The 42,772-nt window shown below is 40.0% G+C and carries 42 protein-coding genes; 30 read left to right on the top strand and 12 right to left on the bottom strand.

The genetic code is table 11. From position 1 onward, the window contains the following. Positions 1 to 267: 267 nt before the first annotated feature. The 7 genes from KMHG_RS14550 to dnaA form a co-directional block, all read right to left on the bottom strand. The gene (locus tag KMHG_RS14550; RefSeq protein ID WP_010290597.1) at positions 268 to 1,368 is read right to left on the bottom strand and encodes an HD-GYP domain-containing protein; all 1,101 of its coding nucleotides are present in this window, start codon (positions 1,366 to 1,368) and stop codon (positions 268 to 270) included. 242 nt (positions 1,369 to 1,610) lie between these two features. Beyond that, a complete protein-coding gene (gene gyrA / locus KMHG_RS14545; protein ID WP_010290596.1) occupies positions 1,611 to 4,079 on the bottom strand; it encodes a DNA gyrase subunit A in 2,469 nt (822 codons plus the stop codon). A gap of 24 nt (positions 4,080 to 4,103) precedes the next feature. Then, a complete protein-coding gene (gene gyrB, locus KMHG_RS14540) occupies positions 4,104 to 6,023 on the bottom strand; it encodes a DNA topoisomerase (ATP-hydrolyzing) subunit B (protein ID WP_010290595.1) in 1,920 nt (639 codons plus the stop codon). Positions 6,024 to 6,096: 73 nt separating this feature from the next. Further along, positions 6,097 to 7,209 (bottom strand): DNA replication/repair protein RecF, encoded by a 1,113-nt coding sequence (gene recF, locus KMHG_RS14535; RefSeq protein ID WP_010290593.1) that lies wholly within the window; start codon positions 7,207 to 7,209, stop codon positions 6,097 to 6,099. A 3-nt stretch (positions 7,210 to 7,212) separates the two neighbouring features. Beyond that, positions 7,213 to 7,428 carry a S4 domain-containing protein YaaA gene (gene yaaA, locus KMHG_RS14530; RefSeq protein WP_010290591.1) on the bottom strand — a complete coding sequence of 72 codons (216 nt, stop codon included), beginning with the start codon at positions 7,426 to 7,428 and terminating at the stop codon, positions 7,213 to 7,215. 135 nt (positions 7,429 to 7,563) lie between these two features. Next, positions 7,564 to 8,700 (bottom strand): DNA polymerase III subunit beta, encoded by a 1,137-nt coding sequence (gene dnaN / locus KMHG_RS14525; RefSeq protein WP_010290590.1) that lies wholly within the window; start codon positions 8,698 to 8,700, stop codon positions 7,564 to 7,566. Between the two features lie 180 nt (positions 8,701 to 8,880). Beyond that, positions 8,881 to 10,236: a chromosomal replication initiator protein DnaA gene (gene dnaA / locus KMHG_RS14520; RefSeq protein WP_010290588.1), complete on the bottom strand. Its 1,356-nt coding sequence runs from the start codon at positions 10,234 to 10,236 to the stop codon at positions 8,881 to 8,883. Positions 10,237 to 10,791: 555 nt separating this feature from the next. Here dnaA and rpmH point away from each other — a divergent pair. The 11 genes from rpmH to ychF all read left to right on the top strand — a co-directional run bounded on the left by rpmH (position 10,792) and on the right by ychF (position 20,892). Beyond that, entirely contained in the window at positions 10,792 to 10,926 is a 135-nt protein-coding gene (rpmH, locus tag KMHG_RS14515) for a 50S ribosomal protein L34 (RefSeq protein WP_010290586.1), read from the top strand. Between the two features lie 167 nt (positions 10,927 to 11,093). Then, positions 11,094 to 11,474: a ribonuclease P protein component gene (gene rnpA, locus KMHG_RS14510; RefSeq protein WP_010290584.1), complete on the top strand. Its 381-nt coding sequence runs from the start codon at positions 11,094 to 11,096 to the stop codon at positions 11,472 to 11,474. A 67-nt stretch (positions 11,475 to 11,541) separates the two neighbouring features. Continuing rightward, positions 11,542 to 12,378 (top strand): RNA-binding cell elongation regulator Jag/EloR, encoded by an 837-nt coding sequence (jag, locus tag KMHG_RS14505; RefSeq protein WP_010290583.1) that lies wholly within the window; start codon positions 11,542 to 11,544, stop codon positions 12,376 to 12,378. A 181-nt stretch (positions 12,379 to 12,559) separates the two neighbouring features. Next, positions 12,560 to 13,945, top strand: coding sequence for a tRNA uridine-5-carboxymethylaminomethyl(34) synthesis GTPase MnmE (mnmE, locus tag KMHG_RS14500; protein ID WP_010290581.1), 1,386 nt, complete (start codon positions 12,560 to 12,562; stop codon positions 13,943 to 13,945). A 30-nt stretch (positions 13,946 to 13,975) separates the two neighbouring features. Continuing rightward, positions 13,976 to 15,853 carry a tRNA uridine-5-carboxymethylaminomethyl(34) synthesis enzyme MnmG gene (gene mnmG / locus KMHG_RS14495; protein WP_010290580.1) on the top strand — a complete coding sequence of 626 codons (1,878 nt, stop codon included), beginning with the start codon at positions 13,976 to 13,978 and terminating at the stop codon, positions 15,851 to 15,853. A gap of 57 nt (positions 15,854 to 15,910) precedes the next feature. Then, positions 15,911 to 16,627 carry a 16S rRNA (guanine(527)-N(7))-methyltransferase RsmG gene (gene rsmG, locus KMHG_RS14490; RefSeq protein ID WP_010290579.1) on the top strand — a complete coding sequence of 239 codons (717 nt, stop codon included), beginning with the start codon at positions 15,911 to 15,913 and terminating at the stop codon, positions 16,625 to 16,627. A 122-nt stretch (positions 16,628 to 16,749) separates the two neighbouring features. After that, positions 16,750 to 17,604, top strand: coding sequence for a nucleoid occlusion protein (gene noc, locus KMHG_RS14485; protein ID WP_010290578.1), 855 nt, complete (start codon positions 16,750 to 16,752; stop codon positions 17,602 to 17,604). A 60-nt stretch (positions 17,605 to 17,664) separates the two neighbouring features. Beyond that, positions 17,665 to 18,477 carry a ParB/RepB/Spo0J family partition protein gene (locus KMHG_RS14480; RefSeq protein ID WP_010290577.1) on the top strand — a complete coding sequence of 271 codons (813 nt, stop codon included), beginning with the start codon at positions 17,665 to 17,667 and terminating at the stop codon, positions 18,475 to 18,477. A 137-nt stretch (positions 18,478 to 18,614) separates the two neighbouring features. Further along, positions 18,615 to 19,517: a mechanosensitive ion channel family protein gene (locus KMHG_RS14475; protein WP_026022129.1), complete on the top strand. Its 903-nt coding sequence runs from the start codon at positions 18,615 to 18,617 to the stop codon at positions 19,515 to 19,517. Beyond that, positions 19,517 to 19,714: a DUF951 domain-containing protein gene (locus KMHG_RS14470; RefSeq protein WP_010290575.1), complete on the top strand. Its 198-nt coding sequence runs from the start codon at positions 19,517 to 19,519 to the stop codon at positions 19,712 to 19,714. Before KMHG_RS14475 ends, KMHG_RS14470 begins: the two co-directional genes overlap by 1 nt. Before the next feature lie 77 nt (positions 19,715 to 19,791). After that, positions 19,792 to 20,892 (top strand): redox-regulated ATPase YchF, encoded by a 1,101-nt coding sequence (gene ychF / locus KMHG_RS14465; protein WP_010290564.1) that lies wholly within the window; start codon positions 19,792 to 19,794, stop codon positions 20,890 to 20,892. Positions 20,893 to 20,997: 105 nt separating this feature from the next. Here the strand turns inward: ychF and KMHG_RS14460 are convergent, their stop codons facing one another. Next, the gene (locus KMHG_RS14460) at positions 20,998 to 21,570 is read right to left on the bottom strand and encodes a DUF3267 domain-containing protein (protein ID WP_010290563.1); all 573 of its coding nucleotides are present in this window, start codon (positions 21,568 to 21,570) and stop codon (positions 20,998 to 21,000) included. Positions 21,571 to 21,745: 175 nt separating this feature from the next. On the opposite strand from KMHG_RS14460, the gene rpsF reads away from it, so the two are divergent. From rpsF to rlmH, 16 genes are all read left to right on the top strand, one after another. Then, positions 21,746 to 22,033, top strand: coding sequence for a 30S ribosomal protein S6 (rpsF, locus tag KMHG_RS14455; protein ID WP_010290562.1), 288 nt, complete (start codon positions 21,746 to 21,748; stop codon positions 22,031 to 22,033). 41 nt (positions 22,034 to 22,074) lie between these two features. Beyond that, positions 22,075 to 22,650 carry a single-stranded DNA-binding protein gene (locus KMHG_RS14450; RefSeq protein ID WP_010290560.1) on the top strand — a complete coding sequence of 192 codons (576 nt, stop codon included), beginning with the start codon at positions 22,075 to 22,077 and terminating at the stop codon, positions 22,648 to 22,650. Positions 22,651 to 22,671: 21 nt separating this feature from the next. Continuing rightward, on the top strand, positions 22,672 to 22,911 hold the full coding sequence (rpsR, locus tag KMHG_RS14445; RefSeq protein WP_187116288.1) for a 30S ribosomal protein S18: 240 nt from the start codon (positions 22,672 to 22,674) through the stop codon (positions 22,909 to 22,911). A 191-nt stretch (positions 22,912 to 23,102) separates the two neighbouring features. Next, positions 23,103 to 24,056 carry a YybS family protein gene (locus KMHG_RS14440; RefSeq protein WP_010290554.1) on the top strand — a complete coding sequence of 318 codons (954 nt, stop codon included), beginning with the start codon at positions 23,103 to 23,105 and terminating at the stop codon, positions 24,054 to 24,056. A gap of 11 nt (positions 24,057 to 24,067) precedes the next feature. Next, positions 24,068 to 26,041: a DHH family phosphoesterase gene (locus KMHG_RS14435; RefSeq protein ID WP_010290552.1), complete on the top strand. Its 1,974-nt coding sequence runs from the start codon at positions 24,068 to 24,070 to the stop codon at positions 26,039 to 26,041. Beyond that, positions 26,041 to 26,490 carry a 50S ribosomal protein L9 gene (gene rplI, locus KMHG_RS14430; RefSeq protein ID WP_010290550.1) on the top strand — a complete coding sequence of 150 codons (450 nt, stop codon included), beginning with the start codon at positions 26,041 to 26,043 and terminating at the stop codon, positions 26,488 to 26,490. The genes KMHG_RS14435 and rplI overlap by 1 nt, the downstream gene beginning before the upstream one ends. Before the next feature lie 15 nt (positions 26,491 to 26,505). Continuing rightward, on the top strand, positions 26,506 to 27,855 hold the full coding sequence (gene dnaB, locus KMHG_RS14425; RefSeq protein ID WP_010290549.1) for a replicative DNA helicase: 1,350 nt from the start codon (positions 26,506 to 26,508) through the stop codon (positions 27,853 to 27,855). A gap of 155 nt (positions 27,856 to 28,010) precedes the next feature. Beyond that, positions 28,011 to 29,300 (top strand): adenylosuccinate synthase, encoded by a 1,290-nt coding sequence (locus tag KMHG_RS14420; protein ID WP_010290546.1) that lies wholly within the window; start codon positions 28,011 to 28,013, stop codon positions 29,298 to 29,300. A 349-nt stretch (positions 29,301 to 29,649) separates the two neighbouring features. Continuing rightward, positions 29,650 to 30,360 (top strand): response regulator YycF, encoded by a 711-nt coding sequence (yycF, locus tag KMHG_RS14415; protein ID WP_010290545.1) that lies wholly within the window; start codon positions 29,650 to 29,652, stop codon positions 30,358 to 30,360. Between the two features lie 6 nt (positions 30,361 to 30,366). Beyond that, entirely contained in the window at positions 30,367 to 32,193 is a 1,827-nt protein-coding gene (gene walK / locus KMHG_RS14410) for a cell wall metabolism sensor histidine kinase WalK (protein WP_010290544.1), read from the top strand. Next, on the top strand, positions 32,193 to 33,557 hold the full coding sequence (locus KMHG_RS14405; protein ID WP_147608247.1) for a YycH family regulatory protein: 1,365 nt from the start codon (positions 32,193 to 32,195) through the stop codon (positions 33,555 to 33,557). The genes walK and KMHG_RS14405 overlap by 1 nt, the downstream gene beginning before the upstream one ends. Further along, entirely contained in the window at positions 33,557 to 34,393 is an 837-nt protein-coding gene (locus KMHG_RS14400) for a two-component system regulatory protein YycI (RefSeq protein WP_010290540.1), read from the top strand. The genes KMHG_RS14405 and KMHG_RS14400 overlap by 1 nt, the downstream gene beginning before the upstream one ends. 12 nt (positions 34,394 to 34,405) lie before the next feature. Next, complete coding sequence (locus KMHG_RS14395) at positions 34,406 to 35,194, top strand: MBL fold metallo-hydrolase (RefSeq protein ID WP_010290539.1); 789 nt, start codon at positions 34,406 to 34,408, stop codon at positions 35,192 to 35,194. 159 nt (positions 35,195 to 35,353) lie between these two features. Continuing rightward, positions 35,354 to 36,607, top strand: a complete 1,254-nt coding sequence (locus tag KMHG_RS14390) for a S1C family serine protease (protein WP_010290538.1) — start codon at positions 35,354 to 35,356, stop codon at positions 36,605 to 36,607. Positions 36,608 to 36,723: 116 nt separating this feature from the next. Further along, positions 36,724 to 36,888, top strand: coding sequence for a CxxH/CxxC protein (locus KMHG_RS18880; RefSeq protein WP_010290536.1), 165 nt, complete (start codon positions 36,724 to 36,726; stop codon positions 36,886 to 36,888). 93 nt (positions 36,889 to 36,981) lie between these two features. Then, entirely contained in the window at positions 36,982 to 37,461 is a 480-nt protein-coding gene (gene rlmH / locus KMHG_RS14380) for a 23S rRNA (pseudouridine(1915)-N(3))-methyltransferase RlmH (protein ID WP_010290535.1), read from the top strand. A gap of 46 nt (positions 37,462 to 37,507) precedes the next feature. Here the strand turns inward: rlmH and KMHG_RS14375 are convergent, their stop codons facing one another. The 3 genes from KMHG_RS14375 to KMHG_RS14365 form a co-directional block, all read right to left on the bottom strand. Further along, positions 37,508 to 37,909: a hypothetical protein gene (locus tag KMHG_RS14375; RefSeq protein WP_010290533.1), complete on the bottom strand. Its 402-nt coding sequence runs from the start codon at positions 37,907 to 37,909 to the stop codon at positions 37,508 to 37,510. 123 nt (positions 37,910 to 38,032) lie between these two features. After that, the gene (locus KMHG_RS14370) at positions 38,033 to 38,578 is read right to left on the bottom strand and encodes a hypothetical protein (protein ID WP_010290532.1); all 546 of its coding nucleotides are present in this window, start codon (positions 38,576 to 38,578) and stop codon (positions 38,033 to 38,035) included. 160 nt (positions 38,579 to 38,738) lie between these two features. Further along, positions 38,739 to 39,044 (bottom strand): MCP four helix bundle domain-containing protein, encoded by a 306-nt coding sequence (locus tag KMHG_RS14365; RefSeq protein WP_010290530.1) that lies wholly within the window; start codon positions 39,042 to 39,044, stop codon positions 38,739 to 38,741. Between the two features lie 94 nt (positions 39,045 to 39,138). Between KMHG_RS14365 and KMHG_RS14360 the strand changes: the two genes are divergently transcribed. After that, complete coding sequence (locus KMHG_RS14360) at positions 39,139 to 39,843, top strand: N-acetylmuramoyl-L-alanine amidase (RefSeq protein ID WP_010290529.1); 705 nt, start codon at positions 39,139 to 39,141, stop codon at positions 39,841 to 39,843. A gap of 190 nt (positions 39,844 to 40,033) precedes the next feature. After that, positions 40,034 to 40,855, top strand: a complete 822-nt coding sequence (locus KMHG_RS19710) for a methyl-accepting chemotaxis protein (RefSeq protein WP_010290527.1) — start codon at positions 40,034 to 40,036, stop codon at positions 40,853 to 40,855. A gap of 294 nt (positions 40,856 to 41,149) precedes the next feature. On the opposite strand, the gene KMHG_RS14350 is transcribed toward KMHG_RS19710, so the two are convergent. Then, a complete protein-coding gene (locus tag KMHG_RS14350) occupies positions 41,150 to 41,806 on the bottom strand; it encodes a TVP38/TMEM64 family protein (protein WP_010290524.1) in 657 nt (218 codons plus the stop codon). A gap of 300 nt (positions 41,807 to 42,106) precedes the next feature. Here KMHG_RS14350 and KMHG_RS14345 point away from each other — a divergent pair. Beyond that, positions 42,107 to 42,772: cache domain-containing protein (locus KMHG_RS14345; RefSeq protein ID WP_010290523.1), on the top strand; the 666-nt coding region annotated here is incomplete at its 3' end.

The following is a 42,772-nucleotide window of genomic DNA, read 5'->3' as shown; positions in this document are numbered from 1 at the left end:
CTCGTCGCAGTTACCTCAGCGACTCATATATAATATCATATCTTGTTTTAAGTTGTCAACAACTTTTTTCAAGAAATTTTATTTTTGTTTTTTCAAGTTCGTGTGAACCGAATCAACATAACTTATTATATATACTCAAAACGCTTAAGTCAACAACTTTTGTGAAATAATTTTAAAGTAAAACATTTCAACAAAAAATCATACATAAACGCACATATCAAATACATAAGATTGATATTTACGCATGTATGATCTAAAAGAACGGTATTATTCTTTCATTAAAATTTTCTCTATATAAAGATCTTTTATTTTACTTAAGTCGATTGTTTCATCAAAGCCTGTAACTTTTACAACAGGACGTGTTGCATTTTTTTTATTCGTAAATACAATTTGGCCGATCGCATGATTTGATAATTGAACGCTCGTGCCTAATCCTAAATCTGCGACGCAATTCAATAGGCCCTGCACTGGTTCTACGTGGAACTTACCGAATGCTTCTTTCTGAATCATTTCAATCGCCTTAAATGGAGAGAAACCTTTCTTATAGACACGTTCACACGTCATCGCGTGGAAAACGTCCGCAATGGCTAAAATGTGCGCTTGTACTGTAATCGTATTCCCTTTTGAATTACAAGGATAGCCACTACCGTCCAAACGTTCGTGATGTTGGAAAATTGCAAGCTTCATTTCTGTCTTCACTAATGGTAGTTCTTTCACCATTAGTAAGCTATTGCGTGGATGCTCTTTAATTTGCGCAAACTCACTTGCCGTTAATGCGCCTGCTTTCTCACGAATACGTTTTGAAATTTTTGCCATGCCACAGTCAGAAATTAACGCTGCAATCGATAACTGAATAACTTCTCCTTTAAGATAGCCCATCTTTTGCGCGATGACCGCTGCAATTAAAGCCATTGAGATACCATGGTTATAAATATACTCTGTTGGGTTGCTATATTTATTTAACATGAAAATACGCGTACGTTGGCGCATGACATCATTAATAAGAGGTAACAGGATGTCTCGTAGCTTCGGTATATCGATTTTGGCTCCTGATTCCCAACTTAAAAATTCATTTTTAAATTGCGCAACAGCTTTCTGATAACAACGTTTAAAAGATACAGATGGTTCATTTGAAGCAATTGGTTGTACATTGTTTTCTTGCTGCTCAATCACATCTTCTACAGGCGTTGCTTCACCTGACCCAGTCACTTGAACGTTATTCACTTGAAATGCCATCAATACTTGCAATAACTCTCGTGTTACAGTCGTTCCTTTTTTTACAATCGGAAATTGCGTGTTTCCCATAATATCTTCACATACGATACTGCCTAATCGAATTTCTGGCACGCTCATTAATATACCTTCCATTATTAACACCATCCTTGCCCGCTTAAAAATAGCTATTTGTGACTTTTTATCCAATTATAACCCTTTTAATGTTTTAATTTAAAGCTTTTTATTTTTATGTTAGGTCTATAGTATCCCGTTATCATTTTGTTGTAAATGAAAACCATTGACGTTCATGAGTTAGAAATGATTTTTATATAATTACTGGAAAGAACATTAAAAAAGGATATGCGCATGATGCGCATATCCTTTCGTGTTTTATATTATTCTGTTACGTCTGTTTCTTCGTCGTCTTCTTCCGGCGCTTCTTTTTCAACTTTCGCTACCGTTGCAACGTGTTCGCCATCTGTTAAGCGGATTAAGCGCACACCTTGTGTACTACGACCGATAACAGAAATATCTCCGACGTCCATACGAATTAACATACCATTATCAGTAATTAACATAATGTCCTCTTCACCAGTAACTGTTTTCACTGCTGACATTGGACCGTTTTTATCAGTAATTTGAATCGTTTTAATACCGACACCACCACGTGTTTGTAGGCGGTATTCTTCTTCTGGTGTACGTTTACCGTAACCATTCGCTGTCACCACTAATACTTCTTGACCTGGCTCTAAAATTTCCATGCCGACTACGTAGTCATCATCTTTTAGGCGGATACCACGTACCCCACTTGCTGTACGACCCATCGGACGGATATCTTCTTCGTTAAAGCGGACGAGCATACCATTACGTGTACCGATGACAACTTCTTTTTTACCGTCTGTTAGGCGGACAGAAATTAATTCATCGTCTTCACGTAATGAAATCGCGATTAAACCATTCGTACGGATGTTTGCAAATTGTGCAAGTGACGTACGTTTTGTCACACCTGTACGTGTTGTGAAAATGAAGTAAGCTTCTTCATCATATGAAGGAACGCGAATCATCGCTGTTACTTTTTCATCTTTATCAACGTTTAATAAGTTTACGATTGGTAAACCTTTTGCTGTACGACCGTACTCAGGAATTTCATAGCCTTTTGCTTTGAACGTTTTCCCTTTAGATGTGAAGAATAAAATTGTATCGTGCGTAGATGTATATAGAAGATGTTCAACGAAATCATCTTCGTGCGTGTTCATACCTTGTACACCACGACCACCACGACGTTGGCTGCGATACGTGTTCGCAGGTAAACGTTTGATGTAACCGTTGTGCGTTAAAGTTAACACTGAGTTTTCGCGTGGAATTAAATCTTCATCCTCGATCATACCAGCGCCACCTGCTGTAATTTCTGTACGGCGGGCATCATTGAAGCGTTCGCGGATTTCGTTTAATTCTGTATGGATAATATCGATAATTTGCGCTTCGTCCCCTAAAATACCACGTAATTTTGCAATTAACGCTTGTAGTTCTTGGTACTCTGCTTCAATTTTATCGCGCTCTAAACCTGTTAAACGTTGCAGACGCATATCAAGGATTGCTTGTGCTTGACGTTCTGATAGCTTGAACTCTTCCATTAAGCCTTGTTTCGCAGCGTCAGAAGTTTGAGAACCACGAATTAACGCAATAATCGCATCAATGTGGTCTAAAGCGATACGTAAGCCTTCTAAAATGTGCGCACGCGCTTCAGCTTTTTTCAGTTCAAACTCTGTACGACGGCGAATCACTTCTTTTTGGTGCTCTAAGTAATGGTATAAACATTCTTTTAAGCTTAATGTTTTCGGTTGACCTTTTACAAGAGCAACTGTATTAATACCGAAGCTAGATTGCATCGCTGTTTGTTTATATAAGTTGTTTAACACAACATTTGCATTCGCATCTTTACGAACATCGATTGTAATACGCATACCGTTACGGTCAGATTCATCACGTAAGTTCGTAATACCTTCGATTTTTTTGTCACGAACAAGCTCAGCAATTTTTTCAATTAACTTCGCCTTGTTCACTTGGTAAGGAAGTTCGCTTACGACGATGACTTCACGACCTGTTGACGTTTGTTCGATTTCAACTTTCGCGCGGACAATAATTGAACCGCGACCTGTTTCGTATGCTTGGCGAATACCGCTACGGCCTAAAATAATACCGCCTGTTGGGAAGTCAGGGCCTGGAATGATTTCCATTAGCTCTTCCGTTGTAATCGCTGGATTTTCAGAAACCGCTAATACACCGTTAATGACTTCGCCTAATTGGTGAGGTGGAATATTTGTCGCCATACCTACCGCGATACCAGAAGCACCATTTACGAGTAAGTTTGGATAACGTGCAGGTAATACGACTGGCTCTTTTTCGTTACCGTCGTAGTTATCTTTATAATCGATTGTGTTTTTATTAATGTCACGTAGCATCTCCATTGAGATTTTTGACATACGTGATTCTGTATAACGCATTGCGGCAGCTCCGTCACCATCGACAGAACCGAAGTTACCGTGACCATCAACTAGCATATAGCGGTAGCTGAAGTCTTGTGCCATGCGGACCATTGCTTCGTAAATAGAAGAGTCACCATGTGGGTGATACTTACCCATTACGTCACCGACGATACGCGCAGACTTTTTATAAGGTTTATCAGATGCGCTACCTAATTCTTGCATGCCGTATAAAATACGACGTTGTACCGGTTTTAAACCATCACGTACGTCTGGAAGTGCACGTGATACGATTACACTCATCGCATAATCTAAAAATGCGGTTTTAATTGTTTTTGTAATATTTACTCCTCTAACACCGGAGTTCTTTGCTTCAGTCAACGTATGTGACCTCCCTTCGCTCACCTAAATATCTAAGTTTTCAACGTATACTGCGTTTTCATGAATGAATTGACGACGTGGTTCTACATCATCACCCATTAAATCTTCGAAAGCACGATCTGCTTCTAATGCATCATCAAGCTCTACTTGCAGTAACACACGGTGTTCAGGATCCATTGTTGTATCCCATAATTGGTCGGCGTTCATTTCACCAAGACCTTTGTAGCGTTGGACCATTGGTTTTGGTTGCTGTGGAAGGCGGCCAACAATCTCTTGTAGTTCCGCGTCTGAATAGCAATATTCTACGTGCTTACCTTGTTTCACTTGGTAAAGTGGTGGCTGTGCAACGTAAATGTAGCCTGCTTCAATTAATGGACGCATGAAGCGGAAGAAGAATGTTAATAGTAGCGTACGAATGTGCGCACCATCGACATCGGCATCGGTCATAATGACAACTTTATGGTAACGTGCTTTTTCTAAGTTGAAATCTTCACCGATACCTGTACCGATTGCTGTAATCATCGCGCGGATTTCTGCGTTTGATAAAATGCGGTCTAAACGTGCTTTTTCGACGTTTAAAATTTTACCGCGTAGTGGCAAGATTGCTTGGAAGTGACGGTCACGACCAGATTTTGCTGAACCACCCGCAGAGTCACCTTCTACGATGTACATTTCACATTCTTCAGGATGACGAGAAGAACAGTCTGCTAGTTTACCTGGCAAGCTAGATACTTCTAATGCTGATTTACGACGTGTCATTTCACGTGCTTTTTTCGCTGCAACACGTGCGCGAGAGGCGATTAAACCTTTATCTACGATCGTACGTGCAACGCTTGGGTTCTCAAGTAAGAAACGTTCGAAGTGCTCAGAGAATAATGAGTTCGTAATCGCACTTACTTCAGAGTTTCCTAATTTCGTTTTCGTTTGACCTTCGAACTGTGGATCTGGGTGTTTGATGGAAACGATGGCGATTAAGCCTTCACGTACGTCTTCACCTGAAAGATTTGCATCTGCTGCTTTTAATAAATTTGATTTACGTGCGTAGTCATTAATAACACGCGTTAACGCTGTTTTGAAACCTGATTCATGCGTACCACCTTCGTACGTATTGATGTTGTTGGCAAATGAGAAGATATTTGATGCGAAACCTGCGTTGTATTGCATTGCGATCTCGATTGAAATACCATCTTTTTCACCTTTTAAATCGATTGCTTCATGAATCGGTTCTTTTTTCTCGTTCATATGTTCAACGTATGATTTGATACCGCCTTCGTAGTGGTAATCGTTGCGACGTTCTTGACCTTCACGCTCATCAATAATTGAAATGCGGATGCCACGGTTTAAATACGCAAGTTCACGTACACGGTGCGCTAAAATATCAAATTCATACACAGTTGTTTCTTTGAAAATTTCTGGGTCTGCTTTAAAGCGTGTTGTCGTACCGTTGTGATCTGTGTCGCCAATCACTTTTAACGGTTGTACAGTTTTGCCACGTTCGAATTTAATTTCGTGAATATGACCATCGCGGTGTACTTGAACGATCGTTTCTGTAGATAAGGCATTTACAACAGATGCCCCTACACCATGTAGACCGCCTGATACTTTATATCCGCCACCGCCGAATTTACCGCCGGCGTGTAGCACAGTCATAATGACTTCAACTGCAGGTTTCCCTACTTTTTCTTGCGTATCTACTGGAATACCACGGCCGTTATCTTCAACGCGAATCCAGTTATCTTTTTCAATTGCTACAACGATATCTGTAGCATATCCAGCTAGTGCTTCATCGATACTGTTATCGACGATTTCCCATACTAAATGGTGAAGACCTTTAGAGCTTGTTGACCCGATATACATCCCGGGACGTTTACGAACAGCTTCTAAGCCTTCAAGTACTTGTATTTGATCGGCATCATATGCAACCGGCTTTGTTTCTTCTGCCATTATTACTCCACCTACTCTTTCATGGCGTTTCTTTTTTGTTTTCGAACCTGACAAGGCTCTGAAAACACAGCGTTTAATCTGTGCTTACAGAACCTTGTTTCACATGAAACATCTTTGCTTCACGTATCGTGTCGTGCTCAATTCCTTCGACGCTCGTTGTCGTCACGAATGTTTGCACTTTTCCTCGAATCGTATTCAATAAATGCGATTGGCGATAATCATCTAGCTCCGATAACACATCATCGAGTAGTAAAATTGGCGCCTCGCCTGTCTCTTGCTGAATTAACTCAATCTCAGCAAGTTTCAACGATAGAGCTGTCGTGCGTTGTTGTCCTTGTGAGCCATATGTTTGTACATCATAGCCATTTACAAAAAACGCTAAGTCATCACGGTGGGGACCAACTAACGTCACGCCGCGCTCTAGCTCTCGTTGTTTTTGTTCGTTTAACTTTTGCAATAAATGTTCGCACATTTGCTGTTCTGTGAAATCTCGCTCCAGTCCGCTTACAGGACGGTATTTAATTTCAAGCTTTTCAAGCTCGCGAGAAATACCGAAGTGAATCGGATCAGCCCATTGTTGCAAAAGCTCCATAAATTCAAATCGCTTTCGAATTACTTTGACAGCAGCTTGGACGTATTGCTCGGTGTAAATGTCAAAAAGCGTGTCATCGAGTTTCTTCCCACGGCTGTCTTTTAATAAATGATTGCGCTGTTTTAATATTTTTTGAAACGTTACAAGATCGTGTAAATAAACAGGCGAAATTTGACCAATCTCCATATCTAAAAAACGTCTTCTAACTTGTGGACTGCCTTTTACGACCGTTAAATCTTCAGGTGCAAACATGACAACATTCATCTGTCCGACGTAATCACTTAAGCGGCTTTGCTCTAAATGATTTACCTTCGCTTTTTTGCCTTTTTTCGAGATGATAAATTCTAGCGGCAGGCGACCATATTTCTTTTGAATGTCACCTTCTATTTTACCATAGTCTGCTTCCCATAGTATCAATTCTTTCTCGTTCGAGGCACGATGTGATTTCGCCATAGCAAGTACGTAAATGGCTTCCATGACGTTCGTTTTACCTTGTGCATTTTCACCAATAAATACGTTAATTTCTTTAGAGAATGTCAGTTCAGTCGTATCGTAATTACGATAATTCGTTAACTTCAGACGTTCAATATACATCCGTTATGCTCCAACGATCTCGAAGTCGCCTTCGCCAGGAATTGCTACTTCATCGCCTACATATAACTTACGGCCACGACGATCTTCTAATTCATCATTGACGTAAACTTCATACTCTTGTAAAAACCATTTTGCTTGGCCACCAGAACTAATAATGTCGGCTAATTTTAAAAATTGACCTAGTGTGACGAACTCATCTGTAATTTTAATTTGGTTCACTTTTTTCATCCTCTTCAATTTTGCTCAGTATTCTTTTATTGTACCGAAAATTCACATAGAAGTAAAAAAGAAGATAGGCATGTATGTTCGCCTATCTTCTAAAATTACTGTTTTATATTCGGAAGCGTTGCTAAATTAGTAAGTACGTACTGGTAAGATCAATTGCAGAATCGCATCGTCGTGTACAGAACGTAAAATGAATGGGCGCATTGCACCTGTAAATTGAATGACAACTTCTTGACCGTCAATTGCTTTTAACGCATCCATCATAAATTTAGAACTGAATGAAATGCGAAGATCGTCGCCGCTAAATGATGATACTGGAATTTGTTCTTCTACTTTACCGATTTCTGGAGAGTTAGAAGAAATTTCGATTGTTTCGTTGTTCACGATTGAAAGACGTACGACGTTGTTACGGTCGCTGCGCGCTAAAAGTGATGCACGATCAATTGCTTGCAATAGTTCTTTACCGTTTAGCGTAATATTCGTTTGATATTCTTCAGGAATTAAACGAGATGTGTCAGGGTAGTTTCCTTCTAATAAACGAGAGTAGAACACTAAGTCATTCGTTTTGAATACGACTTGTTGGTTGTTTAAGTACACATCAACGCCTGTTTGGTCATCCGGTAATACTTTGCTTAATTCATTTAAGCTTTTCCCTGGAATTGCAACGCTCGGTACATTTGTTGGTAAGCTGTCTAATGCGACACGACGACGTGCTAAGCGGTGACTATCTGTCGCAACACAAATTAAGCCTTCTTCTTTAATTTGCCAGTTAACCCCTGTTAATACTGGACGAGATTCACTTGCAGATACTGCAAATACTGTTTCACGAATAATTTGTTTTAACAGATCCGCTGCTAATGTGAATTGGTGATCGTTTGTTACATCAGGTGTCATTGGATATTCTGCTGCATCTTGACCGATTAAGTGGAAATCAGATTTACCAGAACGAATACGTGTTTGATATCCTTCTACTACTTCAATTTCAACATCTTTCGTTGGAAGTTTACGTACGATTTCGTTGAACATACGTGCTTGTAACACAATTGAACCTGCTTGTTGTACGTGAATTAGTTCTTCTCCATCTTTTTCAGTTGGAATGAATACTTGGATTGTAATATCCGCATCACTACCTGTTAATGTTAGTCCTTCTTTTGAAGCATCTAATTTAATACCTGTTAAAATCGGCATTGTTGTTTTAGAGCTAACTGCTTTTAAAACATCATTTACACCATTTAATAAATGGTCGCGTTGGATATCAAATTTCATAAAATATAACCTCTCTTAATTATATATATTATTTATTATTTTTTAGAAGTAATAGTAATAGGGCCTGTGGATACTGTGGATAAGTGCCTTGAAGTACTGGTATAAAGGCAAAGTACCTGTGTATAACCTGTGTATAACTCTGTGTATAACTCCGAAAGTTATCCACAACTTATCCACAGCCTAAGATTGCCCTAATGAGATTTTAATTTGCTTCACATCTTCTTGAAGCAGTACATCTTCTTTCAATAATGACCCAATTTTTTCATGGGCATGTAAAACGGTCGTATGATCTCGGCCACCAAACTCATCACCGATTTTTGGCAATGAATTGTCGGTAAGTTCGCGAGATAGATACATCGCAACTTGGCGCGGGAACGCGATCGTTTTCGTACGTTTCTTCGCTGCAAAGTCTTCAATTTCAATATGATAGTGCTCTGCAACGGCACGTTGAATATCGTGAATGTTTAATGAACGGGGTGCACCTTCTGGAATGATGCTTTTTAGCGCGCGCGCCGCCAAATCAGGCGTTACCGGCTCTCCTACAAGTGAAGAATACGCGACAACACGTGTTAAAGCGCCTTCTAATTCACGAATATTTGAGTCGATTTGATTGGCGATATAAAGCATCACTTCATTTGGCACTGTTAATTTATCAGCGATCGCTTTTTTACGTAAAATCGCGATACGCGTTTCTAAATCAGGTGGTGCAATGTCCGTAATGAGGCCCCATTCGAAGCGTGAACGCAGGCGATCCTCTAATGTAGGGATTTCTTTCGGTGGACGGTCACTTGAAATGACAATTTGTTTTGATTCTTCGTGCAATGTATTAAAAGTATGGAAAAATTCCTCTTGCGTAGACTCTTTACCCGCTAAGAACTGAATGTCATCAATTAATAACACGTCAACTTTACGATATTTGTTGCGGAAAGCCTCCGCTTTATTGTCACGAATTGAGTTAATGAACTCATTTGTAAATTTTTCTGAAGATAAATAAACGACCTTTGCATTTGGATTATGTTCGAGCACGTAATGCCCGATTGCATGCATTAAATGCGTCTTGCCAAGTCCAACGCCGCCGTAAATAAATAGAGGATTGTAAGCTTTTGCAGGGGCTTCCGCGACAGCAAGCGATGCTGCGTGTGCAAAACGGTTTCCTGAGCCGATAACGAACGTATCGAACGTGTTTTTCGTGTTCAACATCGTTGCTTGGTCGAAAATCGGCTCTTCTTCCTCTTTTTTAATTGGTTTTGGTTTAATTGGTTTTGATTCAAAATCTTCTAGGTCAGCATCTTGCTGTACGATAAAGCGAATTTGTAATGATTCACCCGTTAGTTCCTCTAAAATAGACGAAATAAGCGTTACGTAGTGGTTTTCAAGCCATTCACGTCCGAAAGAGTTCGGGGCTACAACCGTTACGGCATCGCCAGTGTATGCAAGGAGCTTCGTAGATTTTAGCCAAGTTTCAAAGCTTGGTTTTGAGATCTTTTCTTTCGCCTCAGATAAAACCTTTTCCCATAGTTCATCTAAATGGTCCAAGCTGGCTACTCCCTTTCTTCTTGTAAAAAATATCGTTCTAATCGAGAACAATACATATGTTATTTTAGCACTTATCCACAGTATCCACAGCCATAAAAAAACACTATCCACAACCTGTGGATAGAAGTTATCCACAACCTGTGGATAGTGTGGATAAGTTTTGTATAAAAAAAGTTATCAACATGTTTATGCACAGTTATCATACCAAGAAATGTTGATGAAATCAATAGTTCACGGCACTTATCCACAGAATGTATATTTATACACAACCTAGTTATCCACACCCTGTGAATTTGTGGATAAGCTGTTGATAAGTACTGTGTATAACTTTCGGACTGAAAAATATTATACACAGAGTTATCCAAAGGCCCTGTGGAAAAGTAAGGACACAATGTGCCTAACTTTATCACAGAAAAACAGTCATTGCACTACCCTATTTAAGAAAGATTTTTCCGAAAACAAACTTGACAATAGATGCTAGAAACCACTATAATAGCAAGGACTGTCTGTAATGAAATTTTTTAATAGACTTTCATGTAGTAGGAGGTGTATATAATGAAACGCACATACCAACCAAAAAAACGTAAACATAGCAAAGTTCACGGTTTCCGTGCTCGTATGGCAACTAAAAACGGTCGCCGCGTATTAGCAGCTCGCCGTCGTAAAGGCCGTAAAGTATTATCAGCATAAGTCCACTGACCAACTCAGTGGTCTTTTTTCTTTAAAGAGCTTGATCGAACAAGTGAAAAAGAGGAAGAAGATGAAAGACGTTCCCTATTGGTCTGCATGGGAACGTCTTTCCGTAGTATTAGGACATATTTTCTTCTATTACAATAGAGGAAGAAGCAGGTGCAAGGATGAAAAAACAACGCAGAGTGAAGAAAAACGTCGATTTCCAGAAAGCTTTCAAAAAAGGAAAGTCGTTCGCAAACCGTCAATTCGTCGTGTATTGTTTAACGAAAGAAGACCAACAGCAATTCCGCATCGGTCTGTCTGTTAGTAAAAAACTTGGCAATGCCGTCGTGCGCAACCAAATCAAACGCCATATCCGTCAAGCTTTCCATGAATTGGATCAAGAACTGGCGCAAAATATGGATTATGTTATTATCGCCAGAAAACCGGCGGCCACTATGGACTTTGCTCAAACGAAAAAAAGTCTAGAACACGTATTGCAAATTGCGAAAGTTTTACAACGATCTACTAGAGCAAAGCGTTCGAACCATGCTAAAATGAATTAAGTTTTTACACAAAGTATTAACTTTGTGTAAAAATGGATAATGACCTGGGATTTAGGGGGGCTTTACAATGAAACAAGCAACTCAAATCGGTAAAACTGTCGATGAAGCGATTGAAAAAGCGTTGCATGAACTGAATTTAAGTTATGCACAAGTGGATATCACGATTTTGCAGCAACCGAAAAAAGGTTTTTTAGGAATTGGCGCGAAAAAAGCGCAAGTACTCGTAACAGAGAAAAAGTTATCCCCTGCAAAAGCTGTGGAACAACCACAGCCTGTTGTGGAAAATGTGGATAAAACACCAAATCTATCCACAGATATTGTGGATAGCGTGGATAAGTCGGTGGATAATGTGGACAAACCTTTGGAAAAGTCTGAAAGTTTTCCACAACCAGTGGATAAGTCGGTGGATAACTCTACTGAACCTGTGCATAAGAAAAAACATGATAATTCGCAGGCGATTGCGCAAGCGAAACATTATTTACAGTCAATTGCACAGCAAATAGGGATTACCGATTTAGACATGGACGTGACGGAAAAGAAAGGGAAGCTCATTCAAATCAATTTAAAAAGTGAGAAAGCAGCTCTCTTAATTGGTAAGCGCGGACAAACACTGAATTCTTTGCAACAATTAACGCAATTAGTCATTTATAAACACACAAACCATTTTCTTATGGTAGAATTGGATGTGGAAAATTACCGCAAGCGTCGCGAAGAATCACTCGTTGAATTCGCAAACAATATGGCGGATAAAGCTGTACGTACGCGCAAGGCTGTCGTGTTAGAACCGATGCCTTCTGCCGAACGTAAAGTAATCCATCACACATTGTCAAAACGTCTTGATGTAGATACGTTTTCCGAAGGCGAAAATAGTCGCCGTCACTTAGTGATCGAACCAGTTTTATAACGTTAATATAAGGATTGTGAAAGAGTCCTTCTCAGATTTTTTGAGAAGGGCTTTTATTATTGTCTTAAGGAAAAATTTTCCTCAAAACAGCTCGCTATAATGCGCGCGCACAATATGTTAAAATCAACAGTTAGTAAATTATTTATTCACATGTGGATAACTTATGTAGGAGGTAGTCTTTATGGAGTTTGATACAATTGCAGCGATTTCAACCCCTATGGGTGAAGGCGCGATTGCTATCGTACGCTTAAGTGGTGATGAGGCAGTTGCGATTGCCGATAAAATTTTTCATTCCCCTAGCGGTAAAAAATTAGTCGACTGTACGTCGCACACGATTCATTATGGTCATTTAAAAGAAGTCGACACGGGAGAAGTTGTCGAAGAAGTGATGCTTTCTTTAATGCGCGGGCCGAAAACGTTCACGCGTGAAGATGTCGTCGAAATTAACTGTCACGGTGGTCTCGTTACCGTCAATCGCGTGCTTCAGTTAGTCCTTCGCAACGGCGCACGCCTTGCTGAACCAGGTGAATTTACGAAACGTGCTTTCTTAAATGGCCGTATCGACCTTTCTCAAGCGGAAGCTGTCATGGATTTAATCCGTGCGAAAACAGATCGTGCGATGAACGTTGCGCTCGGTCAAATGGACGGTAAATTATCACGTCTCATTAAGTCACTCCGCCAAAAGATTTTAGAAGTGTTGGCTCAAGTTGAAGTGAATATTGACTATCCAGAATACGACGACGTCGAAGAAGTGACAATCCCACTTATGTTAAACAACTGTGGTTGGGTTGAAAAAGAAATCGACCGTCTACTGAATACATCATCTCAAGGTAAAATTTTACGTGAAGGTTTATCAACCGTTATTTTAGGTCGTCCAAACGTCGGTAAATCATCACTTTTAAATAACTTAGTACAAGAAAATAAAGCGATCGTCACAGATATTGCTGGGACGACGCGTGATATTATTGAAGAATACGTCAACGTTCGCGGTGTACCATTGCGATTAGTTGATACAGCCGGTATTCGTGAAACGGAAGATATCGTTGAACGTATCGGTGTTGAACGTTCTCGTGAAGCACTTCGCGATGCCGATTTAACACTACTTTTAGTGAATTACAATGAAGCATTATCACCAGAAGATGAACGTTTATTTGAAACGGTGAAACATATGAACTACATCGTTGTCGTGAACAAAACCGATCTTGAACAACGTATTGATTTAGACCGCGTGCGCGAACTTGCGGCAGGTCATGAAGTCATTACGACGTCTATTTTACAAGATGAAGGCATCGAGCAATTAGAAGAAGCGATTGCGCGTATGTTCTTTAGCGGCGAAGTAGAAGCGGAAGATCCAACGTACGTATCAAACGCTCGTCACATCGCCCTTCTTCACCAAGCGAAAGACCGTATTCGCGATGCGATTAATGCGGCGGAAGCGGGCATTCCAGTCGATATGATCCAAATGGATTTAACGCACGCTTGGGAGATACTCGGTGAAATTATCGGTGAAACGGTTCAAGACGAACTGATCAATCAGCTATTCTCACAATTCTGTTTAGGGAAATAATTTAGCAATAGAGAGGAAGTAGTTTGAGTTATGCAAACTCATGAAGCAGGTACATTTGATGTCATCGTTGTCGGAGCAGGTCATGCTGGCGTAGAAGCTGCATATGCTGCTGCACGTATGGGCGCGAAAACATTAATGTTAACAATTAATTTAGATATGATCGCATTTATGCCATGTAATCCATCAATCGGTGGTCCAGCGAAAGGGATCGTCGTACGTGAAATCGATGCAATGGGCGGTGCGATGGGTAAAGTCATCGATAAAACGCACATTCAAATGCGTATGTTAAACACAGGTAAAGGCCCTGCAGTCCGTGCCCTGCGTGCGCAAGCAGATAAATTCCAATACCAACATATGATGAAACAATTATTAGAACAACAAGACGGTTTAATGATTCGCCAAGGTATGGTTGAAGAGTTAATTATCGAAGACGGTCAAGTTGCTGGTGTCATTACACAAACAGGTGACGTTTACCGTTCAAATTCAGTGGTCATTGCGAGTGGTACATTCCTTCGCGGTGAAATTATTATCGGGGATTTAAAATATTCTTCAGGTCCGAACAACCAACAACCATCAGTGAAACTTGCGGATAACTTACGTGACTTAGGTTTTGACCTTGTACGTTTTAAAACAGGTACACCACCTCGCGTTAATAGCAAAACAATTGATTATTCAAAAACAGAAATTCAACCGGGCGATCCTGAGCCACGTGCATTCAGCTTCGAAACGACTGAATTTATTACCGATCAAATTCCTTGCTGGTTAACATATACAAGTGAAGCAACGCACCAAATCATTAACGATAACTTAGACAAATCACCGATGTACACAGGTGTGATCGTCGGTACAGGTCCTCGTTATTGCCCATCAATTGAAACGAAAATCGTTCGTTTCGCTGACAAACCTCGTCACCAACTATTCCTTGAGCCAGAGGGCCGCAATACGGAAGAAGTTTACGTACAAGGTTTATCAACAAGCTTACCAGAACACATTCAACGTAAAATGCTTGAATCAATTCCTGGTCTTGAAAAAGCGGAAATGATGCGTGCAGGTTACGCCATCGAGTACGATGCGATCGTGCCAACACAATTATGGCCAACACTTGAAACGAAACGTATTCAAAACCTTTACACTGCTGGTCAAATTAACGGTACATCTGGTTATGAAGAAGCTGCCGGTCAAGGTATGATGGCTGGTATTAACGCCGCTGCTCGTGCACTTGGCAAAGAAGAAATTATTTTAGACCGTTCTGAAGCTTACATCGGTGTGTTAATTGACGATTTAGTAACAAAAGGCACGAACGAACCTTACCGCTTATTAACGTCTCGCGCTGAATACCGCTTATTACTTCGCCACGATAATGCTGATATGCGTTTAACAGAAAAAGCCCATCAAGCAGGTCTTGTATCTGACGAACGTTTTGCAAAATTCGAAGCGAAAAAAGCACAAGTAGAAGCGGAAATCGCACGTTTACGTGAGTTCGGTATTAAGCCTCGCGCTGTCAATGCACAATTAGAAGCGTTAGGTAGTAGCCCATTAAAAGATGGTATTCGTGGTACGGATTTATTAAAACGTCCTGAACTTCACTACGACTTCGTTGCGGAAGTAACAGAAGCGCCAGAGCTTGCTGAAGACGTAAAAGAACAAGTTGAAATCCAAGTGAAATACGAAGGCTATATCGAAAAAGCGATGCAACAAGTTGAGAAAATGAAAAAAATGGAGAACAAAAAAATCCCTGAAAACATCGATTACGATGCGATTAGCGGAATCGCTACTGAAGCGAAAGAAAAATTAAAAGAAGTTCGCCCACTTTCAGTCGCACAAGCGTCTCGTATCTCAGGTGTAAACCCTGCTGATATTTCAATCTTACTTGTGTATATCGAACAAGGTAAAATCGCGAAAGTCTAATCAACCGAACGAGTCATCCACAGCCTGTGGATGACTTTGTGGATAAAGGAGAAAACGATGAACGAACAGCAATTTTTCGACGCCTTAAAAGAAAAAGGCATTGAGTTATCAACAGAACAAATGAATCAGTTCAAAACATATTTTGAAACATTAGTTGAATGGAACGAAAAAATGAACTTAACAGCGATTACAGATTTAGAATCTGTGTATTTAAAACATTTCTACGATTCAATTAGCGCTGCATTTTATGTTGATTTCAATAACGTAACGACACTTTGTGATGTTGGCGCTGGTGCTGGCTTCCCAAGTATCCCAATTAAAATTTGTTATCCACATTTACACATTACGATTGTGGATTCTTTAAACAAACGTATCCAATTTTTAAACCACTTAAGCACAGAACTAGGACTTACAAATATGAATTTCGTTCACTCACGTGCGGAAGACTTCGGTCGCAACCCGCAGTATCGTGAACAATTCGATTTAGTAACAGCACGTGCCGTTGCGCGTATGTCTGTTTTATCTGAGCTATGCGTGCCACTTGTGAAAGAAGGCGGCAAGTTCGTTGCGATGAAAGCAGCAAGCGGTGAAGATGAGCTGAAAGATGCGAAAAAAGCATTAACGACACTTGGTGTGAAGTTACGTCAAGAGTTCCGCTTCTTACTTCCTGTTGAAGAAAGCGATCGCGTTATTTTTGCTTTTGATAAAGTAAAACCGACGCCGAAAAAATACCCTCGTAAACCGGGTATTCCGAACAAATCACCAATTCAATAATTGTGGATAAAGCTGTGCATAACTTTTTGCACAGCTTTTTCTTTTTCCGTAGTTAGTCATGTATTTTTGATGGAAATTCACTATAATAGAATTAGCAAATATCGAAAAAGGTGGTGCTCGAAATGAAAAGTGCTTTTTCACGTTTTTTTGGATCGAGTGAGAAAGCAGAGGAGATAGCCTCAGCCAAAAATCATGAAACCGTTGTGCAATTGCCAATCGATCAAATTCATCCGAATCGCTATCAGCCACGAACGATTTTTGACAGCGCCAAGCTTGCCGAACTGGCACAAACGATCGCTTCTCATGGTGTCATTCAACCGATCGTCGTGCGAGAAGTCGAACACGATACATTTGAAATTATTGCAGGAGAGCGTCGATACCGTGCAATGCAATCGTTAAACTGGACGGAAGCACCGGTCATTATTCGAGAAATGAGCGAACAAGAAACGGCATCGATTGCCCTCATTGAAAACTTACAGCGCGAAGAATTAACAGCGATTGAAGAAGCGCATGCGTATGAGTCGTTATTGAAAATGCACAACTTGACGCAAGGTGCACTTGCAGAGCGTCTCGGGAAAGGTCAGTCGACGATTGCGAATAAATTACGATTGTTAAAGCTGCCTGAAGAAGTGCAAGATGCGATTTTACATCGTCAAATTTCAGAGCGACATGCACGCGCATTAATTCCGCTAAAAGACCCGGCTTTGCAGCGTGTTTTATTTCATGAGACACTTGAAAAAGATTACAACGTCCGTCAGTTGGAGCAACGTATTGAACAGCTAACAGCGACACCGAAAAAACCGAAGAAAAAACGCGTTCGCCGCATTGTGCATCGCGACGTTCGTTTAGCGTTAAATACAATTCGTGAATCGGTGTCAGTCATTCATGATAATGGCATTGATATCGACACGACCGAAGAAGAAAATGATGACTATTTCCAAGTCACTGTTCGCATTCCGAAAAAGAAATCGAAATAGCCTTATTTTAATTTTGAAAATCTCGCATTCGCGAGATTTTTTCATGAAAGGAAGATCGTCATGGACATAGTAAACGTATCAGACCAAGATAAAGTCGAGCTCATTCCAGTTCGTAAAATCCGACCGAACCCATTCCAACCGCGTCGCATTTTTAATGAAGAGGCGCTCAATGAACTATCACAGTCGATTCAAGCACATGGGATTTTACAACCGATTATTTTACGCCACGCCGGTAATTTTTACGAAATCGTCGCTGGTGAACGTCGATTCCGCGCGACGAAAAAAGCGTTGATTGCCCATATTCCTGCAGTCGTACGCAACTACAATGACCGCGAAATGATGGAACTCGCAACGCTCGAAAATTTACAACGCGAAGATTTAACGCCGATTGAAGAAGCGGAGTCGTACCGTAAATTGATGGATACACTCGACTTGACGCAAGAAATGCTTGCGGAACGACTCGGTAAAAGCCGTTCGTATATTGCAAACCACGTGCGCCTATTAACATTACCTGAAGACGTGCAACAAATGCTTGACCGCGGTGAACTCTCAATGGGACATGGCCGCGCGCTCATCGGTATTAAACGTAAAAAAATTATTCCACTTATCGCGAAAAAAGTCGTCGATGAGCAAATGAACGTGCGTAAACTTGAAAGCTACGTCCACAAATTAAACGAAGATGTTTCACGTGTGACAACGAAAAAAAGCATTCAACATTTATACTTCGAAGAAACGGCCGCGACGTTGCGCGACCATTTCGGAACGAACGTCTCAATTACAGCGTCTAAAAACAAAGGAAAAATCGAAATCGACTTTTTCTCTGACGAAGATTTAGCACGTATTTTACAACTTTTAAAAATTGATGAAGCGTAATCGGTCAATTATGTCCGTTCTTTAAAATCACAGCGAAATAAATCGAAATTCGAATTCGTTTTGACTATAATGAGTGTTAGATAAAACAGCTATTTACGTTTTTGTAGATGGCTGTTTTCAATATGATAAAGAGGAGCTTGAGTATTTTGCAAAAGGGCTACGATATGCTTATGAATGAAATCATGGACGAAAAAATGTGGAGTGCACTCGGCATTGGCGCATTGAAAATCGTCTGCATTCTCGTCGGTGCGATGCTCATCGTCCGTATTGCGCGTGCAGCGATTACGAAAGCTTTTACGCTCCGTATGGGTTTGAACGATAAAATCCAAACGGGTTACAATACAGAACGTCGTTATCGTACAGTGCTTCGCCTATTAAAAAGTATTGTCGCCTACGTCGTTTACTTCATTGCAGGAGTCGCTTGTTTATCAATCGTCGGCATTAACGTTACCGGTTTAATCGCCGGTGCTGGGGTTGTCGGTTTAGCAATCGGTTTCGGTGCACAAAGTTTAGTAAAAGACGTCATTACCGGATTTTTCATCATTTTTGAAGACCAATTCGGTGTTGGGGACTACATTAAATTAACGGCTGTTGAAGGTACTGTGTTAGAAATTGGTTTACGTACGACGAAAATTAAAGGTGCGGCTGGGGAAATTAACATTGTGCCAAATGGTACGATTACCGAAGTCGTGAACTATTCGATCAACAACTCTGTTGCGATTATTGACGTGAGTGTGGCATATAGCTCAGATATCGCGAAGGCGGAACAACTCATTGAAAACTATTTAGTGACATTACCGTCTGAAATGGATATGATCGTGGAAACACCGACATTACTCGGCGTTCAAAGCGTCGTCGGTGCAGAAGTAACGTTACGTATTTCTGTCGAAACATTACCGATGCAACATTTTGCGGTATCACGTAAAATTCGTCGCGACGTGAAACAGTTATTTGACGAAAACGGTATCGACATTCCGTATCCGAAAATGATGATTTACGAACGTGAGGCGCATGCCGTATCAGAGGAGGGCGAAGAATAATGGACAAGACATATAATTTAAATGATGTCGTCGAAATGAAAAAACAGCATCCGTGTGGTACGAATGCATGGAAGATTATTCGTTTAGGCGCAGACATCCGCATTAAATGTACAGGATGCCAGCATAGTGTGCTCATTCCTCGTCGTGAATTTGAAAAGAAATTAAAGAAAGTGCTCATTGCAGCACCTGAACAATAAATAGACTTTTACGTGCTGAAAAATTATAATAAACAGGTTAAACACGTTATGAACAATTTGAAAGGTTGTGGATGAACATGGCTTTAACAGCCGGTATCGTAGGTTTACCTAACGTTGGTAAATCGACATTATTTAACGCAATTACAAAAGCAGGCGCACTTGCAGCGAACTATCCTTTCGCAACAATCGACCCGAACGTAGGAATTGTAGAAGTGCCAGACGCTCGTTTAGATAAATTAACTGAACTAGTAGAACCGAAAAAAACTGTACCGACTTCATTCGAATTTACAGATATCGCGGGTATCGTAAAAGGCGCAAGCCAAGGTGAAGGTTTAGGAAACAAATTCTTATCTCACATTCGTGAAGTAGATGCGATTACACAAGTTGTACGTTGCTTCGAAGATGAAAACATCACACACGTTGCGGGTAAAGTAGATCCAATTAGCGACATCGAAGTCATCAACTTAGAGTTAATTTTAGCTGACTTAGAATCTGTCGATAAACGTTACGCAAAAGTAAGCAAACTTGCGAAACAAAAAGATAAAGAATCAATGGCTGAAGCGGCTGTACTTGAAAAAGTGAAAGAAGCATTCGCAAACGAAATGCCAGCACGCTCTGTTGATTTAGATGATGAAGAGAAAAAAATCATCAAAGGTTTAAGCCTGTTAACACTTAAACCAGCACTATACGTAGCAAACGTTTCTGAAGATGAAGTTGCAAACGCAGAAGACAACGAATACGTAAAACAAGTACGCGAATACGCTGCAAAAGAAGGCGCAGAAGTAATCGTCGTATGTGCAAAAATCGAAGAAGAAATCGCTCAACTTGATGACGAAGAAAAAGCGATGTTCTTAGAAGAACTAGGCATTGAAGAGTCAGGTCTTGATAAACTAATCAAAGCAGCATACAGCTTACTAGGTTTAGCAACTTACTTCACTGCAGGTGTACAAGAAGTACGCGCTTGGACTTTCCGTAAAGGTATGAAAGCACCACAATGTGCCGGCATAATCCACTCTGACTTCGAACGAGGCTTTATTCGTGCAGAAACAGTTTCATTCGAAGACTTAGTTGAATACGGTTCTAAAACAGCTGCGAAAGAAGCAGGTCGCTTACGTCTTGAAGGTAAAGAATATGTCGTGAAAGATGGCGACGTTATGGAATTTTTATTCAACGTATAACATCCAAAAAAAGAGGTGAATCGCTCGATGCGGTTCACCTTTTTTTATGATTTATATATTTAGCGGACGCTTTTCCATTAGGAGTCGCTGCCCATTTTTAACGGATTACGCTGATTTCTTTTCTAGCGGGTTTGTCGTATACAAGTGCAGGCGCGGGTATGTTTCATCGTCTTTCACAAGACAATGCTTCGGATATTTAAGTAGCCCCGCATACATCGCAAAGTCGCCGACAGCACCAGCAATAAGCCACGCACCGAGTAGGACGAGCATCGGACTCTCTAGCCAAAAACCGATTAGTGCCGGCACGACGCCTGTTACCCAAAATGGCAGCAACAACGCTTTTCGCATAACGCTATTTGGCAGTAGTTCGGTCGTTGTGGCGTACGCGACGCCCATTTTTAAATTTAAGCCGTACTTTAATGTACGAAGCGGGACGCGTCCGAACAACACGAAACCAATTAAATGACACATTTCGTGAAGGACGATAAGCGCACAATAGCCAATTGCAAATAACGTAAAGTCGCGTAAAAGCGTCCAAGAAATATGGATATGTAAGCCGTAGATCAATGCATATAAACCGAGTAAAACGATGGAGCCGATAATTGTGAACTGGATATTTTGTTTGCTAATTTGATGTAAATCAAGCTCAATTACGGCAAATTTCGTAGGCTCTCCCATGTCGGCACCTCCTTATCGATAGTATCGCAAAATAGACCTAAAATAGCGAATAATAATCGTTGAATAACATGAGCCGTTATGTTAATATTTAAAGATGTGAGTAGTACTCGATACTAACTCTCCTTGCCTATCTGAAGGTAGGTAGGCCAAAGTCCATAAGGAGGTGCAAATAACAATGCGTAAATACGAATTAATGTACATCATTCGTCCAAACATCGAAGAAGAAGCTAAAAAAGCTTTAGTTGAACGTTTCAATGAAATCTTAACTTCTAACGGTGCTGAACTTACTGAATCAAAAGAGTGGGGTAAACGTCGTCTTGCTTACGAAATCAACGACTTCCGTGAAGGTTTCTACCAAATCATGAAAGTTGTTGCTCCAACTGAAGCAATCAACGAATACACTCGTCTTGCTAACATCAGCGAAGACATCATCCGTCACATCGCTGTACGTGAAGAAGCTTAATAATCAGTTGTAATATATAAATGTAAGGAGGTTGTATTCTGATGATTAATAATGTCGTATTAGTCGGTCGTTTAACGAAGGACCCTGAACTTCGCCAGACACAATCTGGTGTTGCTGTAGCTCGTTTTACACTTGCTGTAAATCGCCCGTTCTCTAGCCAAAATGGTGAAAGACAAGCGGACTTCATTAATATCGTAGTTTGGCGCAAACAAGCTGAAAACTGTGCACAATTCTTGCACAAAGGAAGCCTTGCGGGCGTTCAAGGACGTATCCAAACAGGTAGTTATGAAGGGCAAGACGGTAAACGTGTCTACACGACAGAGGTGATCGCTGATAACGTTCAGTTCCTAGAACCGAAAAACGCTAACAGCAATTATCAACAAGGCCAAGGCGGATTCCAACAACAAGGCGGATTCCAACAACAGTCTTACAATGGCGGCAACCAGTTTGGGGGCAACCAGTTCGGTAATTCTCAACAAGGCGGTTATCAACAACCATCTTATCAACAGAATCAGCCAACTAATCAAAACTATACAAACATGAATGAAGATCCTTTTGCAGCACCAAGCAACGATAACTCGAAGCTTGACGTTTCTGAAGACGATCTACCATTCTAAATTTAAGAAGGAGGGAAATTGATCATGGCACCACGTCGAGGAGGCCGCAAACGCCGTAAAGTTTGTTACTTCACATCTAACAACATCAAACACATTGATTATAAAGATGCTGATTTACTAAAAAAATTCATCTCAGAACGAGGCAAAATCTTACCACGTCGCGTAACTGGTACTAGCGCTAAATACCAACGTAAATTAACTCTAGCTATCAAAACTGCACGTGTAATGGCTTTACTTCCATTCGTAGCTGAAGAAAAATAAGCTTAGGCTTATATAAACGACTAGACTTTTGTCTAGTCGTTTTTTGTTTATCTAAAACGGTTCAATCGTGCCGTTTCATACATGCATTTGTACAGTTTGATCGCTCGGCCATTTTTTGTGAGCGACTATGAAACATGTTACAATGGAAAGATGAAATATTAAAAAGTTTCTCTTAAAAAGGAAGGTTCAACATGCCAGAAAATAGTACGCGTCGCCTTACGCATGGCGCGATGATGGTAGCCATCTTTACGGTATTATTAGCGGCATCGACGTATATTCCAATGCTTTATATCGTGGCGATTTGGGTACTCCCATTGCCACTCGCTTGGTATAGTGCGAAGTATCAACTAAGTTCGTCGATCGCTGCAACGATCGTGGCCATTGCCCTATCGTTTATCGTCGGTGGCGGTTTTGCCGCATTGCCGGCTGCCTTTATTTTTGCGCTTATCGGTCTCGTGATAGGGATTATGATTCGTAAAAAGAAAAGTAAGCTCGCAATGTTTTTAGCAACAAGTGGTGCAACACTTATTACATTCGGTATCGTTTACACAGCTTTTGCGAAACTGATGAATATGAACATTTTACAAGTGGGTCTTGATTCATTTGAGCAATCAATGAACTTAACGCGTAAAATGATGGTAGAAGCTAATTTATCGGAAGCGCAAATGCAACAATTCGAGACGCAATTCGACATGATGGAAAAATCGGTCACGTATACGATGCCATCTGTCATCGTTTTTTGTGTATTAACGATTACGTTTATTATTTTGTCGATCAATTTACCACTATTAAAACGTTTTAAACTAGATGTACCAAAATTTAAACCGTTTCGTCTAATGCAATTACCTCGTTCCATTTTATGGTATTATCTAATTGTTTTAGCATTATCGTTATTTGTAAAACCAGAAGAGGGTACATATTTTTATGTAGCAATTTTAAACTTGTCTTTAGTACTATCAATGCTACTGGCATTACAAGGACTATCGCTCATTTTTTATTTCCTACACGAAAAGAACATGCCAAAAGGTGTGGCAGTGATCGCGGTGATTATTGCCATTCCACTGATGCAATTCGTGTCGCTTATTGGCCTTATTGATTTAGGGTTCAATGTGCGTGGATTCATTACTGGTGAGACGAAGAAATAGGAGTTGATATTTTGGATACTCTATTTAGAAAGAGGCCGGTACGCTATCCGCTCATTATTTTATCGCTATTAACAGTCGTTAGCATCGTTACAATCGTGATGCTTTATCCGATCGTCGGCGCAATTTACGGCGTCGTGATGATCATTATTTTATCGATTGCCTTTAAAGCGGAAAAAGATACGTATGAGCAAACGGAAAAGCATATCGAACTTTTATCTTATAGGTTAAAAGAAGTCGGGGAAGAGGCGCTCTTACAAATGCCAATCGGGGTTATTTTAATTAATGACCATTACGAGGTAGAGTGGGCCAATCCGTTTATGCGCAAAGTGATGCAGGCAGATACACTTGTCGGCAAAAGCTTAGTCGATATTTCGGAAGAACTGAATGGCTTCGTAAAACATGATGATTTCAATGAAATGACGATTACGATTCGCGATCGTCAATATCAAACGCGCTACAAACGAAATGAAAAGCTCTTATACTTCTTTGATATTACCGAACAAGTTGAAATTGAAGAACTGTATTATGATGACCGCACAGTTGTCGGTATTTTATTTATCGACAATTATGATGACTTAACGGAAAACATGGACGACCAGCATCGTAGCCAAACGAATGCGCTCGTAACGTCGATCATTAATAAATGGAGCAACGTCAATGACATTTTCATCAAGCGTACGAATACCGATCGCTTTATCGCCATTATGAACGAGTCGATCCTTCAAAAGCTTGAGAAAAAGAAATTTGCGATTTTAGATGAAATCCGCGAAGAAACAGCGCAGCAAAGCTTACCACTAACATTAAGTATCGGTATCGGTGCTGGTTCACCGTCACTCGTCGAACTAGGAGAACTTGCACAATCAAGTTTAGACCTCGTACTCGGTCGTGGTGGTGACCAAGTAGCGATTAAACAACCAGACGGTAAAGTGAAGTTTTACGGCGGGAAAACGAACCCAGTCGAAAAACGTACGCGCGTGCGTGCACGTGTCATTTCACATGCGCTGCGTGATTTAATTCAAGATAGTGATCAAGTGTTCGTCATGGGTCATAAAATGCCGGATATGGACGCAATTGGTGCGTCGATTGGTGTGCGTAAAATGGCGTCGATGAACAACATTAATGGCTACGTGGTGATCGACTTTGATAACATCGACAACAGCATCACACGTTTAATGAAAGTCGTGAAAGAGAAGTCGGATTTATACGATAAGTTTTTAACGCCAGAACAAGCGTTAGAACGAATGACGGATAAGTCGTTACTTGTGATCGTCGATACGCATAAACCGTCGATGACGATTGATGACCGCTTATTAGAGCGTACGGAAAAAGTCGTCGTCATTGACCACCATCGTCGCGGTGAAGAATTCGTCAACAAGCCGATGCTTGTCTATATGGAGCCTTATGCTTCATCAACGGCAGAGCTTGTAACGGAACTACTAGAATATCAGCCGAAAAATGATAAACTAACTATGTTAGAAGCAACTGCCCTCCTTGCAGGGATTATCGTCGATACGAAAAGTTTCACGTTACGTACCGGTGCTCGAACGTTCGAGGCGGCGTCTTATTTACGCATTAACGGTGCAGATACTGTACTCGTGCAAAATATGCTGAAGGAAGATATGGACACGTATATCGCGCGCTCGAAAATTATTGAGACAGCCGACATGTACCATGACACGATCGCGATTGCACACGGGGAAGGCACAAAAGTATACAATTCAGTATTGATTGCGCAAACAGCCGACATTTTATTGTCAATGCAAGGCATTTCAGCGTCGTTCGTCATCGCGCATCGCGCAGACGGTCGTATCGGCATCTCGGCACGTTCGCTTGGTGACATCAACGTACAGCTCGTCATGGAAGAGCTAGGCGGCGGTGGCCATTTAACGAATGCGGCGTGCCAATTAGAAGCTGATACGATCGATGAGACGATTCAACGTTTGAAAGTCGCAATCGATCACGTAATAGAGGGGAGCTCAAAGTAATGAAAGTTATTTTCTTAGAAGACGTAAAAGGTAAAGGTAAAAAAGGTGAAGTGAAAGAAGTATCTGACGGATACGCACGTAACGTTTTACTAAAACAAAAGAAAGCCGTAGAAGCAACACCTGCTGAAATGGCAAAATTACGCGCTAACAATAAACGCGCTGAAGAAGCTGCAAAACAAGAGCTAATCGACGCGAAAAACTTAAAAACAAAACTAGAAGGTTTAACAGTTGAACTAAAAGCAAAACCAGGTAAAGACGGTCGCTTATTCGGTTCAATCACATCAAAACAAATCGCTGAACAACTGCAAAAGGATCACGGCATTAAAATCGATAAACGTAAAATGGATTTAAAAGATGCGATCCGTACACTAGGCGTAACAAAAGTGAACGTAAAATTACACCACGAAGTTACAGCAGAGCTTAAAGTACACGTTGCAGAAGAAGCGTAAAAAGGAGCATCGCGTATGAACGAAATGGACCGCGTCATGCCTCATAACCAAGAGGCGGAGCAATCCGTTATCGGGGCTATTTTCTTAGAGCCACAAGCACTTGTGACGGCATCAGAGGTATTAGTGCCAGAAGACTTTTATCATTCTGCACATAAAATCATCTTTGAAACGATGCAGACGTTAAATGATCAGCGTAAAGCGATTGATACGATTACGGTAGCTGAAGAGCTAGCGAATAAAAATCTGCTCGACGATGTCGGTGGTATTACGTACATTACGGAAATTGCGAGCGCCGTACCGACTGCAGCGAATGTCACTTTTTATGCGAATATCGTTGCGGAAAAATCGGTGCTACGTCGCTTAATCCGTACCGCTACAAAAATCGTTGAAGATGGCTATACGCGTGAAGATGAAGTTGCTGAGTTACTCGGCGAAGCTGAAAAGCAAATCATGGAAGTAGCGTCGCGCAAAAATTCGAGCGACTTTAAACATATTAAAGGTGTTTTAGTCGAAACGTATGACCACGTTGAACAATTGCAAAACCGTAAAGGTGATGTCACAGGCATTCCAACGGGCTTCCGCGATTTAGACCGCTTAACAGCAGGCTTCCAACGTGGTGATTTAATTATCGTTGCAGCTCGTCCATCTGTCGGTAAAACGGCTTTCGCGTTAAACGTCGCACAAGCGGTCGGCACGAAAACGGACGAAAACGTCGCCATCTTCTCACTGGAGATGGGCGCTGAACAACTTGTCATGCGTATGCTTTGTGCGGAAGGCAATATCGACGCGCAAGTATTACGTACAGGTGCACTGACGACAGAAGACTGGAGCAAGTTAACGCTTGCGATGGGAACGCTGTCACGTGCAGGCATTTACATTGATGATTCTGCCGGTATTCGTGTAAATGATATTCGCGCAAAATGTCGTCGTCTTAAACAAGAGCATGGCCTTGGCATGATTTTAATCGATTACCTTCAATTGATCCAAGGGCCAGGGAAATCTGGTCAAAACCGTCAACAAGAAGTATCGGATATTTCTCGTGCATTAAAAGGGCTTGCTCGTGAACTAGAAGTACCAGTCATTGCACTGTCGCAATTATCACGTGGCGTTGAACAACGTCAAGATAAGCGTCCGATGATGAGTGACTTACGTGAATCTGGTTCGATCGAGCAAGATGCCGATATCGTTGCGTTCCTTTATCGTGAAGACTACTACGATAAAGAAACAGAAGATGCGAACACGATTGAAATTATCGTCGCAAAACAACGTAACGGCCCGACGGATACCGTTAAACTTGCATTCAAAAAGGAATTTAATAAGTTTGTGAGTGTCGACTGGTCACAGCAAGCACCACAAGCATATTAATAAAAATTTGATGTAAAACACGAACATTGTTGTCTGACCTCAGCAACTTGTTCGTGTTTTTTGATGAATTTGGTTGACTATTACCATTTTGGTTGGTACAATAAGTCTGTTTGAATCAGGGCATATATGAATTGCCTGACGGAGGTGCTGATTAAATGACATCAGTTGTAGTAGTAGGAACACAATGGGGAGATGAAGGTAAAGGTAAAATTACCGACTTCCTATCTAAACAAGCAGACGCGATTGCACGTTACTCAGGTGGCGACAATGCTGGACACACAATTCAATTCGAAGGCGAAACTTATAAATTACACTTGATCCCATCAGGTATTTTCTATAGCGATAAAACTTCAGTAATGGGTAACGGTATGGTTATCAACCCAGAATCTTTAGTAAAAGAACTAAAAGGTTTACAAGACCGCGGTATCGATACTTCTAACCTACGTATCTCTAACCGTGCACACGTAATCCTTCCTTACCATGTTTACCAAGATAAAGTAGATGAAGAATCTCGTGGCGACGCTAAAATCGGTACAACATGTAAAGGTATCGGTCCATGTTACACAGATAAAGTACAACGTATTGGTATCCGTGTTGCAGATCTTTTAGACAAAGATGTTTTCGAACAAAAATTACGTTCTAACTTAGAAATGAAAAACCGTCTATTCACAAAATTCTATGAAGTAGAAGGCTTAAAATTCGACGACATTTTCGAAAAATTCTACGCTTACGGCCAAGAAATTGCAAAATATGTAACAGATACTTCTAAAGTATTAAACGACGTCATCGACGAAGGCGGCAAAGTATTATTCGAAGGCGCACAAGGCGTATTATTAGACGTTGACCACGGTACTTACCCATACGTAACATCTTCTAACCCAGTAGCGGGTGGTGTTACAACTGGTACTGGTATCGGACCTTCAGCTGTTACACGCGTAATCGGTGTATCAAAAGCATACACTTCTCGTGTAGGTGATGGCCCATTCCCAACAGAATTATTTGACGAAGTAGGTCACCAAATCCGTGAAGTAGGTCGCGAATATGGTACAACAACTGGTCGTCCACGCCGTGTTGGTTGGTTTGACTCAGTAGTTGTACGTCACTCTCGTCGTGTTTCTGGTATTACAGATTTAGCACTTAACTCAATCGATGTATTAACAGGTCTTGATACAGTTAAAATCTGTGTAGCATATGATTACAACGGTGAACGTATCACAGAATACCCTGCAAATCTTCACATCATTGAACAATGTAAACCAATCTACGAAGAACTTCCTGGTTGGGAAGAAGATATTACAGGCGTACGTCGCTTAGAAGATCTTCCAGAAAACGCTCGTAACTACGTGAAACGCGTAAGTGAATTAACTGGTATCGAAATCGCTACATTCTCAGTAGGTCCAGACCGTGACCAAACAAACGTATTAGTAAACGTTTGGGATAACTAATCGACATTTTAAATATTGCAATTGTTTAAAATTTCCTCTATTATCGAAGTATAAGTAAGACTGAAATAGGTACTATTGCTCCACTACTTTTACGAGTAGAGAGCGTTTCAATAACGTACAAAATAATTGCAGAAAAAGCACCCGCTCGGCAAAGGCGGGTGCTTTTTTATGTCATAAATGTCTTTTAACTGATACTTCTTTATCAAGTACGTTACAACTATGTAAAATCAGTAAACTAGCTTCAAATTTTATGATACGTTAAAATAGAGGAATGGAATCTTTAGTCATTCCTATTAAAATTATGAACAATCGTTTAATATAGAATCACATTTTGAAAGGAAGAATTCATTTGGAAAAAACAATTTTAGTCGTAGATGACGAAAAACCGATTGCAGATATTTTACAATTTAACTTAATTAAAGAAGGCTACAAAGTCGTATGTGCATACGACGGGGAAGAAGCATTAGAGAAAGTAGAAGAAGTACAACCAGATTTAATGCTATTAGATATTATGTTACCGAAACGCGACGGTATGGAAGTATGTCGTGAGGTACGTAAAAAATACGATATTCCAATTATTATGCTGACAGCGAAAGATTCAGAAATTGATAAAGTGCTAGGTTTAGAACTTGGCGCCGATGACTACGTGACGAAACCATTCAGTACACGTGAATTAATCGCGCGTGTAAAAGCGAATATGCGCCGTCACCAAACAGTGGCACAACCGGAAGAAGAAGTCGAAGAAAGTAACGATATCGTTGTTGGCTCATTAACGATTCAACCAGACGCGTACTTAGTACTAAAACGCGACGAAACGATTGAGTTGACACACCGTGAGTTTGAGCTGCTACATTATTTAGCGCGCCACATCGGCCAAGTAATGACACGCGAACATTTATTACAAACAGTATGGGGCTACGACTACTTCGGTGACGTACGTACAGTCGACGTAACGATTCGTCGCCTGCGTGAAAAAATTGAAGATAACCCAAGTCACCCAGCATGGATCGTCACACGTCGTGGCGTCGGTTACTATTTAAGAAACCCTGAACAGGAGTAGGAGCCAATGCAAAAAGTGAGATTCTATAAATCAGTGCAAATGAAACTTGTACTGATTTATATGCTTTTAATTATCATTGCAATGCAAATTATGGGTCTCTACTTTGCGAATAAACTAGAAGCGACATTGAAAACAAACTTTGAAACATCAATTTTAGATCGGTTAAAAATTGTCGAGTTTAGTGTTAAAGAAGAGATGAATAAAGGGCAGAATGAAGATGAAACGAAGCTCGAAGAAAATTTGCATAACATTATTAACGGCTTGTCTTCAGATGACATTGCTGAAGTACAAGTCATTAGTTCACACTCACGCATTTTAGCGACGAGCGATGAAAACAATCAATCGAGCGTTGGGCAGCGGTCGAGCGATGCCATCGTACAATCCGCATTAAACTCGGCAACGCAGGCGGTGAAAATCGCGCTCAACAAGCAAACAGGTAAACGCGTATGGGTTGTTGCGAAGCCGATTCAATCAGGCGGCAAAGTAATCGGTACGCTTTACGTGCAAGCGAATATTGAAGCTGTATTCGACCAAATGAATACGATTAATAAAATTTTAGCGGGCGGTACCGCACTGGCGCTATTTATTACGATGGTGCTCGGTATTTTCATCTCGAAAACGATTACGAAGCCAATTTCTGACATGCGCCGCCAAGCACAGGCGATGGCGAAAGGTAACTATTCGCGCAAAGTAAAAGTGTACGGTGATGATGAAATTGGCCAACTCGCTGTGGCGTTTAACCATTTGACGAATCGACTACAAGAAGCACAGTCGACGACAGAAGGGGAACGTCGTAAACTCGCATCGGTATTAACGAATATGACCGATGGCGTGATCGCGACAGACCGTAAAGGCCGTATCATTTTAATTAATGACCCAGCACAAAAATTATTAAATAGTGAACAAAACGAATTAATGGGACGTTCATTAACGACAGTTCTAGGATTAGATGAACAGTATACGTTTGAAGACCTCATTCATATGCAAGAATCCGTTAACTTAGATTTCAGTACGTATGAACAGCCCTATATTTGGCGTGCAACGTTCTCTGTCATTCAGAAGGAGACAGGCTTCGTCAACGGTTTAATTACCGTTTTGCACGACATTACCGAACAAGAAAAAATCGAAATGGAGCGCCGCGATTTCGTATCGAACGTATCGCATGAGCTTCGTACACCACTGACGACGATGCGCAGCTATTTAGAAGCGCTTGCAGACGGTGCGATTAACGAACCAGCGCTTGCCAATCAATTTTTAAGTGTCGCGTCTACTGAGACGGAGCGTATGATTCGTCTCGTGACGGATTTACTGCAATTGTCTCGTATGGATAGTCGCGAATACGAACTTAATACAGACTTCGTTGATTTTGTGAAGTTTTTCAATCGCATTATCGACCGCTTTGAAATGGCAAAATCGAAAGAAATTGCGTTCATTCGCGAATTACCAACGACGCCATTATATGTGGAAATCGATACTGATAAAATTACACAAGTTATCGACAACATCATTTCGAATGCGCAAAAGTATTCACCAGATGGCGGTAGCATCCGCTTTACGGTAACGGCTAATGATGGCGAACTACTCGTTGAAATTAAAGATACGGGGATGGGGATACCGAAAGAACAAGTCGATCGTATTTTCGACCGCTTCTATCGTGTTGACCGTGCTCGCGCGCGTTCAATGGGTGGTACCGGACTTGGTCTCGCCATTTCTCGTGAAATGATTATCGCGCATAACGGGAAAATTTGGGCGGAAAGTATCGAAGGAAAAGGAACATCGGTCTTCTTCACATTGCCTTATGATTTAGATGATGAGGAGGATGAATGGGCTTGATGAAATATATTGAAAGCATTAAAACTGTCGTGTTAATTATTTTAGTGTTGCTCAGTATTACGCTGACGTTTTCGATTTGGTCATACAGTCCGAAATATGAAGTTATCGATCGAACGAAACTGATGAACGTTCAAATTGACGATAAGCATACGATTTCGCAAGCTGTGAAGCCGTATAAGCTTATTGGACATATCAATGACACTTTCCGTGGTACAACTGACCCGAACGATATAGATGCGCTCTATAGTATGTTAAAACAGTCGCAAGTGTCTGACTTAACATTAGTAAGTGAAAAGCTGTCTTACGATAAAATGTCGGAGCTCATGGCTTCTCATGATACGCTGACGCTACAATTTTCAGATGACGTGCCGATGGCTATTTTCCAAAGCGTATTACCGACTGTGAATAAAAAAGTATCTGGCATAGAGTTTTCACAAATCACGATTTTATTAAAACCGTTAAGTGAAGATGAAATAAACGATAACGAAATCGACGTTTATTTCTCAGCGCCAGAAACAAATGAATTATATAGTGGAAAGTTACATGTGAAACAACCGCAACGTTTCATCAAACATGCGTTAAGCACGATGAAAAAATTCGATCGCTATATCGTATTAGAAACGGAAGCGTCACGTAAACTATATGTACCGAAAGCAAAACCAACACTAACGAAACAGCAATACTTCTCACGCAACGTTGACGGTAAAGTGACAGCATTTAAAAATGCATTGTTTACGAACCCGAAAATCGTAAAAACGAGTCAAGATGAAGCAACGGGTATCGATAAATATTCAGATGACCGTTCTGTCATGACTGTTTACAGCAATCAATATACGCTGAACTTCTCGAATATCGTCAGTGAAAGTGATGAACATATTTCAAAATCACATTTAATCGACGTTACACTTGGCTTTTTAAATGAGCATGGTGCGTTCACGAACGATTATCGTTACGAAAGCGTAAATTATAGCGACCAAAAAGTCGTTTATAAATTATTCATGTCCGGTCTTCCAGTCGAAGCATCGACGCAAACGACATCGACAACGCTTGATGTCAAAATTGCGAACGGCATGATTTCACGCTATAGTCGACCATACTATCAACTAGAAAACTTGCCGGCGGATGAAAGTAGCAAGCCTGTGAAATTAAAAACGGCACAACAAGTTTACACGATGCTCGTACTCGATAAAGAAGTACCACATATGAAAATTGAAGACTTACGCCTTGGCTACAGCATGTCCTTTAAACCTCGTGATGATAGCTCAACTGTTGTTTTCACATTAGAACCGACATGGTTTTATAAAATCGGTGATACGTGGATGACTGTAGCACCTGAAGTTGCGATGGCGGGAGGTGGACTGTAATGGATTGGAATAAAACGAAGACAATTTTCATTATCGTCTTTTCGATTTTAAATGTCTTTTTATATTCGATGTATGTGAATAGCTACAACGAAGGAAAAAAAGTAGAAGTGCTCGGTCAGACGAACATTGAAGATGAATTAAAAGCATCACATATTAAAGTCGATCCATTGCCAACGGACGTCAAAGAAATCGCTTATATTTCTGGGAAGACGAAAACATTCGATGAGACGGATACAGTTGGGCTTACCGATACGCAAACGTTCAACTATACGATGAACGGTGGATTAACGCTGCAAAGTACGTTAAAAACACCGTATCCACTTCAAAAAGTGACAAATACGACGTTATCGACATTCGTTGAAACGTATGCGCCGAATGGAGCGGTATATAAACTGTTTTCAATTGACAAAGAAAAACGCATCGCGATTTTCTTCCAAACGATTCAAAAACATACGATTTTCTATAATGAAAGTGCGTATATTAAAGTGATGTGGAATGAAGAAAATGAAGTGACAGGCTACGTCCAAACTGCGTTCAAAAACTTAACGACATTTGGCGAAGAAAATACGTTAATTAGTGCGAATCAAGCGGTAAAAACGTTATTTGAAAAAGGCTATTTACCAGAGTATGCGCACGTAAAATCAGCAGAGCTCGGTTATTCAACGCTCGTACCGCTGACAGAAACGCGTGTATTATCACCAACTTGGCGTATTCATGTGGAAGTTCAAGTAGAAGATGGTAAAATGAAAGAAGTCGATTTATTTGTCAATGCGAACGCCGTCGATGGTCAGTACATCGACATGCAGGACAATAAAAAACAAATTGAACGTGATTAAGGAGTTAGAGCGATGAAGTTTAGTGTTTTAGCAAGTGGAAGTACGGGCAATTCAATTTACGTTGAAAATGGCCAACATGCATTTATCGTCGATGCGGGATTAACCGGCAAAAAGATGGATGCGTTATTCAAACAAATTGATCGAGAGGCGAAACAACTAGATGGTATTTTAGTGACGCATGAGCACTCAGATCATATTAAGGGTGTTGGTGTCCTTGCACGTAAATACAATATCCCGATTTACGCTAATGCTAAAACATGGGACGCGATGAATCCTCTAATTGGCAACGTGCCACTTGAACAACGCTTTGAATGGAAGATGGATGAAGTGAAATCATTCGGTTCACTCGACATTCAATCGTTTGGCGTGTCACACGACGCCGCAGAGCCAATGTTTTACACATTCCATGAAGATGGTCGTAAACTCGTTGTCATGACTGATACGGGCTACGTCAGTGATCGTATGAAAGGGACGATTGCCGCTGCAGATGCTTACGTTTTTGAAAGTAATCATGATGTTGGCATGTTGCAAATGGGACCGTACCCTTGGAAAATTAAACGTCGTATTTTAAGCGACGTCGGTCACGTCAGCAATGAAGATGCGGCTGTCGCGATGAGTGAAGTCGTCGCTGAGAAGCAAACGCAAATTTATTTAGCGCATTTAAGTAAAGATAACAATATGAAAGAGCTCGCACGCATGAGCGTGTCACAAACGTTGGAATCATGCGGTATTCGACCAGGTGAGTTTTTACACTTACACGATACAGATGCCGAAAATCCGACGCCACTCGTGCTCGTTTAACGAAAAGCCTCCCACAGTGGAGGTTTTTTTGTGCTTCAAAAAAGGAACAGTACATTGATATGCTGACGAACGACAATGAAATTTTTACGCAATTTTCATCTAATTTTCATGTTCGGCGGCTACACTAAATGTAACAACAAATTACAGGAGGTCATTCATATGGGATATTACGATGAACAACCGAACCAACCACCACGTCGCCAAAAAAAAGGCGGTAAATTAGGGTTGTTTTTATCCGGTTTAATCGGGGTGATTGTCGGTGCATTACTCGTTTGGTTAATCGTGCCAAACACGACGAGTCCATCAACGAACTTAGCCGGTTCAACACAAGTATCTAAAACAGATCCAGTAACCGTTTCAACGGACATTTCAACAGCAACGACCGAAGCGGTTGAAAAAGTAAACGACGCGGTTGTCGGCGTTGTGAACTTACAAAAAACGCAAGAAGACTTATGGGGTTCATTCCCATTTGGCGGTTCTTTTAATAACAATCAACAAGAAGATACAAATATCGCACAAGAAGCAGGTACTGGTTCAGGCGTTATTTACAAAACAGAAGGCAATACAGCGTATATCGTCACAAACAATCACGTTGTCGATGGCGCAGATAAATTAGAAGTGAAACTAGCAGATGGCACGAAAGTAGACGCAAAACTTGTCGGTACAGACATTTGGACGGACTTAGCGGTTATTTCTATTTCTAGTAAAGATGTAAAAACAGTCGCATCGTTCGGTGACTCAGAAACATTGAAAAAAGGTGAATCAGTTATCGCTATCGGTAACCCACTTGGCCTAGATTATTACGGTTCTGTCACAACAGGTGTTGTTTCAGGCTTAGATCGTTCTGTACCGGTTGATTTAGACGAAAACGGTACACCTGACTGGAACGCAGAAGTTATTCAAACAGACGCAGCGATCAACCCTGGTAACTCAGGTGGTGCGCTGATTAACTTAGCGGGCCAAGTCATCGGTATTAACTCAATGAAAATTTCTAATAGCGACGAATCTGTAGAAGGTATCGGCTTTGCGATTCCGAGTCAAACAGTGACATCGATTATTAAACAGCTTGAACAAAACGGTAAAGTTGAACGTCCATCAATGGGTGTGACACTTGCAGATTTAGAAAGCGTACCGTCTTACTACCAACAAAGTGAATTAAACTTACCATCTGATGTGAAATCAGGCGTTGTTATTACGAGCGTTGAAAGCGGTACAGCTGCAGCGAAAGCCGGTTTAGAAAAATATGATGTTATCGTTGAAATTGACGGTAAAAAAATCGATGATGCGATTGCACTTCGCCAAGTTTTATACAACAATAAAAAAGTTGGCGATGAATTAAAAGTAAAAGCATATCGCAACGGGGAAATAATTAATAAGACATTAACACTAACAGGTAACTTAAAAGCAAACTAGCAATCCACAACATGTGGATAACTCAGTGGATAGAAAACGAGTACTTCGCTTTTCTATCCACTTTTTGTTTGCTAAAATGAACAAGAAAATACAGTTAGCGAAAAAGGAGCAGTACAATGAAAATTTATAGCTGTGAAGACCACGCAGGACACGCCCTAGACATGTTTGTTGCGAATGAGAAAGATTTTCCAATTATGGATAAAGTGGAAGATGTGGAAAAAGAAACACATAAATGCGACTATTGTGACGCGCAAGCAACATATATTGTGGCGAACAAATGAGCCCCTACAACATGTAGTATAGCCTGTGGATAACTTTCAGAATTCTGTGGATAACTCAGATAATTAACAGGCAAAATGGAGGAGGAAATCGCCGTGAGCGTGACAATCATTTCGGTTGGGAAATTAAAAGAGAAATATTTAAAAATGGGTATTGAAGAATATGTGAAGCGATTAAATGGCTACACAAAAATCGATTTAGTCGAAGTACCCGACGAAAAAGCACCAGAGCAACTAAGCGATGCAGAAATGGACATCGTGAAGAAAAAAGAGGGCGAACGTATTTTAGCGAAAATTCCTCACGATGCACACGTCATCGCGCTAGCAATTAACGGCAAAATGCGTTCATCTGAACAGATGGCAAAAGATATCGAAAATTGCATGACGTACGGTCAAAGCAAAATCGTTTTTGTCATCGGCGGTTCACTCGGTTTACATGATGATGTATTAAGCCGCGCAAACGATTTATTATCATTCGGGAAAATGACGCTGCCACACCAATTAATGAAACTTGTGCTCGTCGAACAAATTTATCGTAGTTTTAGAATTATGAAAAATGAACCGTATCATAAATAATTGCCAAATAAAAAAACGTTGAGATGGACGCTCAACGTTTTTTTTGTTATTTAAATTCTATATCAATGAGAGTGGAAGTTGCTTTTAAATAAGTAACCTTACAATAAATTGTTTCTTCTTTTAAGTAAGAGAAGTCGTCAATATCAGCAATTAAACCGAGGTCATCAATCCATATTTCATAACGACCGCCATCTCTAGCGCTCGGTTCAAAATAATAAATTTCGCAGTTACCTTCAGCTGTCGATAAATTTCCTACATGAAAATTGAAAATATCAATGACGCTAATCGTGAACAAATATATGGCTAATAATAAGAAACCGACACATGAAATGACAACGAAATAAAAATCTTTGTGAGATCGTTTTTTCTTTATAAAATGATAAATTGTAGGAATTAAAATAATGAATCCAACAATCGCGTAGCCTAAAGTAATATAAATATCAGACATATGTAGAACTTCTTCCAATCATTTATTTACAGGTTGAAACGATAAAAGGTTTCATCAATCACGCCATTTCATCTCACAAAAAAGACCGATTTTCTATGATAGAAAATCGGTCTTTCTTTATCGTTACTGGAAGCCAATAAAACGATAGCTTTTAATAACGGTTGATGATTTTAATGGATTTTTCGTTGTTAGCTTTTGTGCTGGGAATAGGTCGTATCCTAATTGTGAATAATGTGCTGAATAAAAAAGAGTTGTTTTAGAAGCAAATAAATCTGGTAGACCTGCTTTTAAATCTTTATACGTAATTTTTTGTTTAAACTGACCTTCTACAATACCGATCATTGCATTTTCGAGTTTTTCTTTTTTATCGAATCGTACGTATTCGATTGTAATATTGTTTTTATACGTATAGCGATTAGCATAATAAAAATCTTGTTTGACTGTTTTACCTTTTGATAAAGGCTTGCCGAGTTTTTTTGAAGCGACTTTATACGTATCACTTAGTTTTGTGCCATTACCATATAAAATTTTTTCGTTTTTCGCATATTTTTTAAAGTTTGCTACTTCTGTTTGGGCAGCTGTTTTTGCTTCACCAGTCGTCGTTAAAGTCGTTAATACGGGAATGCTTGTCATAGCGATACAAGCTATTTTTAACATCGTTTTTTTCATCTTTGTCACACCTTTCAAATTTTCTTTATTGTACAAAAAGTAATGCATTTTATGTTAAAAAAAGTAAAATAAAAGGTATTTTAAGATTAAAATAATGGAAATGGATCGAATAAGACCTTTAATATTAGGTCATGTTTAAAAGAACAATCATTCAATTGCCTTATTCCAATACGAAAAGATTTCTACGAACACCTACTCGATTTAAACCAATAAAAAAGCCGACGAATACAAATTTGTGTTCGTCGGCTTTTTGCATTTCAGGTGTTTTAAACAGTGGCTCGATTTTATTTAAAGTATCTGTAACGGTTTCGCGTTGTGAATAAAGTGATGATAAATCGTCTTTGTCTTTACGTAATACGTAAGAGCGAATATACAATCCTTGTAGTGACGTAGCATTTTGAATTTTTGATGCTTCAATGACCTTATGTGCACGATCTTCGATTAAGTAATCGTAGTTCGTGTTCATTTTCGACAGTTGTCTTTTTTTCTTGAAAGGACTCTAGTATAATGTGAAAGTCTTATTTTATAGGAAGAAAAAGTCATTAAGAGAAGGTGTATAGATGAAAAAATGGATAGCGATGTTCGTTGTGGTAGTATGTTTCTTCATCGCGAATACGAGCGATGTTTCTGCAAAATCAAAAGGAACGATTTGTATTGACCCAGGGCATCAGCGTCATCAAAACTTAGGTACAGAGCCAATTGCGCCTGGGTCTTCGATTCGAAAAACGAAAGTGTCATCGGGAACAGCTGGCGTTGTGACGAAAAAGCCAGAATATCAATTAACGCTCGAATTAGGATTGAAATTGAAAAAATCGTTAAAGAAAAAAGGTTATAAAGTGTGTATGACGCGTACGAAAAATAACGTCAACATTACGAATGTGCAACGTGCGACTTACTGCAATCAAAAGAAAGCAGATTTAACGGTGCGTATTCATGCAGACGGTAGTACAAATCGTGCGACTCAAGGATTAACAGTGTTATATCCGAGCAACAGCAAAACGAAAGCAATCAATAAAAAAAGTAAAAAGACGGCGAAAGTGATGATGAAGCAGCTCATTAAAAAAACGAAAGCGAAAAAAGGTTACGGCACCGGTTTAATGGCGCGTAATGATTTAAGTGGCTTTAACTGGTCAAAAACACCGGTCGTTTTAGTAGAAGTGGGATTCATGTCGAATCCGACAGAAGATCGAAAATTAAGTAAGAAAAGCTACCAACGAAAATTAGTAAGTGGCATGGTACGTGGCATTCAAAAAACGGTCAAATAAGAAGGGAGAATCGTTGTTCAAACGATTCTCTTTTTTGTGTAAGTTATAAAGTTCTATTAATTTTTTACGTAAAAAGTTCTTACGGTCGTAATTTCGCTCAATAGTTGGTAATTTTACTTCCTAATTTGTATTGTATTTTCAATGTTTTTCCATAAAAATAATGTAGTACAACTGAAAGGTGGTAAAAAACGTGATCGCACATGACGAGATCTTACAACAGTTAATCGAGACGATCCCGATTTTAAAACGTGCAATGCCGATTGATATGTCGATTGGTATTTGTGATAAAGAAAAATTTTTAGCGTACTTCCCTGCAAATGATTTGAATTTGCACATTCAACCGTTCCAACCGTTAAATGCAGAAGAACCGCTAGCAGTAGCTTTGAAAACGAACAGACGATTACAGTCAGACGTGCCGAAAGAATTTTACGGGTTTGAGTTTACGGGTGTCGCACAACCGATAAAAAATAAAAACGGACTTGTAATCGGAGGCTTAGCGATACAATTACGCAAACAAACAGAACTTAGAGATATTGCGATGCATTTAATGGATTCTTTAACAGACGCTACAGATGAGATATCGTCTATTTCAAACGGAGTAACGATGATGAACACTGCTTCGACAGCGCTGAATGACTACTCAAAACTCGCAGAACAAAATGTTGCGAAGACAACAGACGTATTATCGATGATTAAACGTATTGCAGACCAAACGAATTTACTCGGATTAAATGCAGCGATTGAAGCAGCGCGTGCAGGTGAACAAGGCCGAGGCTTTGCCGTCGTCGCTGAAGAAATTCGTAAGTTTTCAAAAGAAACGATTTCATTCGCCGATCAAGTGCGTTCGACGATGAATCAAATTTCAACGGTTACAGCGCAAATGGCAACGTCAATTGAACAGCTTGCAGCGAATGGACAAACACAGCAACAAGCCATTGATCACGTAACGAATTCAATGGCGAATATTGAATTGCTTTCTGAACAATTGCACAAACTCGCAACGAAATTGTAAACGTAGTACTGATAAATAGAAGATAAAAAAGAATGGCCCATTGAGTGACTGAACTGAACCCTATTTTGTAGACAGTTTAATAAAAAACGATGTAGCTTTTTCTTAGGCTACAATGAGATGACTTCGGTAACTTGCCGGAGTCATCTTTTTTAATGTCCATTGCTTTCTTGTATGGTTGTAATGATTTATACGCTATTTCTTAAATCGTAAAGTCCGTATAATGGGAATTTCTAGTGATGAAAATAGAAAAACCCCGAATAGGTTCACTTTTTTTAAGTGTCCACTATTCCGGGTTCAGTTCAATGACGCTTTCGATTGTTTTCTTTTTTTCCATAAACGGATCGCAATGAATACGACGACGATTATGCTAAGTATCCACCAGATGAAACGGTGGTGTGCTGCAGAAATGATACCGTATGAAAGAGAGGCGAGGACAAGTCCATAAATAAGATTACCGAGTGCTGTTGCAATGACGAAATGCCATAGCTTCATCGCACTTAACCCAGATAAAATATTAATCAAATTTGTCGGCATAAACGGTAAAATGCGGCCTGATAAGACGAATAAAAAACCGTTCTTTGCAAGTTTCGCTTCATACTTTTTCAGCTTTTCGATATGCATATCTCGGAAAAAATAACGAATCGATAAGAAGATCAGTGTGCTACCAATGACACTACATAGCGCACTATATAGATAGCCTTCCCAAAAGCCAAACAACGTAATGTTGACGGTGATGACGAGAATTAATGGAATGAATGTAAATAAATTTTGAAGGCACATCACAATCAGCATGATGAGTAAGACGAGCTGCGTATTATGATGAGCAAGTTTTTGAATCGTTTCGGGGTTTAAATCATTGAGGGTAAAACCACTTGCGTACAATACATATAAAATGGCTAAAATACACCCAACATAGCAACCGATGCGGATCCACAGTTGAGGGTTTTTCATCTATAAAACTCCTAAATACATTAGTTTAAAAAATTGAATGCGTTAAGTATTATATGCCTTTTTAACAATCAATGTAAAATCGTGTGCGTAGATAGCGTAAATATAACAACCTTAAAATATTAATTATACCAAAAAATGTATTATATAAGTGCTGAAATATGATATTTTATAGTGTTAAATAAAGTCTATATTCTCTTTATTTTCATCAACAAATAGTAATATTAGTCTAATTACGTTGAATGTACATGTAAAAAAATTTTAAGATAGACAAGTTATACAATTAACAAAAAGGATGGTTGGATGTTTAAAAAGCTTTCTATACGTACAAAACTCATTACGTTGATGGCCATCGTCATTGCTTTGATGATGATGTCTTCAACAGTCGTAACGATTAACTTGTTTAAAAATGAAGTGAAAGACATTTTACAACGTGAAACTGCTCAAAAAGTAGAGTTTCTAAATTCGTTTATCGATAACTATTTACAAACGCCGATGACACTCGTTGAAAACACGGCCAAAGATGTGACCGTTGCCAGAACGGATAAACAAAAAGAAGTACTTGAAAATTTATTAGAGCAGCGTGCTAGTGGCGTTAAAGGGGTACTCGGTTTACATGTTGCATTTGATGGTGACAAAAAGCTATATTCTTCAGAGCATTTGAAGCTCGCAAAAGATTATGATGCCAATGAACGTGATTGGTATAAGGCCGCAAAAGCCGCAAACGGACAAATCGTTGTTACCGATCCTTATAAAGATGCGATTACAGGTAAACAAATCGTCGGTGTATCACAAGAGTTGAAAAATGGTCGTGGGATTGTGACGATTGATTTAGATTTAGACTTTATTGAAGATATCGTGTCAGATATTAAAATTGGTGACGAAGGGTATGCCTTCGTATTAGATAAAGATGGAAACGTATTATACCACCCAGATTATGACCAAGGTAAATCGATGACGGACTTTAGC

Origin of the sequence: Kurthia massiliensis (genome assembly GCF_000285555.1) — a bacterium.
Taxonomy (GTDB): Bacteria; Bacillota; Bacilli; order Bacillales_A; family Planococcaceae; genus Kurthia; species Kurthia massiliensis.
The sequence above is the reverse complement of the archived record's forward strand: the minus strand, read 5'-3'. Positions and strand labels throughout refer to the sequence as shown.

Bases quoted from the DNA above. Each gene is read 5' to 3' on its own strand.
- KMHG_RS14370 (WP_010290532.1), bottom strand. From the start codon at position 38,578: ATGAAAAAAACGATGTTAAAAATAGCTTGTATCGCTATGACAAGCATT.
- noc (WP_010290578.1), top strand. From the start codon at position 16,750: ATGAAAAGTGCTTTTTCACGTTTTTTTGGATCGAGTGAGAAAGCAGAG.
- rplI (WP_010290550.1), top strand. From the start codon at position 26,041: ATGAAAGTTATTTTCTTAGAAGACGTAAAAGGTAAAGGTAAAAAAGGT.
- rnpA (WP_010290584.1), top strand. From the start codon at position 11,094: ATGAAAAAACAACGCAGAGTGAAGAAAAACGTCGATTTCCAGAAAGCT.
- KMHG_RS14460 (WP_010290563.1), bottom strand. From the start codon at position 21,570: ATGGGAGAGCCTACGAAATTTGCCGTAATTGAGCTTGATTTACATCAA.
- KMHG_RS14440 (WP_010290554.1), top strand. From the start codon at position 23,103: ATGCCAGAAAATAGTACGCGTCGCCTTACGCATGGCGCGATGATGGTA.
- KMHG_RS14405 (WP_147608247.1), top strand. From the start codon at position 32,193: ATGAAATATATTGAAAGCATTAAAACTGTCGTGTTAATTATTTTAGTG.
- ychF (WP_010290564.1), top strand. From the start codon at position 19,792: ATGGCTTTAACAGCCGGTATCGTAGGTTTACCTAACGTTGGTAAATCG.
- rpsF (WP_010290562.1), top strand. From the start codon at position 21,746: ATGCGTAAATACGAATTAATGTACATCATTCGTCCAAACATCGAAGAA.
- KMHG_RS14400 (WP_010290540.1), top strand. From the start codon at position 33,557: ATGGATTGGAATAAAACGAAGACAATTTTCATTATCGTCTTTTCGATT.
- mnmG (WP_010290580.1), top strand. From the start codon at position 13,976: ATGCAAACTCATGAAGCAGGTACATTTGATGTCATCGTTGTCGGAGCA.
- mnmE (WP_010290581.1), top strand. From the start codon at position 12,560: ATGGAGTTTGATACAATTGCAGCGATTTCAACCCCTATGGGTGAAGGC.
- dnaN (WP_010290590.1), bottom strand. From the start codon at position 8,700: ATGAAATTTGATATCCAACGCGACCATTTATTAAATGGTGTAAATGAT.
- KMHG_RS14375 (WP_010290533.1), bottom strand. From the start codon at position 37,909: ATGTCTGATATTTATATTACTTTAGGCTACGCGATTGTTGGATTCATT.
- KMHG_RS14480 (WP_010290577.1), top strand. From the start codon at position 17,665: ATGGACATAGTAAACGTATCAGACCAAGATAAAGTCGAGCTCATTCCA.
- rpmH (WP_010290586.1), top strand. From the start codon at position 10,792: ATGAAACGCACATACCAACCAAAAAAACGTAAACATAGCAAAGTTCAC.
- rsmG (WP_010290579.1), top strand. From the start codon at position 15,911: ATGAACGAACAGCAATTTTTCGACGCCTTAAAAGAAAAAGGCATTGAG.
- KMHG_RS14360 (WP_010290529.1), top strand. From the start codon at position 39,139: ATGAAAAAATGGATAGCGATGTTCGTTGTGGTAGTATGTTTCTTCATC.
- KMHG_RS14350 (WP_010290524.1), bottom strand. From the start codon at position 41,806: ATGAAAAACCCTCAACTGTGGATCCGCATCGGTTGCTATGTTGGGTGT.
- KMHG_RS14550 (WP_010290597.1), bottom strand. From the start codon at position 1,368: ATGGAAGGTATATTAATGAGCGTGCCAGAAATTCGATTAGGCAGTATC.
- dnaB (WP_010290549.1), top strand. From the start codon at position 26,506: ATGAACGAAATGGACCGCGTCATGCCTCATAACCAAGAGGCGGAGCAA.
- KMHG_RS14420 (WP_010290546.1), top strand. From the start codon at position 28,011: ATGACATCAGTTGTAGTAGTAGGAACACAATGGGGAGATGAAGGTAAA.
- KMHG_RS18880 (WP_010290536.1), top strand. From the start codon at position 36,724: ATGAAAATTTATAGCTGTGAAGACCACGCAGGACACGCCCTAGACATG.
- KMHG_RS14365 (WP_010290530.1), bottom strand. From the start codon at position 39,044: ATGAACACGAACTACGATTACTTAATCGAAGATCGTGCACATAAGGTC.
- gyrB (WP_010290595.1), bottom strand. From the start codon at position 6,023: ATGGCAGAAGAAACAAAGCCGGTTGCATATGATGCCGATCAAATACAA.
- recF (WP_010290593.1), bottom strand. From the start codon at position 7,209: ATGTATATTGAACGTCTGAAGTTAACGAATTATCGTAATTACGATACG.
- KMHG_RS14390 (WP_010290538.1), top strand. From the start codon at position 35,354: ATGGGATATTACGATGAACAACCGAACCAACCACCACGTCGCCAAAAA.
- KMHG_RS14395 (WP_010290539.1), top strand. From the start codon at position 34,406: ATGAAGTTTAGTGTTTTAGCAAGTGGAAGTACGGGCAATTCAATTTAC.
- KMHG_RS14470 (WP_010290575.1), top strand. From the start codon at position 19,517: ATGGACAAGACATATAATTTAAATGATGTCGTCGAAATGAAAAAACAG.
- jag (WP_010290583.1), top strand. From the start codon at position 11,542: ATGAAACAAGCAACTCAAATCGGTAAAACTGTCGATGAAGCGATTGAA.
- walK (WP_010290544.1), top strand. From the start codon at position 30,367: ATGCAAAAAGTGAGATTCTATAAATCAGTGCAAATGAAACTTGTACTG.
- KMHG_RS14450 (WP_010290560.1), top strand. From the start codon at position 22,075: ATGATTAATAATGTCGTATTAGTCGGTCGTTTAACGAAGGACCCTGAA.